This is a genomic window from Phycicoccus ginsengisoli, assembly GCF_054779295.1.
In genome coordinates this window covers 167,563-224,640 of record NZ_BAAGYN010000006.1, presented here as the reverse complement: position 1 = coordinate 224,640, position 57,078 = coordinate 167,563, and the positions used below count along the sequence as shown (strand labels likewise).

General features: G+C 72.2%; 50 protein-coding genes and 1 tRNA gene (2 of these 51 cut by a window edge). 11 read left to right on the top strand and 40 right to left on the bottom strand.

All coding sequences use genetic code 11. From position 1 onward, the window contains the following. Positions 1-907, bottom strand: partial view of a UDP-N-acetylglucosamine 1-carboxyvinyltransferase gene (murA, locus tag ACYVDO_RS12205; protein WP_460936200.1) — the 5' portion only. It extends 377 nt beyond the left edge of the window; only the first 907 of its 1,284 coding nucleotides appear in the window; its start codon is at positions 905-907; its stop codon lies beyond the left edge, outside the window. A gap of 160 nt (positions 908-1,067) precedes the next feature. Between murA and ACYVDO_RS12200 the strand changes: the two genes are divergently transcribed. Continuing rightward, a complete protein-coding gene (locus ACYVDO_RS12200; RefSeq protein WP_460936198.1) occupies positions 1,068-1,724 on the top strand; it encodes a cob(I)yrinic acid a,c-diamide adenosyltransferase in 657 nt (218 codons plus the stop codon). A gap of 12 nt (positions 1,725-1,736) precedes the next feature. Here the strand turns inward: ACYVDO_RS12200 and ACYVDO_RS12195 are convergent, their stop codons facing one another. The 24 genes from ACYVDO_RS12195 to ACYVDO_RS12080 form a co-directional block, all read right to left on the bottom strand. Beyond that, complete coding sequence (locus tag ACYVDO_RS12195) at positions 1,737-2,165, bottom strand: DUF2550 domain-containing protein (RefSeq protein WP_460936196.1); 429 nt, start codon at positions 2,163-2,165, stop codon at positions 1,737-1,739. A gap of 28 nt (positions 2,166-2,193) precedes the next feature. Next, entirely contained in the window at positions 2,194-2,460 is a 267-nt protein-coding gene (locus ACYVDO_RS12190) for a F0F1 ATP synthase subunit epsilon (protein WP_310155030.1), read from the bottom strand. Between the two features lie 132 nt (positions 2,461-2,592). Next, positions 2,593-4,053: a F0F1 ATP synthase subunit beta gene (gene atpD, locus ACYVDO_RS12185; protein WP_460936194.1), complete on the bottom strand. Its 1,461-nt coding sequence runs from the start codon at positions 4,051-4,053 to the stop codon at positions 2,593-2,595. Between the two features lie 18 nt (positions 4,054-4,071). Next, a complete protein-coding gene (locus tag ACYVDO_RS12180; RefSeq protein WP_460936191.1) occupies positions 4,072-4,971 on the bottom strand; it encodes a F0F1 ATP synthase subunit gamma in 900 nt (299 codons plus the stop codon). Between the two features lie 112 nt (positions 4,972-5,083). After that, on the bottom strand, positions 5,084-6,721 hold the full coding sequence (gene atpA, locus ACYVDO_RS12175; protein ID WP_460936189.1) for a F0F1 ATP synthase subunit alpha: 1,638 nt from the start codon (positions 6,719-6,721) through the stop codon (positions 5,084-5,086). 104 nt (positions 6,722-6,825) lie between these two features. Beyond that, positions 6,826-7,641 (bottom strand): F0F1 ATP synthase subunit delta, encoded by an 816-nt coding sequence (locus tag ACYVDO_RS12170; protein ID WP_460936187.1) that lies wholly within the window; start codon positions 7,639-7,641, stop codon positions 6,826-6,828. Beyond that, positions 7,641-8,219, bottom strand: a complete 579-nt coding sequence (locus tag ACYVDO_RS12165) for a F0F1 ATP synthase subunit B (protein ID WP_460936185.1) — start codon at positions 8,217-8,219, stop codon at positions 7,641-7,643. Before ACYVDO_RS12165 ends, ACYVDO_RS12170 begins: the two co-directional genes overlap by 1 nt. A gap of 47 nt (positions 8,220-8,266) precedes the next feature. Beyond that, on the bottom strand, positions 8,267-8,476 hold the full coding sequence (gene atpE, locus ACYVDO_RS12160; protein ID WP_310155013.1) for an ATP synthase F0 subunit C: 210 nt from the start codon (positions 8,474-8,476) through the stop codon (positions 8,267-8,269). 94 nt (positions 8,477-8,570) lie between these two features. After that, entirely contained in the window at positions 8,571-9,398 is an 828-nt protein-coding gene (atpB, locus tag ACYVDO_RS12155) for a F0F1 ATP synthase subunit A (protein ID WP_460936183.1), read from the bottom strand. A 160-nt stretch (positions 9,399-9,558) separates the two neighbouring features. Next, positions 9,559-10,005 (bottom strand): hypothetical protein, encoded by a 447-nt coding sequence (locus ACYVDO_RS12150; protein ID WP_460936181.1) that lies wholly within the window; start codon positions 10,003-10,005, stop codon positions 9,559-9,561. A gap of 268 nt (positions 10,006-10,273) precedes the next feature. Then, a complete protein-coding gene (locus ACYVDO_RS12145) occupies positions 10,274-11,392 on the bottom strand; it encodes a glycosyltransferase family 4 protein (RefSeq protein WP_460936179.1) in 1,119 nt (372 codons plus the stop codon). A gap of 52 nt (positions 11,393-11,444) precedes the next feature. Then, a complete protein-coding gene (locus tag ACYVDO_RS12140) occupies positions 11,445-12,725 on the bottom strand; it encodes a serine hydroxymethyltransferase (RefSeq protein ID WP_460936176.1) in 1,281 nt (426 codons plus the stop codon). Next, positions 12,715-13,629: an L-threonylcarbamoyladenylate synthase gene (locus ACYVDO_RS12135; protein ID WP_460936175.1), complete on the bottom strand. Its 915-nt coding sequence runs from the start codon at positions 13,627-13,629 to the stop codon at positions 12,715-12,717. The genes ACYVDO_RS12140 and ACYVDO_RS12135 overlap by 11 nt, the downstream gene beginning before the upstream one ends. A gap of 150 nt (positions 13,630-13,779) precedes the next feature. Next, positions 13,780-14,640 (bottom strand): peptide chain release factor N(5)-glutamine methyltransferase, encoded by an 861-nt coding sequence (prmC, locus tag ACYVDO_RS12130; RefSeq protein ID WP_460936173.1) that lies wholly within the window; start codon positions 14,638-14,640, stop codon positions 13,780-13,782. After that, positions 14,637-15,713: a peptide chain release factor 1 gene (gene prfA, locus ACYVDO_RS12125; RefSeq protein ID WP_460936170.1), complete on the bottom strand. Its 1,077-nt coding sequence runs from the start codon at positions 15,711-15,713 to the stop codon at positions 14,637-14,639. The genes prmC and prfA overlap by 4 nt, the downstream gene beginning before the upstream one ends. Before the next feature lie 112 nt (positions 15,714-15,825). Next, positions 15,826-16,050, bottom strand: a complete 225-nt coding sequence (gene rpmE, locus ACYVDO_RS12120; protein ID WP_460936168.1) for a 50S ribosomal protein L31 — start codon at positions 16,048-16,050, stop codon at positions 15,826-15,828. A gap of 99 nt (positions 16,051-16,149) precedes the next feature. Continuing rightward, entirely contained in the window at positions 16,150-18,267 is a 2,118-nt protein-coding gene (locus tag ACYVDO_RS12115; RefSeq protein WP_460936166.1) for a sensor histidine kinase, read from the bottom strand. Further along, entirely contained in the window at positions 18,264-19,709 is a 1,446-nt protein-coding gene (locus tag ACYVDO_RS12110) for a glycosyltransferase family 2 protein (protein ID WP_460936164.1), read from the bottom strand. Before ACYVDO_RS12110 ends, ACYVDO_RS12115 begins: the two co-directional genes overlap by 4 nt. Next, entirely contained in the window at positions 19,706-20,821 is a 1,116-nt protein-coding gene (locus ACYVDO_RS12105; protein WP_460936162.1) for a HEAT repeat domain-containing protein, read from the bottom strand. Before ACYVDO_RS12105 ends, ACYVDO_RS12110 begins: the two co-directional genes overlap by 4 nt. A gap of 7 nt (positions 20,822-20,828) precedes the next feature. Continuing rightward, positions 20,829-21,212, bottom strand: coding sequence for a response regulator transcription factor (locus ACYVDO_RS12100; protein WP_460936160.1), 384 nt, complete (start codon positions 21,210-21,212; stop codon positions 20,829-20,831). A 181-nt stretch (positions 21,213-21,393) separates the two neighbouring features. Further along, positions 21,394-23,604: a transcription termination factor Rho gene (rho, locus tag ACYVDO_RS12095; protein ID WP_460936158.1), complete on the bottom strand. Its 2,211-nt coding sequence runs from the start codon at positions 23,602-23,604 to the stop codon at positions 21,394-21,396. A 211-nt stretch (positions 23,605-23,815) separates the two neighbouring features. Further along, positions 23,816-24,778 (bottom strand): homoserine kinase, encoded by a 963-nt coding sequence (gene thrB, locus ACYVDO_RS12090; RefSeq protein WP_460936156.1) that lies wholly within the window; start codon positions 24,776-24,778, stop codon positions 23,816-23,818. Beyond that, a complete protein-coding gene (thrC, locus tag ACYVDO_RS12085; RefSeq protein ID WP_460936154.1) occupies positions 24,778-25,863 on the bottom strand; it encodes a threonine synthase in 1,086 nt (361 codons plus the stop codon). Before thrC ends, thrB begins: the two co-directional genes overlap by 1 nt. Continuing rightward, a complete protein-coding gene (locus tag ACYVDO_RS12080) occupies positions 25,863-27,236 on the bottom strand; it encodes a homoserine dehydrogenase (RefSeq protein ID WP_460936152.1) in 1,374 nt (457 codons plus the stop codon). Before ACYVDO_RS12080 ends, thrC begins: the two co-directional genes overlap by 1 nt. A 237-nt stretch (positions 27,237-27,473) precedes the next feature. On the opposite strand from ACYVDO_RS12080, the gene ACYVDO_RS12075 reads away from it, so the two are divergent. Further along, entirely contained in the window at positions 27,474-28,586 is a 1,113-nt protein-coding gene (locus ACYVDO_RS12075) for a ScyD/ScyE family protein (RefSeq protein ID WP_460936150.1), read from the top strand. Positions 28,587-28,706: 120 nt separating this feature from the next. On the opposite strand, the gene lysA is transcribed toward ACYVDO_RS12075, so the two are convergent. Genes lysA through ACYVDO_RS12060 form a run of 3 tightly spaced genes read right to left on the bottom strand, consistent with a single transcriptional unit; the run spans position 28,707 to position 32,208 of the window. Continuing rightward, positions 28,707-30,143 carry a diaminopimelate decarboxylase gene (lysA, locus tag ACYVDO_RS12070; RefSeq protein WP_460936148.1) on the bottom strand — a complete coding sequence of 479 codons (1,437 nt, stop codon included), beginning with the start codon at positions 30,141-30,143 and terminating at the stop codon, positions 28,707-28,709. A gap of 3 nt (positions 30,144-30,146) precedes the next feature. Further along, entirely contained in the window at positions 30,147-31,793 is a 1,647-nt protein-coding gene (argS, locus tag ACYVDO_RS12065) for an arginine--tRNA ligase (protein WP_460936146.1), read from the bottom strand. Between the two features lie 10 nt (positions 31,794-31,803). Continuing rightward, complete coding sequence (locus ACYVDO_RS12060; RefSeq protein WP_460936144.1) at positions 31,804-32,208, bottom strand: response regulator; 405 nt, start codon at positions 32,206-32,208, stop codon at positions 31,804-31,806. Positions 32,209-32,265: 57 nt separating this feature from the next. Here ACYVDO_RS12060 and ACYVDO_RS12055 point away from each other — a divergent pair. Both ACYVDO_RS12055 and ACYVDO_RS12050 read left to right on the top strand, forming a co-directional pair. Further along, a tRNA-Arg gene (locus ACYVDO_RS12055) sits at positions 32,266-32,337 on the top strand. Positions 32,338-32,587: 250 nt separating this feature from the next. Continuing rightward, entirely contained in the window at positions 32,588-33,622 is a 1,035-nt protein-coding gene (locus ACYVDO_RS12050; protein WP_460936142.1) for a hypothetical protein, read from the top strand. Here the strand turns inward: ACYVDO_RS12050 and ACYVDO_RS12045 are convergent. Next, positions 33,576-34,610, bottom strand: coding sequence for a hemolysin family protein (locus ACYVDO_RS12045; RefSeq protein ID WP_460936140.1), 1,035 nt, complete (start codon positions 34,608-34,610; stop codon positions 33,576-33,578). The two genes, ACYVDO_RS12050 and ACYVDO_RS12045, sit on opposite strands and share 47 nt — an antisense overlap. Further along, positions 34,607-36,094 carry a hemolysin family protein gene (locus ACYVDO_RS12040; protein WP_460936138.1) on the bottom strand — a complete coding sequence of 496 codons (1,488 nt, stop codon included), beginning with the start codon at positions 36,092-36,094 and terminating at the stop codon, positions 34,607-34,609. Before ACYVDO_RS12040 ends, ACYVDO_RS12045 begins: the two co-directional genes overlap by 4 nt. A 154-nt stretch (positions 36,095-36,248) precedes the next feature. Between ACYVDO_RS12040 and ACYVDO_RS12035 the strand changes: the two genes are divergently transcribed. The 5 genes from ACYVDO_RS12035 to ACYVDO_RS12015 all read left to right on the top strand — a co-directional run bounded on the left by ACYVDO_RS12035 (position 36,249) and on the right by ACYVDO_RS12015 (position 43,241). Beyond that, positions 36,249-37,238, top strand: coding sequence for an ABC transporter ATP-binding protein (locus ACYVDO_RS12035; RefSeq protein ID WP_460936136.1), 990 nt, complete (start codon positions 36,249-36,251; stop codon positions 37,236-37,238). Next, positions 37,235-38,044, top strand: coding sequence for an ABC transporter permease (locus ACYVDO_RS12030; protein WP_460936134.1), 810 nt, complete (start codon positions 37,235-37,237; stop codon positions 38,042-38,044). The genes ACYVDO_RS12035 and ACYVDO_RS12030 overlap by 4 nt, the downstream gene beginning before the upstream one ends. A 233-nt stretch (positions 38,045-38,277) precedes the next feature. Beyond that, positions 38,278-42,249, top strand: coding sequence for a multifunctional oxoglutarate decarboxylase/oxoglutarate dehydrogenase thiamine pyrophosphate-binding subunit/dihydrolipoyllysine-residue succinyltransferase subunit (locus ACYVDO_RS12025; protein ID WP_460936132.1), 3,972 nt, complete (start codon positions 38,278-38,280; stop codon positions 42,247-42,249). Positions 42,250-42,410: 161 nt separating this feature from the next. Then, positions 42,411-42,587: a DUF6104 family protein gene (locus tag ACYVDO_RS12020; RefSeq protein ID WP_310154928.1), complete on the top strand. Its 177-nt coding sequence runs from the start codon at positions 42,411-42,413 to the stop codon at positions 42,585-42,587. A 3-nt stretch (positions 42,588-42,590) separates the two neighbouring features. After that, positions 42,591-43,241 carry a GDSL-type esterase/lipase family protein gene (locus ACYVDO_RS12015; RefSeq protein WP_460936130.1) on the top strand — a complete coding sequence of 217 codons (651 nt, stop codon included), beginning with the start codon at positions 42,591-42,593 and terminating at the stop codon, positions 43,239-43,241. Between the two features lie 103 nt (positions 43,242-43,344). On the opposite strand, the gene ACYVDO_RS12010 is transcribed toward ACYVDO_RS12015, so the two are convergent. Both ACYVDO_RS12010 and ACYVDO_RS12005 read right to left on the bottom strand, forming a co-directional pair. Further along, positions 43,345-43,569, bottom strand: a complete 225-nt coding sequence (locus ACYVDO_RS12010) for a hypothetical protein (protein WP_460936128.1) — start codon at positions 43,567-43,569, stop codon at positions 43,345-43,347. 94 nt (positions 43,570-43,663) lie between these two features. Continuing rightward, positions 43,664-44,635, bottom strand: a complete 972-nt coding sequence (locus tag ACYVDO_RS12005) for a zinc-binding dehydrogenase (protein ID WP_460936126.1) — start codon at positions 44,633-44,635, stop codon at positions 43,664-43,666. 59 nt (positions 44,636-44,694) lie between these two features. Between ACYVDO_RS12005 and ACYVDO_RS12000 the strand changes: the two genes are divergently transcribed. After that, the gene (locus tag ACYVDO_RS12000) at positions 44,695-45,633 is read left to right on the top strand and encodes a nucleotidyltransferase family protein (protein WP_460936124.1); all 939 of its coding nucleotides are present in this window, start codon (positions 44,695-44,697) and stop codon (positions 45,631-45,633) included. A gap of 106 nt (positions 45,634-45,739) precedes the next feature. Here the strand turns inward: ACYVDO_RS12000 and ACYVDO_RS11995 are convergent, their stop codons facing one another. From ACYVDO_RS11995 to ACYVDO_RS11970, 6 genes are all read right to left on the bottom strand, one after another. Then, positions 45,740-47,197 carry an HNH endonuclease signature motif containing protein gene (locus ACYVDO_RS11995; RefSeq protein ID WP_460936122.1) on the bottom strand — a complete coding sequence of 486 codons (1,458 nt, stop codon included), beginning with the start codon at positions 47,195-47,197 and terminating at the stop codon, positions 45,740-45,742. Positions 47,198-47,392: 195 nt separating this feature from the next. Then, positions 47,393-48,283, bottom strand: a complete 891-nt coding sequence (gene rfbD, locus ACYVDO_RS11990; RefSeq protein ID WP_460936120.1) for a dTDP-4-dehydrorhamnose reductase — start codon at positions 48,281-48,283, stop codon at positions 47,393-47,395. Positions 48,284-48,285: 2 nt separating this feature from the next. Beyond that, positions 48,286-49,281 carry a dTDP-glucose 4,6-dehydratase gene (rfbB, locus tag ACYVDO_RS11985; protein WP_460936118.1) on the bottom strand — a complete coding sequence of 332 codons (996 nt, stop codon included), beginning with the start codon at positions 49,279-49,281 and terminating at the stop codon, positions 48,286-48,288. Then, positions 49,278-50,237: a glycosyltransferase family 2 protein gene (locus tag ACYVDO_RS11980; protein WP_460936116.1), complete on the bottom strand. Its 960-nt coding sequence runs from the start codon at positions 50,235-50,237 to the stop codon at positions 49,278-49,280. Before ACYVDO_RS11980 ends, rfbB begins: the two co-directional genes overlap by 4 nt. Beyond that, positions 50,234-51,433: a glycosyltransferase family 4 protein gene (locus tag ACYVDO_RS11975; protein WP_460936114.1), complete on the bottom strand. Its 1,200-nt coding sequence runs from the start codon at positions 51,431-51,433 to the stop codon at positions 50,234-50,236. The genes ACYVDO_RS11980 and ACYVDO_RS11975 overlap by 4 nt, the downstream gene beginning before the upstream one ends. Beyond that, positions 51,430-52,203: a class I SAM-dependent methyltransferase gene (locus tag ACYVDO_RS11970; RefSeq protein ID WP_460936112.1), complete on the bottom strand. Its 774-nt coding sequence runs from the start codon at positions 52,201-52,203 to the stop codon at positions 51,430-51,432. The genes ACYVDO_RS11975 and ACYVDO_RS11970 overlap by 4 nt, the downstream gene beginning before the upstream one ends. 202 nt (positions 52,204-52,405) lie before the next feature. On the opposite strand from ACYVDO_RS11970, the gene ACYVDO_RS11965 reads away from it, so the two are divergent. Continuing rightward, the gene (locus tag ACYVDO_RS11965; protein ID WP_460936110.1) at positions 52,406-54,229 is read left to right on the top strand and encodes a methyltransferase; all 1,824 of its coding nucleotides are present in this window, start codon (positions 52,406-52,408) and stop codon (positions 54,227-54,229) included. Between the two features lie 33 nt (positions 54,230-54,262). On the opposite strand, the gene ACYVDO_RS11960 is transcribed toward ACYVDO_RS11965, so the two are convergent. Together ACYVDO_RS11960 and ACYVDO_RS11955 are read right to left on the bottom strand one after the other, a co-directional pair. After that, the gene (locus tag ACYVDO_RS11960; protein WP_460936108.1) at positions 54,263-55,036 is read right to left on the bottom strand and encodes a glycosyltransferase family 2 protein; all 774 of its coding nucleotides are present in this window, start codon (positions 55,034-55,036) and stop codon (positions 54,263-54,265) included. Next, on the bottom strand, positions 55,020-57,078 hold the 3' portion of the coding sequence (locus tag ACYVDO_RS11955; protein ID WP_460936106.1) for a glycoside hydrolase family 99-like domain-containing protein. Its footprint extends 8 nt past the window's final position; 2,059 of the gene's 2,067 nt are visible here — the last part of the coding sequence; the start codon falls outside the window, past its right edge; it ends in the stop codon at positions 55,020-55,022. The genes ACYVDO_RS11960 and ACYVDO_RS11955 overlap by 17 nt, the downstream gene beginning before the upstream one ends.

Below are 57,078 nucleotides of genomic sequence, written 5' to 3'. Positions count from 1 at the left end.
AGGGCAGCGTCGCCACGTCGAACGCCGTCGCCCGCCGGCCGCCGGTGTCGACCCGGAACCCGCGCTCGGTCGCGGTGACGGTGGCCCCGCTGGCGCGGACGAGCTCCAGCGCAGCCGTGAGGTGCTCCGGCACGCCGCCCACGACCTCGAGATCACCTCGCGTGGCCACGGCGGCGAACGCCCAGGTGCCGGCCGCGATCCGGTCCGCCACCACCGCGTGCTCCGTGGGCCGGAGCGCCTCGACACCCTCGATCTCGACGACCGAGGTGCCCGCGCCGGTGACCCTGGCCCCCATCAAGTTGAGCATCTCGGCGAGGTCGACGATCTCCGGCTCGCGCGCGGCGTTCTCCAGCCGCGTCGTCCCCCGGGCGAGCACCGAGGCGGTGAGGACGTTCTCGGTCGCGCCGACGCTGGGGAACTCGAGCCGGATCTCGGCGCCGGTGAGGCCGCGCGGCGCCTCGGCCACGAGGAAGCCGTGGGTCACGTGGACGCTCGCGCCCAGCGCCTCGAGACCGGCGGCGTGCAGGTCCAGGCCGCGGGAGCCGATCGCGTCACCACCGGGCACGGCGACGTCCGCAGCACCGGTGCGGGCGACCAGCGGTCCCAGCACCGCCGTGGACGCCCGCAGCGCCCGGACGAGGTCGTAGTCGGCGCGGTGGCCGACGGTCGCGGGCACGTCGATCTCCACGACGCCGGCCGCGGCGTCGTAGTCGACGGTGCAGCCGAGCCGGCGCAGCAGCTCGGCCATGATCGTGACGTCCAGGATCGCCGGGACGTTGGTCAGCCGGGTCCGCCCCACGGCCAGCAGGGCGGCCGCCATCAGCTTCAGGGCGCTGTTCTTGGCGCCCCGGACCGGCACCTCGCCCTGCAGGCTGGCACCACCGACGACACGGAATCTCTCGGCCACCGGCCCACCCTACCGACGCTGCGGGGTCCGTCCCGCGGCGGAGGCGCGGCCGTCCGCCGCGGAGGCGGCGTCGCCCCGCCACGGAGCCACGGCCGGCCCCGCCGCGGGGGCACGGTCGCCCGGCTGCCGACGCGGCGCCGCCCCGGCATACGCTCCTCCCATGGTGAACCTGACCCGCATATACACCCGCACGGGCGACGACGGCCACACCCACCTCGGGGACATGAGCCGCACGAGCAAGACCGACGTGCGGCTGCTCGCCTACGCGGACACCAACGAGGCGAACGCCCAGATCGGCGTGGCGCTGGCCACCGGCGACCTGCCCGAGGACGTGCGCGCGACGCTGCTGCGGGTGCAGAACGACCTGTTCGACGTCGGGGCCGACCTGTGCACGCCGCTGCAGCCGGAGTACGAGTTCCCGCCGCTGCGCGTGCAGCAGCAGTGGGTGGACGAGCTCGAGGCCGACTGCGACCGCTACCTCGAGCGGGTCGAGAGGCTGCGCTCGTTCATCCTCCCGGGCGGCACCCCCGGGTCGGCGCACCTGCACGTGGCCACCACCGTCGTGCGCCGGGCCGAACGGGCGACGTGGGCCGCCATCGACGCCTACGGCGACCAGCCGGGTGACGGGACGAAGGGTCACGGCGGGGTCAACGTGCTCGCGGCGAAGTACCTCAACCGACTGTCGGACCTGCTGTTCGTGCTGGCCCGCGTCGCCAACCTGCCGATCGGCGGCGACGTGCTGTGGCAGCCCGGCGGGGGTCGGGCCGAGGGCCCGTCGAGGCGCGGAGGCCGGGCCGAGGGCCCGTCGAAGCGCTGAGCCGGGCGCGGCTCAGGCGACGTTGACGTTGAAGCCGGGGGGCGAGCTCTCCAGCCAGCTGCGCATCGCGGTGTAGGCCGCCGGCGCGAGGGCGACCTCGAAGCTGTCGCCGCGGTAGCGGCACTCCACGGTGACCGCCTCCGGCAGTCCCGCGATCGGGCTGACCGGCGGCCGCGGTGGGCCGAGCTCGAGCAGGGCGCGTTCCCAGGTGCGGGCGGCCCGCGGCGAGGGCCCCACGAGGGTGAACCACTCCAGCGCGCCGCCCGAGAACCGCAGCAGCCCCAGCCGGTACTGGGTACGACCCCGGCGCCGGAGGGCGCAGAGCATGAGCGGGGCGCCCGAGGAGAGCAGCCGCCGCCGGACGAAGATGTAGAGCAGGGCCGTCAGGACGAGCGCGATGAGCACGCCGGCAAGGATCTCCCCGGAGATCACGAGCGACATGCGAACCGCCCTCCCTCGAGGCCCCGGGTCAGCCGACCTGCGAGGCGTCGACCGCCTCGGCGACGATGATGACCTTGTCGCGGTCGACGGACAGGAAGCCGCTGTCGATGGTCGCGGTGCTCGTGCCGCCGGCGGACTTGATCCGCACCTCGCCCTCGACGAGCACACCGAGCAGGGGCGTGTGGCCGGGCAGGATGCCCAGCTCACCGTCGACGGTGCGGGCCTGGACCATGTCCGCCTCGCCCTCCCAGACCTTGCGGTCCGCGGCGACGAGCTCAACCTGCAGGGTGCTCACGGGATCCTCCGTTGGTACGGCACGTGTCGTGCGTCCTTCTCACTGTATCCGCCCGGTGCCGGCAGCCGGCAGCCGGTATGCCGTGGGGCCGGCGCAGTGGCCGGCCCCACGGGAACTCGCTGGTGTCGCGGGTCAGAGGTTCTTCTGGATGTCGGCCCACTGGCGCTCGACGTCGTCGAGGCCACCGCACATGAAGAACGCCTGCTCGGCGACGTGGTCGTACTCGCCGTCCGCGATCTTGGTGAACGCCTCGATCGTGTCGGTCAGCGGCACGGTCGAGCCCTCGATGCCGGTGAACTGCTTGGCGACGTAGGTGTTCTGCGACAGGAACCGCTGGATGCGACGGGCCCGGTTGACGAGGATCTTGTCCTCCTCGGACAGCTCGTCGATGCCGAGGATGGCGATGATGTCCTGCAGCTCCTTGTTGCGCTGGAGAATCTGCTTGACCCGCACCGCCGTGTCGTAGTGCTCGGCCGAGATGTAGCGCCGGTCGAGGATCCGGCTCGTCGAGGTGAGCGGGTCCACGGCCGGGTAGATGCCGAGCGAGGCGATCTCACGCGAGAGCTCGGTGGTCGCGTCCAGGTGGGCGAACGTCGTCGCCGGCGCCGGGTCGGTGTAGTCGTCGGCCGGCACGTAGATCGCCTGCATCGAGGTGATCGAGTGGCCACGGGTCGAGGTGATGCGCTCCTGCAGCGTGCCCATCTCGTCGGCCAGGGTGGGCTGGTAGCCCACCGCGGACGGCATGCGGCCGAGCAGGGTCGACACCTCCGACCCGGCCTGGGTGAACCGGAAGATGTTGTCGATGAAGAGCAGCACGTCCTGCTTCTGCACGTCGCGGAAGTACTCCGCCATGGTCAGCGCCGACAGGGCGACGCGCAGCCGGGTGCCCGGCGGCTCGTCCATCTGGCCGAAGACCAGCGCGGTCTGGCCGAGGACGCCGGCCTCCTCCATCTCCACCATGAGGTCGTTGCCCTCACGAGTGCGCTCGCCGACGCCGGCGAACACCGACACGCCACCGTGGTCGCGGGCGACCCGGGCGATCATCTCCTGGATGAGCACCGTCTTGCCCACACCGGCGCCACCGAAGAGGCCGATCTTGCCACCCTGGACGTAGGGCGTCAGCAGGTCGATGACCTTGATGCCGGTCTCGAACATCTGGGTCTTGGACTCCAGCTGGTCGAAGGCGGGCGCCTTGCGGTGGATGCCCCAGCGCTCTTTCACCTCGAAGGTCTCGCCCTCGGCGAGGTTCATGACCTCACCGGTGGTGTTGAACACCTTGCCCAGGGTCTGGTCGCCGACCGGCACGGTGATGGGGCCGCCGGTGTCCTGCACCTGGGTGCCGCGCACGAGGCCGTCGGTGGGCTGGAGCGAGATGGCGCGGACCATGTTGTCGCCGATGTGCTGGGCGACCTCGAGGTTGAGGTTCCTCCGCTCGCCCTCGAGCTCGACCGTCGTGGTGAGCAGGTTGTACTGCTCCGGCATCGCGTCGGCGGGGAACTCCACGTCGACGACCGGGCCGATGATGCGGGAGATGCGACCCACGCCGCCGGCCACGGTCGTGTCCGCTGCGTTCTCAGAAACAGTGGCAGTCATTGGTTTCTCTCTACCTTCTCAACTCGCGTCGGCGAGGGCGCTGGCGCCGCCCACGATCTCGCTGATCTCTTGGGTGATCTCGGCCTGACGGGCCTGGTTGGCCAGCCGGGTGTACTTCTTGATGAGCTCTTCGGCGTTGTCGGTGGCGGACTTCATCGCCTTCTGGCGGGAGGCCAGCTCGGACGCGGCCGCCTGGAGCAGGCAGTTGTAGATGCGCGCGCCGACGTACTTGGGCAGCAGCGCGTCGAGGACCTGCTCGGCGCTCGGCTCGAACTCGTAGAGCGGCAGCACATCGTCGGGGTCGGGGGCCTCCTCGCCCTCGACGACCTCGAGCGGCAGCATGCGGATGACGTCGGGCTCCTGGGTGACCATGTTGACGAAGCGCGTGAAGACCACGTGCACCTCGTCGACGCCGCCCTCGTCGTAGGGCTGGTTGAAGGCCGCCACGAGGGACTCGCCGATCTCCTTGGCCACGTCGAACGTCGGCTGGTCGGTGAACCCGGTCCACTCCTGCGCGTACTCACGCTTGCGGAACTTGTAGAAGCCGACCGCCTTGCGACCCACGAGGTACGGCACGACCTCCTTGCCGGCCTCGCGGAGCTCGCCCATGAGGCGCTCGCTCTCCTTGATGACCGAGGAGCTGTACGCACCGGCGAGACCGCGGTCGGAGGTGATGACCAGGACCGCCGCTCGGCGGACGTCGTCGTGCTCGGTGGTGAGCGGGTGGTCGACGTTGGAGTACGTCGCCACGGCGGACACCGCCCGGGTCAGCGCCCGGGCGTAGGGCGAGGACTCCTTGACCCGCTGCTGGGCCTTCACGACGCGGGAGGCCGCGATGAGCTCCATCGCGCGGGTGATCTTCTTGGTCGCCTGGACGGACCGGATGCGCTGGCGGTAGACCCGCATCTGCGCTCCCATATCTGTGCCGCCTCTCCTTGGTTCTCGTTCGGTGGTGGTGGGCCGGTAGCCCGGCGGAGCCGAGTGCCCCGTGGTGCCGGGTGCGCACGCGGTGCGCACCCGGCATACCGCGTCAGCGCTTCTGCTTGACGATCTTCTCCTGCTCGACCTCGTGCTCGAGCTCGCCCGGGTCGGCCTCGCGGCCCACGGGGGTCCCCTCGGCGCCGGAGGCGGCGAACTGCTCCTTGAACGACTTCACCGCGTCCTCGAGCCCGGAGCGCGTCTCGTCCTCGAACTTCTTGGACTCGCGGATCGCGTCGAGCAGGCCCTTCTTCTCCCGGCGCAGGTAGTCGAGGAACTCGGCCTCGAACCGGCGCACGTCCTCGACGGCGACCGAGTCCAGCTGCCCGGAGGTGCCGGCCCAGATCGAGACGACCTGCTCCTCCACCGGGAACGGTGCAGCCTGGCGCTGCTTGAGCAGCTCCACGAGGCGGGCGCCCTTGGCGAGCTGGGCACGCGAGGCCGGGTCGAGGTCCGAGGCGAACATCGCGAAGGCCTCCATCGCGCGGAACTGCGCGAGGTCGAGCTTGAGGCGACCGGAGACGTCCTTCATGGCCTTGATCTGCGCTGCGCCACCGACGCGGGAGACGGAGACACCCACGTCGATCGCCGGCCGGACGTTGGCGTTGAACAGGTCGGCCTGCAGGTAGATCTGGCCGTCCGTGATCGAGATGACGTTGGTCGGGATGTACGCCGAGACGTCGCCCGCCTTGGTCTCGATGATCGGCAGGCCGGTCATCGACCCCGCACCCAGCTCATCGGAGAGCTTGGCGCAGCGCTCGAGCAGCCGGCTGTGCAGGTAGAAGACGTCGCCCGGGTACGCCTCGCGGCCCGGCGGACGACGCAGCAGCAGCGACACCGCGCGGTAGGCCTCGGCCTGCTTGGACAGGTCGTCGAAGACGATGAGGACGTGCTTGCCCTGGTACATCCAGTGCTGGCCGATGGCCGAGCCCGTGTAGGGGGCGAGGTACTTGAAGCCCGCGGAGTCGGAGGCGGGGGCGGCGACGATCGTCGTGTACTCGAGCGCACCGGCCTCCTCCAGGGTGCCCCGGACCGCCGCGATGGTGGAGCCCTTCTGGCCCATCGCGACGTAGATGCAGCGGACCTGCTTCTCCGGGTCGCCGGAGTCCCAGTTCTGCTTCTGGTTGATGATCGTGTCGACCGCGACCGTGGTCTTGCCGGTCTGGCGGTCGCCGATGATCAGCTGGCGCTGGCCACGCCCGATCGGCGTCATGGCGTCGACGGCCTTCAGGCCGGTCTGCAGCGGCTCGTGGACCGACTTGCGCTGGACCACGGTCGGCGCCTGCAGCTCGAGCGCGCGGCGCTCGGTGGTCTCGATGGCGCCGAGGCCGTCGATCGGCTGGCCGAGTGGGTTGACGACGCGGCCGAGGTAGGCGTCGCCGACGGGGACCGAGAGGACCTCGCCGGTGCGCTTGACCTCCTGGCCCTCCTCGATCTTGGAGAAGTCACCGAGGATGACGACGCCGATCTCGTGGACGTCGAGGTTGAGCGCCAGGCCCAGCGTGCCGTCCTCGAACTCGAGCAGCTCGTTGGTCATGGCCGAGGGCAGGCCCTCGACGTGGGCGATGCCGTCACCGGCGTCGACGACGCGGCCGACCTCTTCGCGGGAGGCCGCGCCGGGCTCGTAGGACTGAACGAAGTTGTCCAGTGCGTCCCGGATCTCCTCCGGACGGATCGAAAGCTCCGTCATCTGACTCTCTTCTCCCTTGGTGGTGCAGCTGCCGGCTCGGGCTGAGCCGAAGTCTGTGGTGTGTCCTGCGTTGTCGTTGGGGGTGCAGGCTGTCGGATGGGCCGTCAGCTCCCGGTGATGTGCCGACGAGCCTCGTCGAGCCGCCGCAGCACGGTGCCGTCGACGACCTCGTCGCCGACCTGCACCCGGATGCCGCCGATGACGTTCGGGTCGAGGACCTGCTGCAGGAGCACCGGCTTGCCGTAGGTGTCCTGCAGAGCCGCGGCGAGCCGCTCGCGCTGTTGGGTGGTGAGGTCGCGCGCCACGGTGACGACGGCGGTCACCTGCTCACGTCGCTGGGCGGCGAGCGCGAGGTAGGACTCCAGCGTCCGGTCCAGCTTGCGGCCCCGGGGCGCGAGCACCGCCTGTCGGGCCAGTCGCAGCGTCTCCGGTGCGGCCTTGCCCTCGAGCAGCTCCTGGACGAGCCCGGCCCGAGACCCGGCGTCGCGCTGCTGGTGGGTGAGGGCGTCGCGCAGCTCGGGGTTGGCGGCCACGGTCCGCTCGAACCGGAACAGCTCGTCCTCGACCCGGTCGATCCGCCCTGCCTGCTCCGCACCGGCGAGGACGGCCGAGATGCCCAGCTCCTCGACGGTGTCGGGGAGGTCACGCTCGGCCGCCCAGCGCTGTCCGGCGAGGTTCTTCACGACCACGACGGTCTCCGGCGTCACCTTGCCGGTGAGGAGCCGCTCGGCGAGCGCCGACTTGTCGGCAGCCTCGCGGGACGGGTCTGCGAGCGCGCGGCGCAGCGTGGCGGAGCCATCGATGATGGCCGCGACCGAGAGCAGCTCGTCACCGAGCGCGCTCCGGTCGACACCCCCGGCGAGCGCGGCGTCGAGCGCCTTGCTGCCGGCGATCGCGGCTGCCCGCGACGATCCGCGCATCAGGCACCCTCCCCGACCTTCGCGGGCCTGATGTCGCCGGCCTCGAGCTCGGCCAGGAAGCGGTCGACGATGCCGCGCTGACGCGCCTCGTCCTCGAGCGACTCCCCGACGATGCGGCTGGCCAGGTCCGTGGACAGGCGGCCCACCTCGGTGCGCAGCTGGACGACAGCCTGCTGGCGCTCGGCCTCGATCTGCTTGTGCGCCGCCTCGGTGATGCGAGCCGCCTCGGCCTGCGCCACACCGCGCATCTCCGCGACGATCGCCGCGCCCTGCTCGCGCGCCTCCTCACGGATGCGTGCGGCCTCCGCCCGCGCCTCGGCGAGCTGGGCCTGGTACTGCTCGAGGGCAGCCTGGGCCTGCTGCTGGGCCTCCTCGGCCTGCTGCATGCCACCCTCGATCGCGGCGGTGCGCTCGGCGTACATCTCCTCCATGCGCGGCACCACCTTGGACTTGTACAGCCAGTACAAGATGGCGAAGGCGATGACCCCGACGATCATCTCGGCCGGGTGCGGGAGCAGCGGGAAACCCGAAGGGAAACCGTTGGTCTCCCCGGCGGCAACCACGGATGCGGTAATCACATCGCGTCCTATCTGTTGGAGCTCGGGAGGGTGGGTCTAGGGGGAGGTCAGCCCTTGAAGACGAACGCGAAGACCAGACCGAGGATGGCGAGCGCCTCGGTGATCGCCATGCCGGTGAAGGCGATGGTCTGGAGCATGCCCCGGGCCTCGGGCTGGCGGGCGACACCGTTGATGTAGGCGGCGAAGATCAGGCCGACACCGATGCCGGGGCCGATCGCGGCGAGGCCGTAGCCGAGGAAGGCGATGTTGCCGGTCATTTTCGATCCTTTCGGTGGCACCGGGACGGTTCCCGGTGTCGTGGGGGTGTGTATTCAGTTGGTGCTGACGGGACCGGGGCCCCGGGGCTGGAGGTCAGTGGTGCTCGGAGACCGCGTCGGCGATGTACAGCGCCGCCAGCAGGGTGAAGATGAACGCCTGCAGGAACTCGATGAGCAGCTCGAAGAACGTCATGCCGATCGAGAAGCCGAAGGACAGCAGGCCGGAGAACTTCAGGAACAGGTTGCTGCCGTGCAGCAGCAGGTACTCGCCGCCGAGGATGAACACCAGGAGCATGAGGTGGCCGGCGAGCATGTTGCCCATGAGTCGCAGGGCCAGCGTGAGCGGCCGGATCACGAAGTACGTGAGGAACTCGAGGACGAACAGGATCGGCCGCAGCCAGCCCGGCAGGCCGGACGGGACGAGCGACTTGAAGTAGGGGACGACGCCGTGCTTCCGGCGGATCGCGACCGTGTGGTAGGTGATGTACACGATCAGCGTGAGCACCAGCGGGATGCCGAGGCGGCTCATGGTCGGGTACTGCACGAACGGCACGATCCCGAAGACGTTGTTGAGCAGGATCAGCGTGAAGAGCGTGAACAGCAGCGGCAGGAACTGCAGGAAGTCCTTGCTGCCGATGATGTCGCGGCCGATCGTGTTGCGCACGAAGTTGTACGTGCCCTCGACGAGGAACTGGCGCCGGCTGGGGACGACGGAGAGCTTGCTGCTCGTCCCGACGAAGAACCAGGCCAGGATGCCGACGGAGATCAGCAGCACGAGCGCGGGACGGGTGAAGGTCCAGGGGCTGTCACCGCCGATCAGCGGCCACCAGAAGTTCGCGACGCCCGGCGTCTCGAACCCGCCCTCGCCGCCGGCGGCGGGGACGGCGCCGGCAATGTGCAGGGGCACCACGTTCAGGCTCACAGCCTCTCCTCCAGTGATTTGTCGAGCATCCGCACCGCCGCTCCGGGTCGGGGGCCAGTGCAGCGGGAACTGCGCGGACGGACGCTGGCCGGGGTCGTGGCGGACGACAGCCCGTACGCTACCCGACCTGCGGGACCGGTCGCGACGCGGGACGCCGTGCTCACGGCTCCACCGCCCGCGGGTCCGGCTCGTCGTAGACCGGCACGCGCGCGTGCCTCCAGGCGAGCACCTGCGCGCCCTGCCAGACGAGCACCGTCACGAGCATCGCGATCCCGGCGGCGACGCTGTCGAACGCGTCGACCTGCCGGACGACGACCAGGACACCCAGGAGCACGAGCACCTGGGCGAGGTAGACGGCCATGCCGACGGCCATGAAGAGCATCGGCTCGGTGCGGTCGCGCACGAAGCGGCCCACCATGACCAGCCCCGAGGCGAAGAACGCCAGGGCGATGACGACGCCGATGACGCCGGCCACCCCTCCCCCGGGGCCCCGCACCACGCCCAGCACCACGGCGGTCACCAGACCGGCGGCGGCGGCCGGGACGAGGGCCCGGCGCAGCACCACGTGGAAGAGGTTGTCACCCCTGGGCGCGGTCTGCTGCGTCATGGTCTGCCTGCCTGGTTCGTCGTGGCGGGATGCCTGGCGAAGGAGGGTCGGGGCGCCGTCCCGGCGCTTGTGAAAGCTATCACAAGCTCGGTGCGCAGCCCAAACGCCGCCCATGACCTGCGGGGTCACGCGCCCACGCGGGCGCCCGGGGGCCGCGTGGGCCCCCGGGGAACCGGGTCCCCGAGAGGACGCGGTGGACCCGCTGCCGCGGCATCGCCCCGATCGGCTGATCCAATTCGGGGAACCGTGGGCCGGTGGCCGGGGGCGGTCAGGCGATGCGACGCGGGCGGTGGCCCGGGGCGGACCAGCGCGGCAGCCACACCGTGAGCACCCCGGCCACGACCACCGCCACCACCACCCCGATCCCGGCCACGAGCGGGTCGGGGACGAGGACGAAGCTGACCGAGCCCAGCGACGTCACGGCCGCCCACAGCCACAGCAGCAGCACCGCCCGGCGGTGGCCGTGCCCGATCTGCAGCATCCGGTGGTGCAGGTGCTGCTTGTCCGGGTGCCACGGCCGCTCCCCCCGCCGCGTGCGGCGCACGACGGCGAGCAGGATGTCGACGAGCGGCAGCAGGATGATGGCCAGTGGAACCACCAGGGGCAGGAGGGTCGCCGCGACCGGGTTGGTGCTGACCTGGGACGGCGTGACGTTGCCCGTGGTGGAGATCGTGGCCGCGGCCAGGAGCAGGCCGAGCAGGAGCGCGCCCGAGTCCCCCATGAAGAGGCGCGCCGGGTGGTAGTTGTGTGGCAGGAAGCCCAGGCAGCAGCCGATGAGCGCGGCCGAGATGAGGGTGGCCGAGGAGAACACGTTGGGCGGGTCGAACGTGCGCGAGATGCCGTAGCTGTAGATGAAGAAGGACGTCGCCGCGATGACGACGACCCCGGCGGCGAGGCCGTCGAGCCCGTCGATGAAGTTCACGGCGTTGGTGAAGACGACCACGGCGAAGACGGTGAGCCCCACCATGATCGGCGTCGGCAGCACCGTCACCCCGCCGATCGGCAGCTGGAAGAGCTGGATGCCGCTGAACGCGATGATCCCGGCGGCGATCATCTGGCCGCCCATCTTGGTCAGCCAGTCCATCTCGCGGATGTCGTCGATCGCCCCGATGAGGCACACGATCGCGGCGCCGTAGAGGACGCCCTTGAGCTCGGGACCGAGGACGAACACCTGCCCGAGGAACGGCAGGTGGCTCGCCGCGAGCATGGACGCCGCGAAGCCGAGGAAGATCGCCACTCCCCCGAGCCGCGGGATGGGGGCGGAGTGCACGTCCCGGTCACGGACGGGCGTGAAGGCACCCAGGCGCACGGCGACGGCGCGCAGCAGCGGCGTCGCGGCATACGTCACCACCGCGGCGACCATCAGGACCAGGAGGTACTCGCGCACCCACGTGCCTCTCGGGTGGTGTCGGCGACCGTGTCCGGGCTCGGCGCCGGGGTCAGCCCCGAGGGTATGCCGGGAACCTGGTCACGAGGTCCGTCACCCCGGCGCGCACCTGGCGGGAGACCTCGTGGTCGGGGTCGGCGTCGCCCCGGGTCACGGCGGTGGCGATGAGCTCGGCGATCTGCTCCATCTCGGCCGTGCCCATGCCCTGGGTCGTCACGCAGGGCGTGCCGACGCGGATGCCGCTGGCGATGTTGGGCTTCTGCGGGTCGAACGGGATCGCGTTCTTGTTGAGCACGATGCCGGCGGCGTCGGCCCGGGCCTCGGCGTCGGCGCCCGTGACATCCACGCCCTGGAGGTCGTGCAGCGACAGGTGCGTGTCGGTGCCGCCGGTCGTGGGACGGATCCCCCTCTCCCCCAACGCTGTCGCGAGCGCGGAGGCGTTCTCGATGACCTGCTTGGCGTACGCCTGGTACTCCGGCGTCGCGCACTCCTTGAAGTTGACCGCCTTGGCCGCGATGGTGTGCATCTGCGGGCCGCCCTGCATCATCGGGAAGACCGCCTTGTCCAGCTTGGCGGCGTGTTCCTCCTTGCAGACCAGCGCGCCCGAGCGCGGTCCCCGCAGCACCTTGTGGGTCGTGAAGGTGACGACGTCGGCGTACGGCACGGGGCTGGGGATCGCCTTGCCGGCCACGAGGCCGATGAAGTGCGCGGCGTCGACCCAGAAGATCGCGCCGACCTCGTCGGCCAGCCTGCGGAAGAACTCGAAGTCGATGAGCCGCGGGATCGCCGAGCCGCCGGCGAGGATCACCTTGGGCCGGTGCTCCTTGGCGAGGCGCTCGACCTCGGCGTAGTCGATGTCCTCGCTCTGGCGGTCGACGCCGTAGTGGACGGCGTTGAACCACTTGCCGGAGAACGAGACCTTGGTGCCATGGGTGAGGTGGCCACCCATCGGGAGGGCCATCGCGAGGATGGTCTCGCCGGGCTGCATGAAGGCGCCGTAGACCGCCTGGTTCGCGCTGGCGCCCGAGTGCGGCTGGACGTTGGCGTGGTCGGCGTCGAAGAGGGCCTTGCACCGCTCGATGGCGAGGTTCTCGGCCTTGTCGACCTCGGAGCACCCGCCGTAGTAGCGGCGCCCCGGGTAGCCCTCGGCGTACTTGTTCGACAGGGTCGAGCCGAGGGCGGTGAGCACCTCGGGGCTGGACATGTTCTCGCTGGCGATGAGCTGCAGGCCGCTGCGGATGCGGTCAAGCTCGGAGACGAGCACACCGGCCACCTCCGGGTCGAAGGCCTCCAGCGCCCCGAAGTCGGAACCGTAGAAGGTGTCAGCGCTCATGGGTCTCTCCCGGGGTGTCGGCGGCGGTCTCGGAGGTCGGTGGCAACTCTAGGGCGTCCTCGCCGGTGGTCCCGGTGCCGTCCGCGGACTCCGCCGGGGTCTCGTCGGTCGGGCGCTCGAGAGCCGCTGCGGCCGGCTGGTCGGCAGCGGCGGCCGGCTCGTCGGCAGCGGCGGCCGGCTCGTCAGCAGCGGCGGCCGGCTCGTCAGCAGCGGCGGCCGGCTCGTCAGCAGCGGCGGCCGGCTCGTCGGCAGCGGCGGGCTCGGCCCCCGAGGGGCGCTCGAGGACATCGTCGATCTGGTCCTGGGTGATCGCGCCCGCGCGCAGGACCGTCGGCGTCGGCCCCGTGCAGTCGACGATCGTGGACACCTCCATGCTCGTCGTGGGGCCGCCGTCGAGGTAGACCGAGACGGCGGCGCCGAGCTGGGCTGCGGCGTCCGTGACCGTGGTCGCGGGCGGCTGGCCGGTGAGGTTGGCGCTCGTCACGGCGAGCGGGCCGACCTCGGTGAGCAGGGCCAGGGCCACGTCGTCCTTGGGCATGCGCAGGGCCACGGTGCCGTTCGTGTCGCCGAGGTCCCACACGAGGGACGCCTGGGCGGTGAGGACGAGCGTGAGCGGGCCGGGCCAGAACTCCCCGATGAGGTCGCGGGCATAGGCCGGGACGTCGGTGGCCAGACCGTCGACGGTGCGCACGCTCGGCACGAGGACCGGTGGCGGCATCTCGCGGCCGCGGCCCTTGGCCGCCAGCACGGAGGCGACGGCCTCGGCCGAGAACGCATCGGCGCCGACGCCGTAGACGGTGTCCGTGGGGAGGACCACCACCTCCCCGGCACGGACCGCCTCGGCCGCCTTGGCGACCCCCTCGGCGCGACCCTCGTCGGTGGTGCAGTCGTAGACCGGGCTCATGGGCCCCAGCCTATTCCGGTCGCGCGGGGCCCCCACCCAGGGCCCGCGCTCCCCTCCCGCCGTCCCCCGCGGCTGCCACTTCGGGCCACTGGGCCACCGGGACTGCGCCCCACACCGCGGCTCAGTGGCCACGAGTGCGAGAAAGGGGGGTCAGGCGCGGGTCGCCACCGTGGCCCGCGGGCGGCCGGTGAGGTCGGGGTGGTCGGCCACGTCGGACCACTCCCCCGTGCGCCGCAGCGCCGCGGGCAGGCTCTCGCCCTGGCTGTCGGCGTGCTCCATCACGAGCGTCCCACCCGGGCGCAGCAGCCCGGCCGCCCGGCGCGCCACCGCGAGCGGGATCGCCAGCCCGTCCTCGCTGCCGCCGTAGAGCGCCACCTCCGGGTCGTGGTCGCGGACCTCGGGGTCGAGCGGGACCATCCCGACGGGGATGTAGGGCGGGTTGGACACGACGACGTCGACCGTGCCGTCGAGCTCGGGGTATGCCGTGGTGGCGTCGCCGAGCCGCAGCTCCACCGGGAGCCCGGTCGCCTCCACGTTGCGCGCAGCCCAGGCGTGCGCCTCGACCGACAGCTCGACTGCGTGCACCGTGGCGCCGGGCAGCTCGTCGGCCACCGCGAGCGCGATGGCGCCGGACCCGGTGCAGAGGTCCACGACCACCGGTGTGGTACCGCAGGCCCGCGCAGCCTCGATGGCCAGCCCGGCCACCACCTCGGTCTCGGGGCGGGGCGTGAAGACCCCGGGCCCGACCCTGAGCGTGAGGTGGCGGAAGTGGGCGCGGCCGGTCAGGTGCTGCAGCGGCAGCCGCGCCGCGCGCTCGGCGACCAGCCCGGCATACCGGTCGGCGAAGCCGGCGCCGCACTCCTCGAGCAGCACCATCCGCCGCCGGACGTCGCCGGCGTCGCAGCCGAGGACGTGCGCGGCGAGCGCGAGCGCATCGGCCTCGGGCGAGGGCACGCCGGCGTCGGCCAGGGCGCGGGTGGCGGCCACGACCTGCGCGCGGAGCGTGCTCACCCCTCGGCGACCGCGGCCATGCGAGCGGCCTCGTCGGCATCGACGGCCGACTGCACGACGGGGTCGAGCTCGCCGTCGAGGACGGTGTCGAGGTTGTAGGCCTTGAAGCCGGTCCGGTGGTCGGAGATGCGGTTCTCGGGGAAGTTGTAGGTGCGGATCCGCTCGCTGCGGTCGACCGTGCGCACCTGGCTCTTGCGGGCCTCGGCGGAGGCGGCCGCGGCCTCGTCCATCGCCAGCTGGTGCAGCCGAGCGCGCAGCACCCGCATCGCCGACTCCTTGTTCTGGAGCTGGCTCTTCTCGTTCTGGCAGGAGACGACGACGCCGGTCGGCAGGTGGGTGATGCGCACCGCCGAGTCGGTCGTGTTGACCGACTGCCCGCCGGGGCCGGACGAGCGGTAGACGTCGATCTTGAGGTCGTTCGGGTCGAGGGCGACCTCGACCTCCTCGGCCTCGGGCATGACCCAGACGCCGGCAGCAGAGGTGTGGATCCGCCCCTGGCTCTCGGTCACCGGAACGCGCTGCACCCGGTGCACGCCGCCCTCGTACTTCAGCCGGGCCCAGGGAGCCTCCCCCGGCTCGGGGGTGCCCTTGGCCTTGATGGCGACCTGCACGTCCTTGTACCCGCCGAGGTCGGACTCGGTCGCGTCGATGACCTCGGTCCTCCAGCCGCGGCGCTCGGCGTAGCGCAGGTACATGCGCAGCAGGTCCCCGGCGAACAGGGCCGACTCGTCGCCGCCCTCGCCGGCCTTGACCTCGAGGATGATGTCGCGGTCGTCGTCCGAGTCGCGCGGTACGAGCAGCCGGCGCAGCTTCTCCTCCGCGGCGGCCAGGGTCTGCTCCAGCGCCGGGACCTCCTCGGCGAACGACGCGTCCTCGGTGGCGAGCTCGCGGGCGGCGGCCAGGTCGTCCTGGGCCGTGTGCCACGCGTGGTAGGCCGCGACGGTCGGCGCCAGCGCGGCATACCGCTTGTTCAGCTGCCGCACCTTGTCCTGGTCGCCGAAGACCGCGGGGTCGGCGAGCTCCTTCTCGAGCTCGGCGTGCTCCTGCACCAGGGCGGCTGCGGACTCCAGCATGGGTGGTTCCCTCGGATCTGCGTGGTGAAGGCGGGATGAGGTGGGCTGTGCTCGGGGGATAACGCAATGCGCCGGCCCTGACCGTGTGGTCAGGACCGGCGCAGCGGGAAAGCTACTTCTTCTCGGCCGCGGCCTTCTTGCCGTAGCGCGCCTCGAAGCGGGCCACGCGGCCACCGGTGTCGAGGATCTTCTGCTTGCCGGTGTAGAACGGGTGGCACTGCGAGCAAACCTCGGCGTGGATGGCGCCGTTCGCAGCGGTGCTGCGGGTCTGGAACGTGTTGCCACAGGTACAGGTCACCGTGGTGGCGACGTACTCCGGGTGGATGTCCTTCTTCAAAGCGTGCTCCTCGAGTCGGTGCGGCCGGGTCCGCGGGATCTGCCCGTACTGCGGTGAACCGGTCAGCGGTCAAGTGTGCCAGAGGTGGCGCACCTTCTCCTAAACGGCGTCGACCCGGGCGGCATTCCCCGGCGCGGCCTGCCCGACGAGGGGCAGCAGCACGCGGATCGTGGTCCCCTCGCCCTCCACCGACTCCAGCGTCAGCTCACCGCCGTGACCTGCGACGATCGACCGGGCGATGGCCAGGCCCAGGCCGGTGCCGGGGATGGCGGCGTCGGTCGCGTTGCTCGCCCGGAAGAACCGCTCGAAGAGCTGGGCCTGGTCCCGGGCGGGGATGCCGATGCCGGTGTCCGAGACGGTCACGACGACCCGGTCGGCGTCCTGGTGGGCCGACAGGTCGACCCGTCCACCCGCCGGCGTGAACTTGACGGCGTTGGACCCCAGGTTGATGAAGGCCCGCTCCATGTGCTGCCGGTCGACGCGGACGAGGAGGTCCGGGTCCACGGCGGCGACCTGCAGCTCGACCCCGGCCGCCGCGGCACCGGGTCGCAGCACCTCGACCACGTCACCGAGCAGCACGGCGACCGGCAGCTCCTGCAGGCTGGGCTGCACACCGGACGCCTCGATCTTGTTGAGCACCAGCAGGTCCTCGATCATCCCGCGCAGCCGGACCGCGTTGCGACGGATGGTGCCGAGGGCGTCGAGCTGGGGTCGGGTCAGGTCGCCGTAGTCGCCGTCCTCGAGCAGCTCGAGGTAGCCGGCGATCGACGTCAGGGGGGTCCGCAGCTCGTGCGACACGGTCGCGAGGAAGTCCGTCTTCTGGCGGTCCAGCTCGGTGAGCCGGGTGAGCTGGGCGTCCTGCATCTCCCGCAGCCGCAGCGCCACGATCGACTGCGCGACGTACCCGGCGCACTGCTGCGCCGACTGGATCTCGTGGCGGCGCCACCGGCGGGGACCGTCGACCATGAGGACGGAGAGCACGCCGAGGCCCTGGGCGCCCGTCCCGACGGGGACCATGAGCAGGCTGCGGGCACCTGTGGCCCGGAAGAACCGCTCGGCCCGCTCCTGCTGCTGCACCTGGGCGTCGAGGAAGTCGGGCACCGCGAAGAACGTTGCCGCCCGCCGCAGCTCTCGGTTGACGAGGGCCACCTCCTGGGCCAGGGAGGGCGGGAACGGCGGCAGGTCGGGCAGGTCGTAGCGGTGCCACTGGGTGCGCTGGTCGATCTCGCCGGACCCGTCGTAGGTGTAGAGCAGCACGCGGTCGGCGGACAGGCCCTCCCCCAGCATCGCGCAGACGGCATACACGGCCGAGTCGATGTCGGGGGCGCCGTGGACGACGCGGGCCACGTCCAGGGCCAGCTGGTAGGACAGCAGCACGGCCGCCTGTTGCTCCTGCAGGACCAGGTTGGCCCGGGTGAGCCCGTTGAAGTCGTCGGCGAGGTCGCGCACCTCCGCGGCGCCGGTGCTGACGTCGGCGGTCGCCTCCCGGTCGCCGTCGCGCTGCCGGGCCACCACCGCCCGCAGCCGTTCGAGCGGACGCGAGACCGACCGGCTCAGCAGCAGCCCCCACCCCACGAGGAGGCCGGTCGTGAGGACGACCGCCACCACCAGCAGCGCCATGGCCAGCCCGGAGGAGGCCCGGGTGTCGCGCCGGGCGTCGTCGCGCTCGCTCTTCAGCGCGGCGAAGAGGGCGCGGTTGGTGTCCCGCACGGCGCGAAAGGCCCGGTTCGCGTCGTCCTGGGCGGCGCCGGCGACCGCGGCCGACCGCCCGAGGTCCGACTCGGTCCGGGTGGCCGTCTCGAACCACGTCCGGACCGCGGTTCGTTGCGCCGCGAGGAGCCGGGCGTACCGGGTCCGCTGCTCGTCGTCGAGGGAGTTCGAGGCGATGGCCCGCCCCACCGCGTCGAGGTCGCCGACGACGGCCTCCTCCTTGAGGCGGTACCGGATGATCGGGGCCGCGCCGTTTACCTGCTGGCTCCAGCCGGCGTTCGCCTCGGTCATGTCGAGCATCGCGGCGTTGTTGGCCTCGAAGGCCGGCCCGAGGGCGAGCGTGAGCGCCGTCGCTGCGTGGTTCTGGCGCACCTGCTGGGCGAAGACCAGCCCGAACACCACCGGCAGGACCACGAGGACGCTGAGGGCCAGGGTGCGGACCTGCACCCCCACGGACCGGGTGGCCAGGCGGGCCCCCCGTCGACGCAGGCCCGGTGCCCGGTTCACGGCGTCTCGCCGCCCTGGAAGCCGGTGCGCGTCATGGTGCCCCACACCTGCTTGCGGCCGCGCAGGCTGGACCACCACCCCTCGAGCCGCCACCAGACCGTGAGCTGGCGGTACCCGACGTTCTCCAGCAGGCTGGCCAGCAGGATCACCCCGAGGTCGCGCCAGCGGTCGTGCCGGTGGAACGCCCACTCCTCCACGGCCAGCGCCGCCAGGGTCACGAAGACCGCGTAGCCGTACGCGAGCAGCAGGAAGAGCAACGCGAAGGGTACGTCCACGACGTCGAGCCACAGCGCCAACGGCAGGATGACGATGCCGTACGCCTCGAGCAGGGGCGCGACGAGCTCGAACACCCAGTAGTACGGCAGCGCCACCCAGCCGACCCGGCCGTACCGCTTGCGCAGCAGCATCCCCCGGTAGGCCCAGAGCGTCTCCCACAGGCCCCGGTGCCACCGTCGCCGTTGGTTGCGCAGGACCCGCAGGGTCGACGGGGCCTCGGTCCAGGACACCGGCTCGGGGACGAACCGCACGCGGTAGTCGCGGCCCTCGTCGCGCAGGTGCCGGTGGATCCGCATGACGAGCTCGAAGTCCTCGCCGATGCTGGTGTGGTCGAGCCCACCGACCTCCACGAGGACGTCGCGGCGGAACAGCCCGAACGCGCCGCTGATGAGGATGAGCCCGTGCAGCCGCGACCAGCCGGTCCGCCCCAGGAGGAAGGCCCGGAAGTACTCGACGACCTGGATCCGGGGCAGCCACCTGCGGGGCGCGGCCACCGTGACGACACGGCCCGAGACCACCCGGCAGCCGTTGACGGCGCGGATCGTGCCGCCCGTCGCGACCATCCGCGTGGGGTCGTCGGAGAACGGCTGGGCCACCCGGAGCAGGGCGTCCGGCTCGAGCACCGAGTCGGCGTCGATGACGGCGACGAGGGGCTCGGTCGCGGCGTTGATGCCGGTGTTGACGGCCTCGGTCTTGCCGGAGTTGTCCTTGGTGACGACGAGCAGCCGGGTGCGGCCGTCGCGGGGCACGTAGACGCCACGCAGCGCCGCCTCCACGTGGACGTCCTGGGGAAGGACGCGCGGGATCTGGACGAGGTCGAAGGCCTCGACGAGCCGGGTCAGCGTGCCGTCGGTGCTGCCGTCGTCGACGACGACCACCTCGTGCCGCGGGTGCCGCAGCGAGAGCAGCGCCTTGACCGACGTGACGATGCCGGCCTCCTCGTTGTGGGCCGGCACGAGCACGGAGATCCCCGGCGTGAGCGACCGCCCCATCGTCTGCACGCCGGCCTCGTCCCGGCGGCGCTCGGACCGGATCTCCAGCGCTGCCAGCACGATCGTCACCAGGTAGGACGAGTTGATGAGGACGAAGTAGACCAGCACGGGCACGGTGGTGGCAGCGAGCAGCCAGACCACCCCGGAGCGCAGGGAGTCCAGGAACGCCGTCACGGGGCGCCCCTCACGCCGTCCGTACGACCCTCACGCAGGGCCTCCATCGTCGCGGCCGAGGCGACCGGCAGCCCGCGACGCGGGTCCCAGATCCCCTGCTGGGCCGACTCGGCCTCGGCCTGCTCGACCGGCTGGACGGCTGCGTGCCCGGTCGGGCCGAGCTGCAGGAGGCTGGTGGCGGCGATCTCGGCGAGGCGGGGATCGGGGTCGCCGAGCAGGGCTGCCAGGTGCGGCACCGCGGCGGGGTCGCCGAGCGTGCCGAGCGCCTCGGCGCAGATGCGTCGCAGGGGCAGCGGGTGCGGTGCCGCCGTGTGCTGCGCCAGCACCTCGACGTCGTCGGCGGCGCCGATGCTGCCGAGCGCGGTCGCGCTGGTCTCGCGGACGCTGAGCTCGGGGTCGGAGCGCACGAGCTCGCGCAGGGCCGGGACGCTGCGCCGGAAGCTGCCGATCCCGCTGACGTAGGCGGCGACCGTCCTCGTCGTCGGGCTCGGCGACGCCAGGGCGTCGACGAGGGCGGGCGCGACGCCGACCCCGAGGCTGCCCACCGCGTCGGCACCGACACCCGCCGGTATGCCGTGCTCGGCGCCCACGGCGGCCAGCAGGGGTGCCGCTGCGGTCGCCTCGCCGAGCTGCCCCAGCGCCTGGGCGGCGGCGACACGCACCTCGAGCGAGGTGTCGCGCAGGGCCTCGATGAGCAGCGGCAGCGCGCTCCCGACCCGGCACAGCCCGAGCATCTGGGCGGCCCGGGCCCGCTCGCGCTCGTGGCGGCTGCGCAGGTGGTGGGGAGCCCGCTCGAGGGCCCCGTGCGTCAGCAGCACCATGGAGAGCTCCTCCGTGGGTGCGCCGCGGACCTTCTGCAGGAACTCGACGACCGCGTCGTCGATGACGCCGCGCACCGCCTCCGGGGCGTCCATCAGGGTCTGGAGGTGGTCTCCGTCCTCGTCCTCGCCGGCCGCGAGCGCCACGAGGTGCATCCGGTACGGGGCCAGGGCGGCTCGCGTGGCCCGCTCACGCCGGGTGCGCAGCACCTTGGTGAGCGCGACCACCACCGCCAGGGCCACCGAGCACACCAGGACGACGAGCGTCGCGACCAGCAGCGTGTGCCAGCTCATGGGGCGCTCATCGGGCCCGGGACAGGATCCCGTTCACGCGGTGCAGGAGCTCGCGGGGGCTGAACGGCTTGATGACGTAGTCGTCCGCCCCGACCGCGAAGCCGGTGTCCACGTCGGTGTCGCGCGACTTGGCCGACAGGAGGAGCACCGGGGTGGTGGGGGTGTCGCTGTCGCGGATCTTGCGCAGCACGTCGATGCCGGAGAGCCCCGGCATCATGACGTCGAGGATGACGAGCGCCGGGGGCTGCTGCTGGAACGCGTCCCAGGCCGCGAGCCCGTCCGGGACCGCCTGGACGGAATACCCCGCCTGGCTGAGCTTGAAGTCGACGAGGTCTCGGATGTCGGGGTCGTCGTCGGCGACGAGCACCCGGGCCCCCTGTGGCTCGGTCACGTGCGTCCTCTCTGGCCTGCCTGCGCGCGTACGCGGTCAAATGTACGGTGCCGCAGGCCTCCGCGACGGTCTGGAGCTGGGAACCGGCGTGGCTGCCCGGCATACGGGACGGACCGCCACGCCGCGGGGCCCGGCACCGGTCTCGGCGCCGGGCCCCGCGGGAGGGGTCGAGGACCGGTCCTCAGTCGTCCTTGTCGTCGTCGACCTTGATCGACGACGTCTGCTGGATCTGCATGAGGAACTCGATGTTGCTCTTGGTCTTCTTGATCCGGTCGATGAGCAGCTCGATCCCCTGCTGCTGGTCGAGTGCCGCGAGCACCCGGCGCAGCTTCCACATGATCTTGAGCTCGTCGGAGGAGAGCAGGATCTCCTCCTTGCGGGTGCCGGAGTTGTTGACGTCGACCGCGGGGAAGATGCGGCGGTTCGCCAGCCCCCGGTCGAGCTTGAGCTCCATGTTCCCGGTGCCCTTGAACTCCTCGAAGATCACCTCGTCCATCCGCGAGCCGGTCTCGACCAGCGCGGTGGCCAGGATCGTGAGCGAGCCGCCGTTCTCGATGTTGCGCGCCGCGCCGAAGAACTTCTTCGGCGGGTAGAGCGCGGCCGAGTCGACGCCACCGGAGAGGATGCGACCGCTCGCCGGGGCGGCGAGGTTGTAGGCGCGACCCAGCTTGGTGATCGAGTCGAGCAGCACGACCACGTCGTGGCCCATCTCGACGAGGCGCTTGGCGCGCTCGATGGCCAGCTCGGCGACCGTGGTGTGGTCCTCGGCCGGGCGGTCGAAGGTCGAGGAGATGACCTCGCCCTTGACGGCGCGCTGCATGTCGGTGACCTCCTCGGGGCGCTCGTCCACGAGGACGACCATGAGGTGGCACTCCGGGTTGTTGGTGGTGATCGCGTTGGCGATCGCCTGCATCACCATCGTCTTGCCGGCCTTCGCCGGGGCCACGATCAGGCCACGCTGGCCCTTGCCGATCGGCGCGACGAGGTCGATGACGCGGGTGGTCAGGATGTGCGGCTCGGTCTCCAGGCGCAGCCGCTGCTGGGGGTACAGCGGGGTCAGCTTGCCGAACTCCACCCGCTTGCGGGCGTCGTCGGGGCTCATGCCGTTGACCGTGTCGAGCCGGACCAGCGCGTTGAACTTCTGCCGCTGGCCCTGGTCCTCGTGCTGGGCCTTCACCGCGCCGGTGACCGCGTCGCCCTTGCGCATGCCGTTCTTCTTGACCATGCCCAGCGGGACGTACACGTCGTTGGGGCCGGGCAGGTAGCCGGAGGTGCGGACGAAGGCGTAGTTGTCGAGGACGTCGAGGATCCCGGCGACGGGCACGAGGACGTCGTCGTCGGCGACCTGCGGCTCGTTGTCGTACTCGCCGAAGTCGCCACGGCCGCCGCGTCGCTTGTCCCGGTTGCGGTTGCGGTTGCGGTTGCGCCGCCGACCCCGCCCGTCGGCGTCGTCGTCGTAGCCGCCCTGTCCGCCGTTGCCCCGACCCTGCTGGCGCTGGTCGCCACGGGTGTCGTCGTCGTGGCCGTCGTGGGCACGGCCGTCGTGGGCACGGCCGTCCTGGTCGCGCTCGCCGCCGCGACGGGTGTCGGCCTGGCGCCCGTCGCCCTGGCGGTGGTCGCCCTGTCGCCCTTCGCCCTGGCGGTGGTCGCCCTGTCGCTGGTCGCGGTCGCCACGCTCAGCACGGTGCTCACCCTGGCGGTCATCGCCCTCGCGGGTGTCGCGCTGACGCTGGTCCCGGTCGCCCCGCTCACCACGGGCGTCCGGCGCACGGTGGTCGGCCTGGTCGCGGCGGTCGGCGTGGTCACGACGGTCGGCCTGGCGCCGGTCCCGGTCGGCCCGGCCGGTCGCGCCGGGGTCCTCGCGCTCGGCACGCTCGCGACGGGCGCCGCGGCCCTCGTCGCCGGCCTGGTCGGCCGGCTCACCGCGACGGGCCTCGGCGGCTCGTCCGGGGCCCTGCTCGGCCGCCTCGGTCCGGGGTGCCGCCTCGGTGCGGGGTGCGGCCTCGGTCCGGGGTGCGGTCTGGGGGCTCGCGGAGCGACGGCTCCGGGCCGGCTCACGGTCGGCGACCGGTGCGCCGTCGGCGACGGGGGCACGGTCGGCGACGGGGGCACGGTCGGCGACGGGGGCACGGTCGGCGACGGGGGCGCGGCCCGGCTCGGACGTGCGAGCCGTCTCGGCCCGGGCCTCCTGGCGGGAGGCTGCGCTCCCCCCGGACTGGCGGTCCTTGATCGCCGTCACGAGGTCGTTCTTGCGCATCTTCGCGGTGCCGGTGATCCCCATGCTCGCGGCCAGCCCCTGGAGCTCCGCGACCTTCATGGTGCTGAGCGCTCCGGAGCGACGCGGCTTCTCGTCCTGCGGGCTCGCAGTGTCGAGAGTGGTGGTGTCTGTCACGAAGGATCCTTCCCCCTCGTATGCGGACCAGTCAGATTCGGTCCGGTGCTTGGGCCAGAGAACTGACCTGTGGAAGCCACATGCGGCACGACAGGGCCACGGCAGCATCGGGACGGCCGACATGTGGTGGGTGCAGCTCACCCGGGGGATGCTTCGAAAAGGGGGCATCTCGGGGAGGCGCGCACTCAATGTAACACCGTTGCGGGCGGCATCAGTCCCGGGTCTGCGAAATCCCCTCGGCGCGTTCGCGGAGCACCACATGTGCCCCCGTGGTGGGCACCCCGGGCCGGCTCGCGAGCCACCCGGCGGGCGCCAGCGCGGCCGCCTCGTCGACCTCGACGGGCCGGCTCAGGACGAGGACGGAGGGCCCGGCCCCGGAGATCACCGCGGCGTGGCCGTGCTCGCGCAGCAGGTCGACGAGCTGCATCGACGCGGCGAAGGAGGCCCGGCGCGCCTCCTGGTGCAGCCACTCCCGGGTGGCCGGCAGCAGCAGGCCCGGGTCGTGGGTGAGGGCGTGGACGAGCAGCGCCGCCCGCGCGGAGTTGCGGGCCGCGTCGGCGTGCCGGACGTGGGTCGGCAGGACCGACCGCGCTGTGGCGGTGGAGAGCTGCGTGCCGGGCACGAGGACGAGCACGCGCAGGTCGTCGTGCGGCCGGAGCCGGACCGTGGCGACGTGCCCCTCCCCCTCGGACCACGACAGGGTGAGCCCACCGAACACGGAGGCCGAGGAGTTGTCGGGGTGCCCCTCGAGGCGGGCCGCCAGGTCGTTGGTGAAGGCGAGGTCCGGATCACCCACGGCCCCACGGCATACGTCGTGGATCGCCTGCGCCGCAACGATTCCCGTGACGATCGCCGTCGCGGACGACCCGAGGCCCCGCCCGTGCGGCACGGTGTTGGCACAGCGCAGGTGCAGACCCCGCGGCGCCGCGACGCCGAGCTCGCCCCAGGCCCGCAGCATGGTCCGCACGACGAGGTGCGACGCGTCGCGAGGCACCTCACCGGCGCCCTGCCCCTCGACGTCGACGACGACGCCGGGCTCGTCGGTGACGGTCGCGGTGCAGGTGTCCCAGATGCCGAGGGCGAGCCCGACCGAGTCGAAGCCGGGGCCGAGGTTGGCGCTGCTCGCCGGGACCCGGACCCCGACCGAGGTCCCCGGCGCGAGCTGGTCGGCCATCAGCCCTCGAAGCCGAGGGCGACCGCGGCGGAGTACGCGTCGACGGGGATCCGGGTCGGCTGCACCTCCGAGCCGTCGGCCTGGCGCAGCGCCCACTGCGGGTCCTTGAGCCCGTGGCCGGTCACGGTGCACACGATGCGCGCCCCCGACGGGACCTGTCCCGCCGCGTGGACCTGGAGCAGGCCGGCCACGGAGGCGGCCGACGCCGGCTCGACGAAGATGCCCTCCTCCGCGGACAGGATGCGGTGGGCCGCGAGGATCTGCTCGTCGGTGACGGACTCGATCCGCCCGCCGGACTCGTCGCGCGCGGCCTCGGCCTGCCGCCACGAGGCGGGGTTGCCGATGCGGATCGCGGTGGCGATCGTGTCGGGCTGGTCGACGGGGTGGCCGAGGACGATCGGCGCGGCGCCCGCCGCCTGGAAGCCCCACATCTGCGGCAGGTGCGACGCCGGGCCGGGGGTCGGCGAGCCCTGGTGGTACTCGCGGTAGCCCTTCCAGTACGCCGTGATGTTGCCGGCGTTCCCCACCGGCAGGCAGTGGATGTCGGGGGCGTCACCGAGGGCGTCGACGACCTCGAAGGAGGCGGTCTTCTGGCCCTCGATGCGCGCCGGGTTCACCGAGTTCACCAGCTCGACGGGGTAGGACTCGGCGAGCTTGCGCGACACGGTGAGGCAGTCGTCGAAGTTGCCCTCGACCTGCAGCAGCGTGGCGCCGTGCGCGATTGCCTGGCTCAGCTTGCCCAGGGCGATCTTGCCGTCCGGGACGAGCACCGCACACGTCATACCGGCCTTGACGGCGTAGGCCGCGGCGCTGGCGCTCGTGTTGCCGGTGGAGGCGCAGATGACGGCCTTCGCGCCGTGCTTGGCCGCCATCGAGATGGCGGCGGTCATGCCGCGGTCCTTGAACGAGCCGGTGGGGTTCAGGCCCTCGTACTTGACGAAGACCTCCGCGCCCACGCGCTCGCTGAGCCACTCCGCCGGGATGAGCGGGGTCCCGCCCTCCTGGAGGGTCACGACGGGTGCGCCGTCGAGCATCGGCAGCCGCTCGGCATACTCGCGGATCACGCCGCGCCACAGGCGTGCCATCAGGCGCCCTCCACCCGCATGACGGAGGTGACCTCGCGGACGGTCTCGAGCTCCGCGAGCGCCTCCACGGTCGCGGCGAGCGCGGCGTCGGGGGCGGTGTGGGTGACGACGACGAGCTGCGCGCGGGTCGACGGGGCGCCGTCGGGGCCGGGGTGCTCGACGATCGACTGCCGCACGGTCTCGATCGACACGTCGTGCGCGGCGAAGGCCATGGCCACCTGCGCCAGGACTCCTGGGCGGTCGGCCACGTCGAGGCTGATGTGGTACCTCGTGAGGGCGCGACCCATGGGCAGCACCGGCAGGTCGGCGTAGGCCGACTCCCCCGGTCCGCGCCCGCCGCCCACCCGGTGCCGGGCCACGGCGACGACGTCGCCGAGGACGGCGCTGGCGGTCGGGTCTCCCCCGGCGCCCTTGCCGTAGAACATGAGCTGCCCGGCCGCGTCGGCCTCGACGAACACCGCGTTGTACGCGTCGCGCACGCCACCGAGCGGGTGGCCGCGCGGGATCATCGCCGGGTGCACGCGCACGCTCACGCCGGGAGTGGGACGGCCCTCGTCGTCGACCGTCTCGGTGCGTTCGCAGATTGCGAGCAGCTTGACGACACAGTCCATCTCGCGGGCGGCCTGGACGTCGGCAGCCGAGACCTCGGTGATGCCCTCGCGGTGGACCTGCTCGCTCGACACCCGGGTGTGGAACGCCAGTGAGGCGAGGATCGCGGCCTTGGCGGCGGCGTCGAAGCCCTCGACGTCGGCGGTCGGGTCGGCCTCGGCGTAGCCCAGCGCCTGGGCCTGCTCGACGGCCTCGACGAAGCCCTGGCCGGTCGTGTCCATCTTGTCGAGGACGTAGTTGGTGGTGCCGTTGACGATTCCGAGCACCCTGCGGACGTCGTCGCCGGCGAGCGACTCACGGATCGGGCGCAGGATGGGGATGGCACCCGCGACCGCGGCCTCGTAGTAGAGGTCCACCCCGTGCTCGGCGGCCGCGGCGTACAGCGACGGACCGGCCTCGGCGAGCAGGGCCTTGTTGGCCGACACGACCGAGGCGCCGTGCTTCATCGCCGACTCGATGAGGGTGCGGGCCGGCTCGATGCCGCCGATGACCTCGACGACGATGTCGGCGCGCGTGACCAGTTCCTCGGCGTCCGCGGTGAACAGGCTGGGGTCCACCGGGACGTCCGGGCGCTCGCGCCCCGGGCGGCGGACCGCGATGCCGACGAGCTCGAGCGGGCGGCCGACCCGGGCCGCGAGGTCGTCGGCGTGCTCCGTGAGCATGCGCGCGACGGACGACCCGACCACGCCACAGCCCAGCAGCGCCACGCGCAAGGGCGCCTGGGGCTGCTGCGGGGTCCGCCCCCCGCGCTCTGCCTCGCTCACCGACCGCTCCTCGTTCAGCACCGCCTCATCCTCCCCCGGTGTCCACCCTGTGGACCCCGGTGGTCCGCGATCCGGACGTGCCCGGCTCGCGAAAGGACCCTATCCGGCAATCGGTACTAGTCAGAACGGCGGACGACGAACCGGACATGCGACGCCAGACTGCTCCGCGGGCGCCGGTCCCGGACAGGGCGGCCCGGCGCCGCTCGAATCCGCACTCGAGAGCCGCCGGGAGGCCTCATGATCCGCAGAACCACGCTCACTGCCACGGGGGTGGCCGCCGTCTCGCTGGCCCTGGTGCTCGCGCCGGCCACGTCCGCCTCGGCCCACCAGGGTCACGGCCGGCCGCCGGCCCACTGGGACCGGACGCTGACCGACCAGGTGCTGGCGCCGTTCCAGCTGGCCGTCGCGCGCGACAAGGTCTACGTCGCCGACGGCTTCACCTCGACCGTCTCGCTGGTCCGCCGCGACGGCAGCCTGCAGACCCTCGCCACCGGCCCGCAGTCCGGCGAGGTCGCCGGCCTCGACGTCACCGACCAGGGCTCCTGGGCCTACACCGCGTCGGACTACGCCACCGGCGCGACGACCCTGACGATCAAGCGGCGCGGCCACGCCGACGTCGTGGCGGACCTCTCCGGCTACGAGTCCTCCGTCAACCCCGACGGCACCCAGACCTACGGCTTGGTCGGCGGAGCCAACCCCTGCGCCGTCGCGTTCTTCGAGCAGGTCACCGGGGGCCCCGCGACCTACCAGGGCATCGTCGAGTCGCACCCGTACAGCACGGTGTCGCTCGGCGACGGCTCGTGGGCGGTCGCCGACGCCGCGGCCAACGCCATCCTGCGCGTCGACCGCCGCGGCCACGTCTCGACCCTGGCCGTGCTGCCGCCGCAGCCGGTCACCATCACGGCCGACATGGCGTCCGCGCTCGGTGCCCCCGACTGCATCGTGGGGACGACGTACGCCTTCGAGCCGGTGCCGACCGACGTCGAGGTCGCCCACCACGGCAGCCTGCTGGTGTCGACCCTGCCCGGCGGTCCGGAGGACCCGAGCCTGGGCGCCCGGGGCAGCGTGTACCGGGTCGACCAGTGGTCGGGGAAGGCGACCCGGCTGGCCACCGGCTTGTCGGGCGCGACCAACGTGGCGCTGGCACCGGACGGCACGGTCCTCGTGACCGAGCTGTTCGGCGGCAAGGTCACGGCACTGCGGCACGGGCGGACGAGCACGTTCCGGTCGGTCGACTCGCCCGTGTCGGTCGAGGCGTCCGGCCGCTCGGTCTACGTCGGGACGCTCGCGGCCATGGACGACCAGGGCAACGTCACCGGGCCGGGCACGATCCGGGTGTTCCGCCGCTGACGGTGGCACCGCTGTCGGGGAGGGACGACCCGACGGGTGGACCGGGGGTGCTACGGCTGCAGGGGCCGCGGCATCCTCCGGTGCGTGCAGCCGGAGGGTGCGTGCAGCCGGCTGGTGCGTTCAGCCGACGTCGAGGGCCAGCAGGTCCTCGACGGTCTCGCGCCGCACGATGACGCGGGCCCGCCCGTCACGGACGGCGAGGACGGGTGGCCGCGGCGTGTGGTTGTACTGGCTGGCCATGCTCCGGCAGTACGCGCCGGTGCCTGGGACCGCCACGAGGTCGCCGGGGGCGACGTCGTCAGGCAGGTACTCGTCCATCACCACGATGTCGCCCGACTCACAGTGCCGGCCGACGACGCGCGCCAGCCGGGGCGCGGCGTCGGAGCGGCGGCTCGCGAGCGTGCAGGAGTAGTCGGCGTCGTAGAGGGCGGTGCGGATGTTGTCGCTCATCCCGCCGTCGACGCTGACGTAGGTGCGAGTGGATCCTCCACCGAGGTCGACGTCCTTGACGGTGCCGACCTCGTAGAGGGTGAACGTGCTCGGTCCGACGATGGCGCGGCCGGGCTCGATCGAGATCCGCGGCGCCGGGGTGTCGGGGCTGCCGTCGCCGGCGGCCTTGAGCTCGCGCCGGACGAGGTCGGCCATCTGCTCGCCGAGCGCGCGCGGCGACAGCGGGGTGTGCTCGGACGTGTAGGCGATGCCGTAGCCGCCGCCGAGGTCCATCTCGGGCAGGTGCACCCCGTGGACGTGGGCGACCTCGGCGTGCAGGCCGACCAGCCGCCGGGCCGACACCTCGAAGCCCGAAGTGTCGAAGATCTGGCTGCCGATGTGCGAGTGCAGCCCGCGCAGGTCGAGCACGTCGGGCCGGGCGAGGATCCGCGCCACGGCCTCGGCGGCGCGGCCGCCGGCGAGCGAGAAGCCGAACTTCTGGTCCTCGTGGGCGGTGGCGATGAACTCGTGGGTGTGCGCCTCGACGCCGACCGTCACGCGCACCATGACAGGGGCCCGGACGCCGAGCTCCGTCGCGACACTGGCGATCCGGTCGATCTCCTCGAACGAGTCGACCACGATCCGGCCGACGCCGTACTCGAGGGCCTGCCGGATCTCGGCGAGGCTCTTGTTGTTGCCGTGCATGCCGATCCGCTCGGCGGGGAAGCCCGCGCGCTGGGCCACCGCGAGCTCACCGCCACTGCAGACGTCGAGCGAGAGCCCCTCCTGCGCCACCCATCGCGCGACCTCCGTGCACAGGAACGCCTTGCCCGCGTAGTAGACGTCGACCCCACCGAGGTCGGCGAACGGGGCCGCGAAGTCGTCCCGGAACGCCCGCGCCCGCGCGCGGAAGTCCTCCTCGTCCACGACGTAGGCCGCGGTGCCGAACTCGCGCGCGATGCTCACGACGTCGAGGCCGCCCACGGTGAGGCGGCCCTCCTCGTCCCGGTCGACGGTGCTCGGCCAGAGCTGCGGCAGCAGCTCCATGACGTCCGTGGGCCAGGGCAGCCAGTGCGGGGGCCCGCCGTATCCCTCGGCGTGGAGCGCCCCCGCCTCGTGTGCACGCATGGGCTACATCCTGTCGGGTGCGCAGACCCCCAGCAGGTCCAGTCCGTTGGCCAAGACCTGCCGGGTGGCGTCGTTGAGCCACAGGCGCGTGCGGTGCACGTCGGTGATCTCCTCGTCGGCGGTCATGGGCCGGACGCGGCAGGTGTCGTACCACTTGTGGAACCGGCCGGCGAGGTCCTCGAGGTAGCGAGCGACCCGGTGCGGCTCGCGCAGGTGCGCGGCCTGGGCGACGACCCGCGGGAAGTCGCCGAGGATGGCGAGCAGTGCGGCCTCGGTCGGGTCGGACAGCAGACTCGGGTCGAAGCCGTCCTCGCGCCGCACGCCGTCCTCGTTCGCCAGCCGGGCGACGTTGGAGGTCCGGGCGTGGGCGTACTGCACGTAGAAGACCGGGTTGTCGTTGGTCTGCTTGCGCAGCTCCTCGCCGTCGAGCGACAGCGGGCTGTCGGCCGGGTAGCGGGCCAGGGAGTAGCGGATCGCGTCCGTGCCGATCCAGCTGATGAGGTCGCGCAGCTCGATGATGTTGCCGGCGCGCTTGGAGAGCCGGGCACCCCCGAGGTTGACCAGCTGGCCGATCTTGACCTCGATGTTGTGCTCCGGGTCGTCCCCCGCGCAGGCGGCGATCGCCTTGAGCCTGTTGATGTAGCCGTGGTGGTCGGCACCGAGCAGGTAGATCTTCTCGTCGAACCCACGGTCCTTCTTGGACAGGTAGTACGCGGCGTCGGCGGCGAAGTACGTCGGCTCGCCGTTGGCCCGGATGAGGACCCGGTCCTTGTCGTCGCCGAAGTCGGTGGTGCGCAGCCAGATCGCTTCGTCCTGGTCGAAGACGTGCCCCTGCTCGCGCAACCGGGCGACGGCCTGCTCGACCGCGCCCTCGTCGTGCAGCGTGTTCTCTGAGAACCAGACGTCGAAGTGCACGCCGAACGCCTCGAGCGTCTCCCGGATGTCGGCCAGCTGGAGCGGGTACGCGAGCTCCCGGGCGACGGTCATCGCCTCGTCCTCGGGCAGCTCGGGCAGGTCGGGGCGCTGCTCGAGCACGGCTGCCGCAAGCGTGTCGATGTACTCGCCGGGGTACCCGCCCTCCGGAGTCGGCTCCCCCTTGGCCCGGGCCACGACGCTGCGCGCGAACTTGTCCATCTGCGCGCCGGCGTCGTTGAGGTAGTACTCGGTCGTCAGCGTCGCGCCGGACGCCCTCAGCAGGCGGGCCATGGCATCACCGAGCGCGGCCCACCGGGTGTGGCCGAGGTGCAGGGGGCCGGTGGGGTTGGCCGAGATGTACTCGAGGTTGATGACGTGTCCGGCCTCGGACTCGTTGCGGCCGAACGCTGCTCCGGCGTCGACGATGGAGCGCGCCAGCTCGCCGGCGGAGGCCGCGTCGAGGGTGATGTTGAGGAATCCCGGGCCCGCGACGTCGACGGCCTTGACCCCGTCGACCGCGCCGAGGCGCGCGGCGAGCTGCGTCGCGACCTCGCGCGGCGGCATACCGGCGCCCTTGGCCAGCTGCAGCGCCACGTTGGTGGACCAGTCCCCGTGGTCGCGGTTGCGCGGGCGCTCCACGCGCACCTGCTCCGGCACGTCCACGCGGAGCTCGCCGGCGGCGACGGCGTCGGCGAGGGCGGTGCGGATGGCGGTGGAGAGCTCTTCGGGGGTCACCCGCACGATTCTAGGGCGCGGCGGCGGCGTCCCGGCCGCCGGCCGCGAGGCCCCGGACCAGCTCGATGAGGTCGTCGGGGTCGAACGGCTTGGCGAGGAACGCGTCGAGTCCCGAGCCGTGCGCCTGGGCCCGGTCGTGCTGCTGCACCGAGGCGGTCACCATGATCACGGGGATGCTGGACAGCCGGGCGTCCTCGCGGATCCGGTCGACGGCCCACCAGCCGTCCCGGGGGGTCATCTGGGCGTCGAGCGTGATGACGTCCGGGAGCTCCTGGACCGCGCGGAGCCGACCGAGCAGGGCCTCGCCGTCCTCGAGCTCCTCGACCTGGTAGCCCTCGAGCTCCAGGTTGACGCGGATGAGGCGGCGGATCTGCTCGGTGTCGTCGCAGACGTACACCAGTCCCCCGGTTTCCATGGATGCCACCCTAGGCTGCTAACCTCTGCGGGCGCCTTGTTGCGAGGCGCACGTGTCGCCCCCGTAGCTCAGGGGATAGAGCACCGCCCTCCGGAGGCGGGAGCGCAGGTTCGAATCCTGCCGGGGGCACGTCGAGAGGCCGGGCGCCGCAGCGCCCGGCCTTCGTCGTGTCCGGCCTTCGTCGTGTCCGGGAGGGCTCACGGTGGGTCCGCGTCCCGCCACCGAGGGGATGGCATCCGGCGGTTCAGTTGGTTCCGAGCAGCCGTGTGCCACCCTCTCGGCGTGGGCGTGGACCCGCGCCGCCACGCCCCACGGCACCGGACGGTCTGGGCTGTGGATACGCGTGGGGTGGGCCGCGCGGCCGGCCAGCATGGACGGCATGGCCACACCGCGCATCCCCCTGCCCGACGGACTCGCGGGGCGCCCCTTCACCGTGGCGCAGGCGCGGGAGGCCGGGGTGCGCCGCGGCCGGCTGCGCTCGCCCGACCTCGGCTCACCGCTGCACGGCGTGCGGTGCACGACGTCCCCGGGGTCGGATCCGACCGTCCTCGTCGCGGCCACTGCCGCGGCGCTCGTGCTGCCCGGCGACGTGGCGTTCTCGCACTGCACCGCCGCAGCCGTGTGGGGGATGCCGCTCCCGCAGGCCCTCGAGCACGTCGAGCCACTGCACGTCATGCGGCCGTCGCGCCGCAACCCGGTCCGGCGGCCGCAGGTCAGCCCCCACCCCGGCCTCGAGCTACGCCAGGTGAGCACGGTGTCGGGCCTGCGGGTGGTGAGTGCCGTCGACACGTGGGTCGACCTCGGGGACCGGCTCGGCGTCGAGGACCTGGTCGTGGTCGGCGACTGGGTCGCCAGGCGGGCAGGGACGAGCGAGCTGCTGGCTCGGGCCCTGGCGCGCCGCGGGCCGGTGCGCGTTGTCCGCCGGCTGCGCGAGGCCCTCCGGTGGGTGCGGGTCGGGGCCGACTCGCCGATGGAGACACGCGCCCGGCTGGTGTTCGTCCGGCACGCCCTCCCCGAGCCGGAGCTCAACGTCGAGGTCATGGCTGCCGACGGCTCGGGCTTCCTGTGCCGGTCGGACTTCCTCTGGCGCAGGGCGCGGGTCATCGGGGAGTACCAGGGCGAGCACCACTTCACGTCCTTCCGCCGGGGGGACGACGACATCTCCCGCCGGCTGCTGGCCGAGGACGACGGGTGGAAGTACCTCGAGATCACGAAGTCGGACCTGTCCAACCCGGCGCGGCGGCAGGCCCTGGTGGCGCGGCTCGCGCACCTCCTCGGTGTCGAGGGGGTGGCAGATGGTCCTTCGCCGGCGTGGGAAGGACCCTTTGCCACCCCCTCGGCGTCGGCTGTGTGCCGCGGAGCCGCCCTCAGCGCTGGGAGGCGTCGGCGACCTCGCCGACCAGCTCCTCGATGACGTCCTCGAGGAACACGACGCCCACGTCGGAGCCCTCGGGGTCGACGACCCGGGCCAGGTGGGCCCCCGTGCGCTGCATGGTGCGCAGCACCTCCTCGACCTCGTCGGCCTCCTGAACCGTCGCGAGCTTGCGCACCCGCTTCACCGGCACGGCGATGTCGCGCTCGGACTCGTCGGCGTACAGCACGTCCTTGAGGTGCAGGTAGCCCGCGAGCGTCCCCGCCCGGTTCACGAGCGGGTAGCGCGAGAAGCCGCGCTTGGCCACGAGCCGCTCCACGTCGTTCGGCGTCGCGGTCAGCGGCAGGGTGACCAGCTCCGAGAGCGGCACCGCCACGTCGACGGCGTCCTTGTCGCTGAACTCCAGCGCCGCGCCCACGAGGAACTGCTGGCCCTCCTCGATCAGCCCCTCGTGGTGGCTCTCGGCGAGGATGCTCTCGACCTCCTCGACCGTGAACGTCGAGGCGATCTCGTCCTTGGGCTCGACCCCGAACAGCCTGACCAGCGACTTGGCGATCCACTCCATGACGGTGATCACCGGCCGCAGCACGCGGGTGATCGTCATGAGCACCGGGACGAGCACGACGGCGGCGCGCTCGGGTCCGGCCAGGGCGAGGTTCTTGGGGATCATCTCGCCGACCACGACGTGCAGGTAGACCACGACGAGCAGCGCCAGGGCCAGCGCGAGGCCGTCCGTGACGCCGGTCGGCAGTCCGAGCAGGTGCACCAGCGGCTCCAGGGCGTGGTGCAGCGCCGCCTCGGAGATCGCACCGAGGAGCACCGAGCACACGGTGATGCCCAGCTGCGCGCAGGCGAGCAGCGAGCCCATCTGCTCCAGGGCGTCCAGGCAGGTCTGGGCCCGCCGGGACCCGGCAGCGGCCAGCGGCTCGAGCTGCGAGCGCCGCGCCGCCATCGCCGCGAACTCCGCACCGACGAAGAAGGCGTTGAGCAGCAGCAGGAGCACCGTGACCGCCACGGCCAAGGCGCTCACTGGTCCTCCCCCACCTTCGGGTGGCGGACCCGCCGTGCCCCGGCGTCGACGGCGCCCTCGCGCGAGCCTGCGGTGGAGCCCTCGTCCGCGCCGTCCCTGCCGTCCGCCCCGTCAGCGCCGTCGCCCCCGTCAGCGCCGTCCCTGCCGCCCAAGCCGTCCGCGCCGTGGGACTGGTCCGCACCGTCCCCGTCGGGGGCCGGGACGAACCTCAGCCGGTCGGCGCGCATGCCGTCCATGGCGACGACGGAGATGTCCCATCCGGGGATGGAGACGGTGTCGCCCACGACCGGGATGCGGCCGAGGACCGCCATGACGAAGCCACCCGTGGTCTCGTATGCCGGGCCGTCCGGGACGTCCGCGCCGAGCCGCTCGCGCACCTCGTCCGGGCGCCAGAGGCCGGGGACCGTCCACGAGCCGTCGGTGAGCTCGCGGCCGGTGGTGCGGAAGACGTCGTGCTCGTCGGACACCTCGCCGACGATCTCCTCGACGACGTCCTCGAGGGTGACGATGCCCGCGGTCCCGCCGTACTCGTCGACGACGATGGCCAGCTGCAGCCCCTGTTCGCGCAGCATGAGCAGGAGCGGGTCGAGCCGGATCGTCTCGGGCACGAGCAGCGGCGGCACCATCAGCGCCGAGACCGGCACGTCGGACCGGCGGTCGTGCGGGACGGCGATGGCCTTCTTGACGTGGACCACGCCGTCGATGTCGTCCCAGTCCTCGCCGGTGACCGGGAAGCGGGAGTGCCCGGTGCGGCGGGCCAGCCGCACGACGTCCTCGGCCGTGGCCGTCCGCTCGATCGACGTGGCGCGGGCACGCGGGCTCATGACGTCGGCCGCGGTCTGCTCGCCGAACCCCAGTGACTTGGCGACGAGCCGCGCGGTGCTCGCGTCGAGGGTCCCGGCCTCGGCGGAGTGGCGCACGAGGGACGCCAGCTCCTGGGGGGTGCGTGCGCCGGACAGCTCCTCCTGCGGGGTGACGCCGAGCGAGCGCAGGAAGAGGTTGGCCGAGCCGTTGAGCACGGCGATGAGCGGCCGGGCCACCAGGGCGAAGACGCGGACCGGGCCGGCCACGACCTTGGCGGTCGGCAGCGGCGCGGAGATCCCGAGGAACTGCGGCAGCAGCTCGCCGACGACCATCGAGAACAACGTGGCGATGGTCAGCGCGAGGACCGCGCCCACCGATTCGAGGGTGCTGCCCCGCAGGCCCAGCGCGTGCAGCGGGGTCTCGAGCAGGACGCCGAGCGAAGGGGTGGCGATGAAGCCCAGCACCAGGGTCGTCAGCGTGATGCCGACCTGGGCGGCCGACAGCTGCGTGGAGAGCCGTCGCAGCGATCCCAGGACGACGCCGGCCCGGGCGTCCCCCGCGTCGGCGGCCTTCTGGACGGCGGGCCGGTCGAGGGCGACGAGGCTGAACTCCGTGGCGACGAAGACTGCCGTACCGGCCGTCAGCCCGATGCCCGCCAGCACCCCCAACCACTCGGTCATAGTGCGGACCATCCTAGGGTCGCGCGCCCTCCCGGTCGCACCGCGCCGCCCGACCACCCAGCGACAGCCCGGCGAAAACCCGGCGACAACCCGGTTGACCCTCACCCCACGTCGGTTGGGAGGATGCCGTCATGGCACATGCACCGGGGGACACATGACGACCACCACACCCACCACCAGCACGACACCGACGTCCGGCGCGCGCATCGACGTGCAGGACCTGACCAAGCGGTTCGGCGACTTCACCGCCGTCGACCACCTCTCCTTCTCCGTGGAACCCGGGCGGATCACCGGCTTCCTCGGACCGAACGGCGCGGGCAAGACGACCACCCTGCGCATGCTGTTGGGCCTGATCCGCCCGACCGGCGGCACCGCGACCATCGACGGGCACCGCTACCAGGACATCGACACCCCGATGTCCGTCGTCGGCTCGGCGCTCGAGGCGACGAACTTCCACCCCGGGCGCACCGGCCGTGACCACCTGCGGGTCCTTGCGGACACCGCCGGGGTCAGCACGGCGCGGGTCGACGAGATGCTCGAGCTGGTCGGTATCCCGGCCGCGGCCCGCAAGCGCGCGGGCGGCTACTCCATGGGTATGCGGCAGCGGCTCGGCCTCGCGGCGGCCCTCCTCGGCGACCCCAGGGTGCTCATCCTCGACGAGCCGGCGAACGGCCTCGACCCCGAGGGGATCCGCTGGCTGCGCGGCTTCCTGCGCCACCTGGCCGGCCAGGGCAAGACGATCCTCATCTCGAGCCACATGCTCCAGGAGGTCGAGCAGACCGTCGACGACGTCGTCATCATCAGCAACGGGCGGCTGGTCAAGCAGGGCGCGATGGCCGACCTGCACGGCGACAGCCGCGTCGTCGTCCGCACCTCCGACAACGACGCGCTCGCCGGCGCCCTGCGCGTCGCCGACGTCACGACCCACGTCGAGGACGGCGCGCTCATGGCTGCCACCGACGACCTGCGGCTCATCGGCGACGTCGCCCTGCGCGCGGGCCTGCCGCTGTACGAGCTGCGCCAGGCCCACACCGACCTCGAGGCACTGTTCTTCCAGCTGACCGAGGGCACCAACCGCAACCTCGGACAGGCGGCCGCCCCCGAGCGGGACGCCATGGCCGGGCAGGAAGGGGGCAACGAATGAGCGCCGCCATCCGGTCGGAGTTCCGCAAGTTCTTCACGACGCGCATGTGGTGGGGCATGGCGATCGCCATGTTCGTCGCCGGGGCCGGCCTCGCCGTGGCCTTCGGCTTCCTCTTCACCAGCGACGCCGCCACGCAGGGCGGCCCCGGCCAGGGCGCGCCCACCGGCAACGCGGTCCAGATCGCCAACAGCGTCTACACCGGCTACCTCAGCCTGGGCTACCTGCTGACGCTGGTGATCGGCGTCATGCAGATCGGCTCGGAGTACCGCCACAAGACGATCACGAGCACCTTCCTCGGCACGCCACGCCGCGGCCGGGTCATGGGGGCCAAGGTCATCGCCCTGCTCGGCATCGGCGCGCTGTACGGCCTGCTCTCGCTCGTGGGCTCGGTCGTCGCGGGTGCGATCGTGCTCAACGCGCGCGGCGCCGACGCGTTCCCGGGCACCGAGGTGCTGCGCTCGCTCGCGCTCAGCCTGCTCGTCCTCGGCCTCTGGGCGCTCATCGGGCTCGGCGCGGGGATCCTCATCCCCAACCAGGTCGCCGCGCTGCTCATCTCGGTCGGCGTCGCGTGGATCCTGGAGCCCATCGCCGGCGTGCTGCTGGGCCTGTGGGACTTCGGGCGCGAGCACATCGTCCCGTACCTGCCGACCCAGGCGACGAACGCCATCGTCAGCGGCGTCACCCAGACGGGCGCGAACGCCGTCAAGCCGCTCACCTGGTGGGTGGCGGCCCTGGTGCTCGCCGCGTATGCCGTGGTGCTGGCGGGCTTCGGCTCGTGGCGGACCGCGCGCAGCGACATCAGCTGAGCCCGCCCCCTTCCGCACTTCGGGCCACCCAGCCCCGGTCAGGCACGCCTGGTCGGGGGGTCAGGTGGCCCGAAGTCGGAGGGGAGGGGTGAGGCGCCGGGACACCCGGGTGGACGTGTCCGACACCGCACGAAACGGGCCCATCCCCCCGCAGCGGCGGGCAGGCGGCAGGGCTAGGCTGGGACGTATCCGTGTGAGCGTCCGTGCCGACCCGTGAAAGAGGCGTATCCGCCGTGCCCGACCAGTCCCCGACCAACGACCCCCTGGCGGCCTTCGGGCCGAACGAGTGGCTCGTGGACGAGCTGTATGAGCAGTACAAGCAGGACCGCAACCAGGTCGACAAGGCGTGGTGGTCCTTCTTCGAGGGCTACGAGCCGGGCCAGGGTGCCGGCGGCAACGGCGCAGGCGGCAACGGCGCCTCGAACGGCCGGACCCCAGGCACCTCGGCCCCCGCGTCGTCGGGAGCCCCGGCGGCCGCGTCGGCGCCCGCAGCCCGGCCCGCCGCTCCGGCACCGGCCGCCCCTCCGGCAGCACAGACGGCACCGGCTGCTCCGGTAGCCAAGCCGGGCCCGGAGGCCCAGACCCCGGCACAGACGGCCCAGGCAGCGAAGCCGGCCCCGGCCGGCGCGACGGGCCTGCGCCCGGCCGCGCTCGCCCAGGCCCCGACCGCCCCGGCCTCCACCTCGACCGCTGCGGACCAGGCGGCCAAGATCGAGGAGAAGGGCGAGGCACCGGTCAAGGAGACGCCGAAGCCGCGCGACCCCGAGCGCCCCAAGGAGGCCGGCGCCGTCCAGCAGGCCGAGGTCAAGCCGCTGCGGGGCGCGAGCGCCCGGGTCGTCACCAACATGGAGACCTCGCTGACCGTCCCGACGGCCACGAGCGTGCGCGCCGTCCCGGCCAAGCTGCTCATCGACAACCGCGTCGTCATCAACAACCACCTGGCCCGCTCCCGTGGCGGCAAGGTGTCGTTCACCCACCTCATCGGCTACGCCCTCGTCAAGGCTCTGGGCCACATGCCGGAGATGAACAACGGGTTCACCGAGGAGAACGGCAAGCCCGCCCTCGTCGTCCCCGGCCACGTCAACCTCGGTCTCGCCATCGACCTGGCCAAGCCCGACGGCACCCGCCAGCTGGTCGTGCCGAGCATCAAGGCCGCCGAGACCATGGACTTCGCCCACTTCTGGTCGGCCTACGAGGACGTCGTGCGCAAGGCCCGCGGCGGCAAGCTCACGGTCGAGGACTTCCAGGGCACCACGATCTCGCTGACCAACCCGGGCACCATCGGCACCGTCCACTCGGTGCCGCGCCTGATGTCCGGCCAGGGCACGATCATCGGCGTCGGCGCCCTCGAGTACCCCGCCGAGTGGCAGGGCGCGAGCCAGGAGACCATCAACCGCAACGCCGTCAGCAAGATCCTCACGCTGACCAGCACCTACGACCACCGCATCATCCAGGGCGCCCAGTCCGGTGACTTCCTGCGGATCGTGCACCAGCTGCTGCTCGGCGAGAACGGCTTCTACGACGAGATCTTCGAGTCGCTGCGCCTGCCGTACGAGCCGGTCCGCTGGGTCCAGGACATCTCGGCCCACCACGACGACGACGTCAACAAGACGGCCCGCGTCCAGGAGCTCATCCACGCCTACCGCGTGCGCGGCCACCTCATGGCCGACACCGACCCGCTGGAGTACCGCCAGCGCCGCCACCCCGACCTCGACGTCACCAGCCACGGCCTGACCCTGTGGGACCTCGAGCGCGACTTCGCGACCGGCGGCTTCGGCGGGGCGCCGATGCTGCGGCTGCGCAAGATCCTGGGCATCCTGCGCGACTCCTACTGCCGCACCATCGGCACCGAGTACATGCACATCCAGGACCCCGAGCAGCGCCGGTGGCTGCAGTCCAAGATCGAGGTCGGCTACGCCAAGCCAGGCCCTGACGAGCAGCTGCGGATCCTGCGCCGGCTCAACGCCGCGGAGGCGTTCGAGACCTTCCTGCAGACCAAGTTCGTCGGCCAGAAGCGGTTCAGCCTCGAGGGTGGCGAGTCGGTCATCGCGCTGCTCGACCGCATCCTGTGCCGCGCCGCCGCCGACCGCATGGACGAGGTCTGCATCGGTATGCCGCACCGCGGGCGCCTCAACGTCCTCGCCAACATCGCGGGCAAGTCCTACGGCCAGATCTTCCGTGAGTTCGAGGGCCGCCAGGACCCCAAGTCGGTCCAGGGCTCCGGCGACGTGAAGTACCACCTGGGCACCGAGGGCGAGTTCGTCGCCGAGGACGGCAGCAAGACCAAGGTCTACCTCGCCGCGAACCCCTCCCACCTCGAGGCCGTCAACCCCGTCCTCGAGGGCATCACCCGGGCCAAGCAGGACCGGCTCGACCTCGCCGGCGAGGACTTCACCGTCCTGCCGCTGCTCCTGCACGGTGACGCGGCGTTCGCGGGCCAGGGCGTCGTCGCCGAGACGCTCAACCTGAGCCAGCTGCGCGGCTACCGCACCGGCGGGACCATCCACGTGGTCATCAACAACCAGGTCGGGTTCACGACGTCGCCGTCCGCCTCGCGGTCCTCGACGTACTCCACCGACGTGGCCCGGATGATCCAGGCGCCGATCTTCCACGTGAACGGCGACGACCCCGAGGCGTGCGTCCGGGTGGCCGAGCTCGCCTACGAGTTCCGCCAGCAGTTCAACAAGGACGTCGTCATCGACATGGTCTGCTACCGCCGCCGGGGCCACAACGAGGGCGACGACCCGTCGATGACCCAGCCGCTCATGTACAACCTCATCGAGGCGAAGCGCTCGGTCCGCAAGCTGTACACCGAGGCCCTCATCGGCCGCGGCGACATCAGCCAGGAGGACGCCGAGGCCGCGCTGCGCGACTACCAGCAGCAGCTCGAGCGGGTGTTCGTCGAGACCAAGGAGGCGCTCAAGGCGCCGGCCGAGACCACGCAGGACGCCACCAAGGCGGGCACGGACGCCGAGGGCCACACCGGCCTGGAGCCGCCGAGCGCGCAGTCCGCCGACACCACCACCCGGTCCGCGACCGACACCGCGATCCCGGCCGACCAGCTGCAGCACATCGGTGACGCGTTCGTGAACCCGCCGCAGGGCTTCACGATCCACCCGAAGCTGCTCCAGGCCATGGAGAAGCGCGCCGAGTCGGTCCGCTCCGGCGGCATCGACTGGGCGACCGGCGAGCTGCTCGCGTTCGGCTCGCTGCTCATGGAGGGCACCCCGGTCCGGCTCGCCGGCCAGGACAGCCGCCGCGGCACGTTCGTCCAGCGCCACGCCGTGCTCATCGACAAGCACACCGCCGAGGAGTGGACCCCCCTGCTCTACCTGGGCGAGGGCCAGGCCCGGTTCTGGGTCTACGACTCGCTGCTGTCCGAGTTCGCGGCCATGGGCTTCGAGTACGGCTACTCGGTCGAGCGCCCCGACGCGCTGGTGCTGTGGGAGGCGCAGTTCGGCGACTTCTTCAACGGCGCGCAGACCATCGTCGACGAGTTCGTGTCGTCCTCGGAGCAGAAGTGGGGCCAGCGCTCGTCCGTCGTGCTGCTGCTTCCCCACGGCTACGAGGGCCAGGGCCCGGACCACTCCTCCGCGCGGATCGAGCGGTTCCTGCAGATGTTCGCCGAGGACAACATGACGGTCGCCTACCCGTCGACCCCGGCGAGCTACTTCCACCTGCTGCGTCGCCAGGCCTACGCCCGGCCGCGCCGCCCGCTCATCGTCTTCACCCCGAAGTCGATGCTGCGGCTCAAGGCGGCCGGCAGCATGCCGGAGGACTTCACCACCGGCACGTTCCGCCCGGTCCTGCCCGACCGCATGCAGCTCGACGCGTCGGCTGTCACCCGGGTCCTGCTCGCGAGCGGCAAGGTCGTCTACGACCTCGAGGCCGCCCGTGACAAGGCCGGCGACTCCGCGACGGCGATCGTCCGGGTCGAGCAGCTCGCCCCGATCCCGGCCGCCGAGATCGCCGCCGAGCTCGCCAAGTACCCGAACGCCGACGTCGTCTGGGTGCAGGACGAGCCGCGCAACCAGGGTGCGTGGCCGTTCATGGCGCTCAACCTGCCGCAGGCGCTCGCCGAGCAGGGCGAGACCCGGCAGCTCACGGTGGTCTCGCGCAAGGCCTCGGCCTCGCCGGCGACCGGGTCGAGCAAGCGGCACGCCGAGCAGCAGGCCGAGCTCGTGGCGCAGGCCTTCGCCCGCTGACCCGCCGGGGTCTGCGCAAAACGGCGGTTGCTCGACAAAACGCGCGTTGTCAACGCGCGGGAAGTCGAGCAACCGCCGTTTTGCGTGTGCGGCCCAGAGCGCAGGGGGTATGCCGCGTGGCTGCCGTGAGTGCGCAGGTCACCTCCCGTAGCCTTGCAGCCGTGTACTTCACCGACCGTGGCATCGAGGAGCTGGCTGCTCGACGTGGCGAGGAGGAGGTCACCTTCGAGTGGCTCGCCGACCAGCTGCGCACGTTCGTGGACCTCAACCCCGAATTCGAGACCCCCGTCGAGCGACTGGCCACCTGGCTGGCCCGGCTCGACGACGACGAGGACTGACGCGTGAGCGAGCCGACCTTCACCCCGAGCGCCGAGTTCCAGGTGTCCACGGAGGGCCAGCGTGACGTCGCCCTGGTGTTCCTCGGCGCGTCCATGGTGGCAGGGGTCGGCGACCCCAAGGGCCAGGGCTGGGTGACCCGCGTCGTGGGGCGCACCCAGCACCCTGACCTGGCGCTCACGGCATACAACCTGGGGGTCCGCGGCGACACCACGGCCGACCTGCTCGCCCGCTGGAAGCCCGAGTGCGAGCCGCGCTGGGCGGGCCGGTCCGAGAAGCGCGTGGTCGTCTCGATCGGGGGCAACGACGCGGCGTCGGGTGTCTCGCTCGCGCGGCACCGGCTCAACCTGGCCAACATCCTCGACGACGCCGCGAGCGCGGGGATCGGCACGTTCGTGGTCAGCCCGGCCCCCACCGACGACCCCGAGGTGAACGAGAAGCTCGACGTGCTCGTGGAGGCGCAGGGCGACGTGTGCTCGCGCCGGGGGGTGCCGTTCGTCGACTGCTTCAGCCCGCTGCTGGGGCACGAGCAGTGGCAGAGCGACCTGGCGGCCAGCTCGGTGCCGCACCACCCGGGCCAGGCGGGCTACGGCCTCATCGCGTGGCTGGTGCTGCACAACGGCTGGTACGACTGGCTGCAGATCAGCCCGCGCTGACGCGGGCGCCCGCGACTGCGCAGGCACGCCCGCACGAGGTGGCACCCCCTGAGCATGCCGAGGTCCGGGGCGCACCCAGAGGGCGTCGTCGGGCCGGGTCCGCTCAGAGGGCGTCGTCGGCGAGGTCCTTGAGGGCCTTGAGCGTCTCCCGGGTGCTGCGCCGGCCCGCCTCCCAGGGCTCGATGATCGCGCGCATCTCCTCGCCGAGGTGGGCGTGACCCGAAGAACCGTGGGACGAAGACTCCTCCCCTGCGCCGGCGTGGAGCAGCCGGGTCCAGCGGGGGTCGATCACCTCGTCCGGTGAGTGGGGGTGGGGCATCTCGGCCATGCGACGGTGATACGCCTGAATCCTGAGAACCGCCTGAACGGCTCCGGGACCGACGCGAGCAGATCAAGTCCGGACCAGCCCGCATCCGCCCACATCACCCCACGGTGAAGACCACCTTGCCGAAGACGTCGCCGTTCGCCATCCGCTCGAACCCGGTGCGTGCGTCCGCGAGCGGCAGGACGCTGTCGACCACCGGCTCGATCCCGCGCTGCACGACGAACCGCGCCAGCCGTTCGAGCTCCAGCCGCGTGCCCATCGTCGAGCCCACGACCCGCAGCTGCTTGAAGAAGATCTTGGTCAGCTCGGCCTTGGCGGGCGCGTCGCCGGACGTCGCGCCCGAGATCACGATGGTGCCGCCGGGGTTGAGCGAGTTGACCGAGTGCGACCAGGTCGCGGCGCCCACGGTCTCCATGACCGCGTCGACCCGCTCCGGCAGGCGCTCCCCGTTGCCGAAGGCGCGGTCCGCCCCGATCTCGAGCGCGCGCTGCCCCTTGGCCTCGTCCCGCGAGGTGACCCACATCCGGTACCCGGCGGCGGCCCCGAGCTGGACGAGCGCGGTGGCAACGCCTCCGCCGGCGCCCTGCACGAGCACGGTCGCCCCCGGCGTGAGCCCGGCGTTGGTGAAGAGCATCCGGTAGGCCGTCAGCCAGGCGGTGGACAGGCAGGCGGCGTGCTCCCACGACAGGCCCTCCGGCTTGGCGACGAGGTTGCGCCGGGGCACGGCGACCTGCTCGGCCAGGGTGCCGTCGTGCAGCTCGGACAGGAGCGTGCGACGGGGGTCGAGGGTCTCGTCGCCCTGCCAGCCCTCGCTCGGCACGACGGCGTGCACGATGACCTCGTTGCCGTCCTCGTCGACCCCGGCCCCGTCGCAGCCGAGGATCATCGGCAGCCGGTCGGCGGCCAGGCCCACGCCCCGCAGCGACCACACGTCGTGGTGGTTGAGCCCCGCGGTGCGCAGGGTCACCGTGGCCCAGCCCTCACGCGGGGTGGGGTTCGGGCGCTCCCCGACCTCGAGGCCGGACAGGGGGTCGTCGGCGGACTGGGACTTCGCGTAGACGGCGAGCATGTCCCCGACCCTAGTGCGATCGGGCCGTCGGGCGCCGTGGCCGGTGTCATACTCCGCGCATGGGCAGGGGCGCTGAGCAGGCCCGGGCGGACTTGCGCCTGGACGAGGCCGTGCTGCTCGCCCACGCCCTGGTGGCGCGGCTCGCCGAGGGTGCGGACGCGCGCGTGCTCTTCATCAAGGGCCCCACCGCCGTCGCGCTCGGCGTCCGCCCGACCCGCCCCTCGGGAGACGTCGACGTGTTGGTCGACCCGGCGTCGTTCGACTCCGTGTGCCGCGCGATGGAGTCGGCCGGCTGGCAGCTGCGCACGCCCATCGGTGTGCTGCGGTATGCCGGTGAGTTCGCCTTCGACCACTCGGCGCACTACCTCCACCGCGAGTGGCCGTGCGACGTCGACGTGCACTACAACTTCCCGGGCTTCCTCGCCGACCCCGCCGTCGTGTTCGACGCGCTCTGGGCCAGTCGCACCGAGGTCGAGCTCGCCGGACGCCGGGTGGCCACGCCGTCCACGCAGGGTCAAGCGCTGGTCGTCGGCCTGCACGCCCTCCGCGACCCCGGGAAGCCCCAGAGCCGCGAGGACCTGGCCCACCTCGAGGCCGCCGCGGAACGATGGCCCCCCTCAGCCAGGGCCGAGCTGGCCGAGCTCGCCGCTGTCGCCGGGGCGGCAGGATCGGCGGCACCCCTGCTTGCGGCGGTGGGGGCAGCCGGAGCGGCAACGGCCGACGACCCGGCCCTGGCCTCCCGGCTGGCCGAGTGGCATGCCCGGCAACGGGGCTTCGGTCCCTCGATGATGTGGCTGGTCGAGCTGCGCCGCGCTCCCTGGCGGGAGAAGCCCGCCACGTTGCGCCGCGCCCTCCTCCCACCGGCCGAGCACCTGGTCAGCTCCCACCGAGCCCGGACACTGACGAGAAGTGAGCTACTCCGCCTCCACCTGCGGCGATGGTGCCGAGGACTCGCCTCGATGCCCGGCGCGCTCGCCCGACTCACCCGCCGTCGCTGACCGTCGGAGGTGCGCGTGCACCTGGTGCCCGGGCGGGCGAGAAGTCGCCCCCACCGACGCCGAGACACGCCAGAGTCCCCACCACGCGGTGGGGTCCGGGGCGGGGTCATGGTCGAGGCGGCGATCCATCGGCGCGGCGGGCAGCGCGGAACGCCTCGAGGTGCGCGTCGTACGAGTCGGCCCTGAGGTCCCACACCACCCGCGGCCCCTCCGGGCCGTCGACGACGCGACCGCCGTAGCGCTCCCGGTGCACGACCGTGTGGTGCGCTCGGCACAACAGCGCGGAGTTGCCCACGTCGGTCGGACCGTCGTCGGCCCAGTGGACGAGGTGGTGCCCGTCCGTCCACGCCGGCGGCTTGGAGCAGCCTGGGAACGTACATCGCTTGTCCCGTTGCCAGAGGTGGCGCAGCTGCGGCCGGGTGAGCAGCCGGACCGCCTGGCCCTGGTCGAGCACCTCGCCGCGGCTACCCAGGACCGCGGGGACGATGTGGGCGTCACAGGCCAGTCGCCGCACCGTGGCGGCGGTCAGGTGCGAGCCGTCGGGCAGGATGCCCGCCCCGCGGCACTCGCCACGGAGGACGGCGAGCGGCACCGTGACGGTGAGCATGGTCTTGGGCTGCTTGGGCTGCCCGTCCGGCGCCGCGACGGCGCGCCGGACGAGGTCGACCAGGGCGTCGGCACGCCTGGCGGCGGGCGTGCGGGGGTCGTGCTCCCCGGTGTCGGCGTCCGGCTTCGGCTTGGCCAACACGTCGACCGCGGCGTCGACGATGGCCGCAGCCTCCTCGTCGAGCAGCAACGTGTAGCGGGAGAGGCCGCAGGGGCCCTTGCTCTTCACCCACGACTGGTGTGCCCGCCGGACGTCGGCGTCGTGCTCGACCAGCCGGTCGGGGCGGAGCAGGTCGGCCGTGCGCCGGACAGCGCACCCGACGTCCTTCTCGGAGAGCCCGCGGGGTCCGCAGGAACTGGCCAGCAACTGGTCCGTGGCACCCTCGAGCTGGGCCGGGTCGGCCAGCCCGCGCACCCCGGTGTTGAACCGCACGAGCTGCGCCGCCTTACCCACGGGCAGGACCGCGTCGGCACCGCTGCGACCTCCGTCGCCGTCTCCAGGGGCGCCCTCGTCTGCCTCGACCTCGTCTGTCTCGGCCGCGTCTGCCTCGACCTCGCAGGGCGGCCGTGCCCCCGCGCGGACCGCGTCGACCACCGCCTCCAGTCGCAGGTCCCCCACCGCCCCCGCCACCGCATGGGCGTCGAGCAGGGTGCGTGCGGGCAGCATCGGTGCGTGCGCCCGCGCCCAGTCGAGCAGGTCCCAGCCCTCCCCGGAGCCGAGGCTGCGCTGACGGGCCTCGGCCAGCACGCTCACGAGCAGGGCCGAGGTGGCCGTGGCGAGGTCGGCCAGCGCGCTCATCGACTCGCCCACCTCGTCGTCGGTCAGCGCCCAGATGCGCTCGGGCGCGGACCCCCGCACAGCCGCAAGACCCGCCTGCACACCACCCAGCACCGGCCGGCCCGAGGAACCGGGCGCAGCCAGCTTCCGGTCCGGGAGTGCGTGCGGGGAAATTGCCATGAACCAACGCTAGGGGCGACCACTGACACTCCCGCCTGTCCGATCGTGGCCCCGGCAGTGGTCAGGGTCGTGGCCCCGGTCATGGCCCCGGTCGTGGCCCGGTCATGGCCCCGGTCATGGCCCCGGTCATGGCCCCGGTCGTGGCCCCCGTCGTGGCCCCCCCGTCGTGGCCTCCGATCGTGGCCCCGGCAGTGGTCAGGTCGTGGCAGTCGCGGGCGGGGTCAGGGGTTCCGCTACGCCCTGGCGCAGCGCCTTGGCCAGGCTCTCGCGCCAGTCCGGCAGCGGGGCGATGCGCGCCATCCGCCAGGCCTCGTGCCCCAGCACCGAGTACGCCGGTCGCGGCGCGGGCACCGGGTACTCGGCGCTCGAGATGGGCCGGACCCGCTCCGGGTCGTGCCCCAGTCCCTCGAAGACCGCTCGCGCGAACCCGCACCAGGTCGTCTCCCCCCGGCTGGTGGCGTGCCAGGCGCCGTACGGCGCACGCTCGCCCACCAGTCGCAGGATCGCCTCCGCGACGTCCATGGTCCAGGTGGGCTGGCCGCGTTGGTCGTCGACGACCGACAGCGTCTCCCGCTCCCCCGCAAGCCTGGCCATGGTCTTGACGAAGTTGGGGCCTCCACCGCCGTAGAGCCATGCGGTGCGGACGATCCACGACTGCGGGCAGTGCGCCTCGACCGCCCACTCGCCGGCGGCCTTGGTCCGCCCGTAGGCCGAGCGCGGCGCGAGCGGCGCGTCCTCGGCATACGGCTCCTCGGCATCGCCCGAGAACACGTAGTCCGTGGACACGTGCACGAGCTTGGCGCCCGTCTGGCGACACGCGGTGGCGAGGTTCCCGGCACCGACGGCGTTGACCGCGAACGCCTCCGCCTCGTGGGTCTCCGCGTCGTCCACCTTGGTGTATGCCGCGCAGTTGACGACCACGTCGTGGCCCCGGACCGCGTCGCGGACCGCGTCGAGGTCCGTCACGTCGAGGTCGGACCGCTTCAGGGCGGTCACCGACTTCTCGTCGACCCCCGACAGCGCCAGGGCGACCTGGAGGTCGAGGCCCAGCTGACCCCCGGCGCCCGTGATCGCCCAGCGCGTCACTCTCAGCGCCCCAGCTTCTGGTAGCGGGTCTCGGCCACGACCTTGGCGGTGCGCCACCAGTCCTCGTTGGCCTCGTACCAGGCGATGGTGTCGGCCAAGCCGGAACGGACGTCGGGGTGCGCCGGGCGCCAGTCGGTCTCGGCCCGCAGCTTGCTGGAGTCGATGGCGTAGCGCAGGTCGTGGCCCGGGCGGTCCGGGACGTGCTCGAACCAGTCGGCCGGCTTGCCCATCAGCTCGAGGATCAGCCCGATGATGTCGCGGTTGTTCATCTCGCCGTCGGCGCCGATGAGGTACGTCTCGCCCAGGCGGCCCTGCTCGACGATCGCGATGACGGCGTCGTTGTGGTCGTCGACGTGGATCCAGTCGCGGACGTTGAGGCCCTCGCCGTAGAGCTTGGGCTTGATGCCGTCGATGATCCCGGTGATCTGGCGAGGGATGAGCTTCTCGGGGTGCTGCCGGGGGCCGTAGTTGTTGGAGCAGTTCGACAGCGTCGCCTTGAGGCCGAACGACCGGATCCACGCACGCACCAGCAGGTCGGCGCTGGCCTTGCTCGCCGAGTAGGGGCTGGACGGGTTGAGCGGGGTCGACTCGGTGAACCTGGCGGGGTCGTCGAGCTCGAGGTCGCCGTAGACCTCGTCGGTGGAGATGTGGTGGATCCGCTTGTCGTGCCGCCGCACCGCCTGGATCAGCTGGTAGGTGCCGATGATGTTGGTGTCGATGAACGGCCACGGGTCGTCGAGGCTGTTGTCGTTGTGCGAGTCGGCGGCAAAGTGCACGACCAGGTCGTGCGCCGCGACGAGCTCGTCCACGAGCTCGGGGTCGGTGACCGAGCCCTTGACGACCCGCACCTCGTCGGCGACCGGGTCCAGGGAGGCGAGGTTCGCGGCATACGTCATGGAGTCCAGGACGGTGAGCTCCCACTGCGGCCGCACCTCGCGGGCACGGATCACGAAGTTGGAGCCGATGAAGCCGGCCGCACCGGTCACGAGGACCTTCATGGCGTCTCCTGCGGTTGGTTGAGGGAGGTCACGCCGTCGCCCGCGAGCTCGTCCAGCAGCTCGGCTGGGACGTCGGGCAGCAGCTCGGCCGGCCGCGTGGGCGGCGCACCGTGCAGCACACGGTCGTTACGGCGTGAAGCAAGATAGCGCAGGCGCAGACCCGCCCAGATCACGGCCCTGACCGGGAACAGGCCCGGGCCGCAGTAGCGCCGGGCGAGGTAGCGGTAGGCGCTCTGGTGGTGTGCCCACGACATGGCGTCGCGGTTGCGGCTGGTGGCATGGCCACCGTGGTGCACGACCACGGACTCGGGCACGTACACGACGTCCCACCCGGCCAGGCCGAGCCGCTCACACAGGTCGACGTCCTCGAAGAACATGAAGTAGGCCGGGTCGAACCCCCCGACCTCCTCGAAGGCCTCACGCCGCAGCAGCAGGCAGGCACCCGACAGCCACCCGACCCGCCCCTCGACGGGCTCGTGACGCTCGCGGCGGTAGCGGACGGTCCAGGGGTTGCGCGGGAACGCCCAGCCCAGCAGCGCGTGGCCGACACCGTTGCGCAGCCGCGGGATCTGCCGAGCCGAGGGGTAGAGCAGGCCGTCGTCGGTGACGATGCCCGGCCCGAGGGCCGCTGCCCGCGGCCAGCGATGCGCGGCGTCGAGCAGCTTGTCGACCGCCCCCGCCTCGAAGCGAACATCCGGGTTGGTGACGAGCAGCCACTCCTCGGTCGCCGCCGACGCACCCAGGTTGACCGCGCGGCCGTACCCGAGGTTCGACCCGCTGGAGACCAGTTCGGCCCGCCCCTGGTCACGCGCCCGCTCTGGTGCTCCGTCGGTGGAACCGTTGTCCACCATGGTCACCGGGATGGCGTCGTGGCTGGCGTGCCTGACCGACGTGAGCAGCTCGTCGAGGAACTCCCCCGGCGAGTACGTCACCACCAGCAACCGGGTGCGGCTCACAAGCCCCGCGCCTCCGCGCGTGCCCTCGAGGTCCTGCCCAACACTGCCCCCTTGAACGCTTCCTGGTGGAGGGACGCCGCGCGTCCCCAGGAGAACTTTAGAGCCCGCACGCGACCGGATGCAGCCAGGCGTCCCCGCATGTCGACGTCGTCGAGCAGCTGGGCCAGCGTGCCGGCGAGCGCCTCGGCCGAGGTGCCCGGGGCGTATGCCGCGGAGTCGCCGCCGACCTCCGGCAGCGAGAGCTCGCGGGTGGTCAACACCACGGCCCCGCACGCCATGGCCTCCAGGACCGGCAGGCCGAACCCCTCCCCGAGGCTCGGGTAGGTCATCACCAGCGCCCCGCCCAGCAACCCCGGAAGGAGGTCGTCCGGGACGAACCCCGGTCGCAGCACCCGCAGGGGCTCCGGCACCCGAGCGACGGCGTGTTCCAGCCGGTCCTCCCAGCCGCGGGCCCCGGCGAGGACCAGCACGGGCGGGTCGGGGCGGCCCTCGCAGGCGAGCACGTACGCGTCCACGAGCGCAGGGACGTTCTTGCGCGGCTCGATGGTGCCGAGGAACAGCAGGTAGGGGGTGTCACCGGTGCCGAGCCACTCCCGGGCCGCCTCGACCTCCGCGGCGGACGCCGGGCGGAACCGTTCGAGGTCAACGCCGTGCGGGACGACCCGGATCCGACCCGCGTCGGCCCCGGCGTGTGCCACGACCTCGCCGGCGGTCGCCCGGCTGGGCACGACCACGGCGTCGGCGAGGCGCGACGAGACGCGGATCCAGGCCCGGAAGAACCTGCTCTTGACGGGCCCGTGCACCTCGGGGTGGCTGAAGAAGGTGGCGTCGTGCATGGTCACGACCCGGGCCGGCGCCCGGCGCCCCACCACGGCCAGCGGCAGCGTGTAGTGCGGCGAGTGCAGCACGTCGGGCCGGTGCCGCCTGACGAGGAAGGGCAGCCCGATCTGCTCCCACACCAGCCGCAGCGCCGGGTGCGCGGCCCACCGAGGCACGACCAGGGTCCGCGTGGGGCCGACCATCGAGCGGTAGAGCTCGGCGTCGCGCTCCTGGGCGACGACGAGCACCTCGTCGTCGAGTCGCGCGAGCCCCCGGACCACCTCGTCGACGTAGCGGCCCACGCCACCGCGCTGGGCCGGCAGCGCGCTCGCGTCGACCAGGACCCTGATCGGTGGGGCCGGGCTGCCGTGGGTCACGCCGGCCGGCAGACGTAGACCTCGGTGTGCTGGCCGAGCACTCCGGACCGGGGGTCGGTGGTGCGGATGACGTCGGTGCTCATCCCGCTCCATCGCAGGATCAGCTCCGGCAGGTCATGGCCGAAGTGGAACGTGACCAGCACCGCGCGACCAGGGTCCTCGGATCCGTGGTACTCGGGTGGGAGGAGGTGCTCGACGGTGCCGTCCGGGTGGTAGATCGCCCGCCGTGTCGTGGTCGCGAGGTGGCCGAAGGTCGGCGTCGTGAAGATGCAGGCACCACCGGGTCTCAGCACCCGTGCTGCCTCCCGCATGACCAGGTCGGGGCGGTTGACATGCTCCAGGACGTCGGTGTGGACCAGCAGGTCGACGGATGAGTCGGGGAGGGTGAGGGCCTCCAGGTTCTCGTTGGACCAGTCCCCCTGCCTCACCCCGAGCGGCAGGTCCGGGTCGTACTTGGAGGTCGTCAGGGCGGACGCGCCACTCGCCAGCCACGCGCTGGACCCCCGCGCGGCTGGCGCCGCCTCGTGGATGGTCAGGCTCCGCCAGTGGGGGTAGAGCCACTCGATGACGCGGGCTATTGCCCGCTCGCGCGGCACAGACGATCCTGCGCAGGTCGGGCAGACCAACAGGTCACGCAGCCACGGGCCGTGAGCCAGGTAGGCCGTGGGGGCGTCGCAGATCGGGCAGACCCCGTCCAGCGTCTGCTCGCCCGTCGAGTAGTCGTGGTCCAGGAAGCTGGACCAGTCGCGGGCGGTGGGCGGCTCCGTCACCTGGGCTCCTTCGTGCATTTGCGTGGGACCTCCCGTGTGGCGCCGCAGCGTTGCGATCCTGCTGATCGGACGCGTCACGGCGGGTCGGGGGTCCTGTCCCGGCCCGAGGGTAGCGGCTTCGCTAGGTTGGGCGCCCGGACGTCGGGCGGCCGCCGTCCCCACACCACCCAGGACACGCAGGGCGAGGGGCGAGGGCGCAGCGATGGACCGAGTCGAGAGGGCCTTGGCCTTCGTCAACCTCGCCGGCCGAGGCCTAGAGATCGGCCCCTCGTACAACCCTCTGGTGCCGAAGAACAGCGGCAGTCACATCGAGACCGTGGACCACGCCGACCGCGCGACGCTCGTCGAGAAGTTCCACGCGTGGGGAGTGCCCCCCGAGGCACTTGCGCAGATCGACGAGGTCGACCACATCTGGAGGGGCGGTTCGCTCCTCGACGCCGTCCCGGGGCGCGGGGTCTACGACTACATCGTCGCCTCCCACGTCATCGAGCACACGGTCGACCTCGTGGGCTTCCTGCGGGACTGCAGCACCCTGATCCACCGGGAGGGCCGGGTGGCGCTCGTCGTGCCCGACAAGCGATTCTGCTTCGACCGGCACCAGCCCCTCACATCGGTCGGCGACGTCGTCGACGCACACCTTGCTCCGCGTCGCTTCCACTCCCCAGGCACGCTGGTCGACCATGTGGCGTACGCCGTGGCCCGCGAGGGGAAGTTGGCTTGGCAGGACGGCGACCCCGGTCACGAGCTCCTCCAGCACCAGAGCCTGCTACCGGCGATCGAGCTCATCGAGAGTGCGCTCGCCGAGGCGGGCTACCACGATGCCCACCACTGGAAGTTCACTCCCGCCTCGTTCGCCCTCCTCATCCGCGACCTGGGCGAGCTCGGCTTCCATGACCTCGAGGTGGTGGGGTCGGCGCCCACCGAGGGTTTCGAGTTCTTCGTCACCCTGGGGCATGGGGCTCCTTCCTCCGAGGGGCCGCGCCACCCCCTCCTGCAGCAGGTGGAGGACGAGCTTGCCCTGCCCTGGCTCACGGACCTCATCCGGAGCTCTCTTCCCGCTCTGGCGACCGGTGGCCTCGACGCCCCAGCTCTCGCCCGCGCGCTGGCTGCCACGCCACTTCCAGGGACGCCCGTCCCTGCGGTCATCGGAGACGAGGAGTCCGGCCTCCCGGTCGACGTGCTCGACCCTCGGCTCCACCGCCTGGCCACGAACCTCGCAGAGGCTCGCACGATCCTCCGCGCGCCGGCGGTCGTCGACGTCGGCGTCGAGATCCCCGCCAATCCTCCCCCCGAGGTGCAGGCGAAGTTCGTGGGTCAGGTTGGCGCGCCCGCCTACCTCCAGGCCTACAGCTTCGTGGCGGTCGTGAATGACCTGCTGGAACGTCGGGGCCTTCCACGGCTGGCCGACTGTGGCCGCGTCATGGACTTCGGCTCCGGCTGGGGCCGGGTCTCACGTCTGCTCCTGGGCAGCCTCCGGGCGACCGACCTCTACGCCCTCGACGTCGACTCGTCCATGACCGCTCTCGTCAACACCACCCTTCCAGGGCTGAATGCCCTCACGGTGGACCCATTCCCACCCACGGCACTGCGTTCGGACGCCTTCGGTGCAGTCCTGTCCTTCAGTGTCTTCTCGCACCTGTCAAAGCAGGCGCACATCGCCTGGGCCGCGGAGCTCGGGCGTCTCGTGCATCCGGGCGGCTGGGTGGCGCTGACCCTGCTGGACGACTCGTTCTTCTCGATGAGGGCTGAGGCATCGGCGCAGCCGACGGGGGCCGACGCAGCGGTCGGCCCGTCGCGGGAGAACAGTGACGACCTCGCGGCCGACATCGAGGGGTACCGGGAAGGGCGCTTCTGGTATCGAAGCGACGGGTCCGACGGTCCACGCACCTCCGACTTCTACGGCTGGGCGGTGGCACCCCCCAGCTTCGTGGAACGGGTCTGGGGGGAGCATGGGTTCACCGTCGTGGACTGGATCCCGGCACACGTCCTCTTCCCGGAAGCCCTGGTCCTGCTGGCGCGGGTCTGACCGCTCATCCGGGCCTCGACGGCGCGGGCGGGATCAGCTCGACCTGGCCTGCGTCCGCAGGGCCGTGAACTCCCTGGGGTAGCGGCGCAGGAGCAGCAGCTCGTGACGACGCTGGAGCCACTTCCGACGGCCGAAGCTCGCGGCGCCGTCGTGCCACACCAGCGTGCTCGGTGCGGCCAGGTGCCGCCAGCCTGCACGCGCGGCACGGATCGACCAGTCCACCTCCTCGCCGTACCCCGGTGAGAATGCCTCGTCGAAGTTCCCCACCTCGGACAGCGCACGGGAGGTGAGGAGTACGCAGTGCCCGACCGCGACCGGCAGCTCCCGGGCCGGTTCGGCCCGTGACCTGGCCCGCGACGCCAGCGGCTCGAGCTGGTCGGGCCCCTGGAGCTCCGACGCCCCTGGGAGGCTGGCGACCGAGCCGCGGTTGGCCGTGGCCGTCACGCTGGCCGTACGCGAGTCCCACGCTGCGGCGGTCAGGCCCTCGAGCCAGCCCTCGAAGACGACGACGTCGCTGTTGACCACCACCACGTCCCGTCCCTCGCGCACCGCGAAGGCCTCGTTGACCGTGCGTACGAAGCCGAGGTTCTCCTCATGGCTCACCAGCGTGGTGGGTCGTCCCGGGCTGACCACGTCCGTGAGCCACGCCGCGTCGACCCGCTCCGCGCCATGGTCGTCGATGACCAGCAACGGCACGTCCGCAGATGTCCACCGGTCGAGGGCACGCAGTGCGCGGGCCGCCTTCTCGACCTGCCCGTAGACCGGGAGGACGACAAGGGGTGGTGTGGGTTCAGACGTGGACGACATCGCGGACGGCCAGCAGGTAGGTCGAGCCGTGGCGGTCGTTCGGCTCCAGCACGGCCCCCTCCGCCCACTCGTTCCAGGCGTTGACGAAGACCACTCGTTCGTCTGCGGGCCGGTCCGAGACCGCGCTCACGGCCTGGGCGAGCCAGCGCCGGAACGTGTAGGGGTTCGCCCCGAACCACACGTCTCCAGCCCACTGCCGCCGTGCCGTGTTGTCGAAGGTGACCATGACTCCCGGGAAGTACTGTTCCTCCGGGCCGGACCTCAGCCTGGCCTCGGCATCCTTGACCATGGCCTGGTAGCTCAGCAGGTTGCCCCTGAACGACGGGTTCACGTGCAGGCCCTCGTGAGGGATCCAGGACCACAGGTGGTTGTGCGGGGGGAAGCCCATCAGTCCGTCCAGCCCGTTGTCGGCAGCAGAGCCGCTCAGGGCGTCGAACTCATGGGCGACATCGACACTCACCACGTGCAGCTCGATACCGTGCTCCCCTGCCCTGCGGCGCCACTCCTCGACCACGTCGGGGAAGTTGTCCATCTGGCCGGGGCGGTAGACCGAGAGCAGGCACCGGCCGTTGACCCGCATGTACCGGGGGTCCTTGAGCAGGTCCATGACGTCGTCGATGAAGTCCTCGGCCGGCACTCGGTCGTAGTCCTGCCCGATGAGGATGTCGTCGGACCGGCCGTCCCACCGACGGGTCCAGTTCTCGTTGGCCCACATGATGGAGAAGGGGAAGTCGGGACCGCCCGCCGCGAGGGCCTCTATGGGCTTCTCCAGGAGCCGCCGGCCCGCGAACCAGTAGTAGTAGTACATGAAGCCGTGCAGGCCGTGCCTGCGAGCAAGGTCGGCCTGTTGCTCCCTGATCCGGTCCAGCCGCAGGTCGTAGAACCCCATGTCCGTCGAGATCTTCGGCTGGTGGTGCCCGTGGTAGACCGGCTGAGCCCGAGCGACGTTGGTCCACTCGGTGAAGCCCTCGCCCCACCACCGGTTGTTCTCCTCGATGGGGTGGAACTGGGGCAGGTAGAAGGGAACGACCCGGGCGTTCGGCTCACGAGGCGCCTGGGCCGCATAGCGGGTGTATGCCGTGGGGTCATCAGGAGCGTCGAGGACGCCTGCCTCGACCACCCGCTGGCCGCTCTCGCGGACGAGGAGCCCGAGGACGCGCTCGAGGGCGTGCGCCGTGGTGGCGTTGACCTGGCCGCCCTCCGGCTCGAAGTCGGCTGCGGTGAGGTTGAGGGCCCGCAGCCCCTGCAGCACGAAACCTCGGCACCAGTACATGGACCCAGCCGCGAAACGCAGGTGCTGGTCGTCGAGCCCGAGCTCGATCCGCCGCAGCAGGGTGGCAGCCGCAGCCTGGTTGTCGCCCCAGAACTCCGGCCCGAGGACCGAGCCGTCGCTGGAGACCATGCCCAGGTCCGGGGCCGTGGCGAAGGCTCCCAGGATGCGCTCGACGTTGCCAGGCGACCCCAGGAGGCCGTCCAGGAGCTCGCGCCTCCACTGCTCCCCGGTGCCCGTGAGCTCGTGCCCCTCCCGCCACACACTCTTCTTGGTGTGGACCTTCAGGACGATCTCGTACGGATCGAGCAGACCGGCGTTGACCAGCTGCACCAGCGGGAGGATGTCGCGCCCGTGGTTGTCGACGTCGAACACCCGCAGGTTGCACAGGCGGGGCAGAGCCGCGACGTCCAGGTCGAGGGTCTCGCCGGAGGCGTTGGTCATGTAGAGGTCGAACTCGACGGGCAGGGTCGCGAGCTCGTCGAGCAGCTCCGGCACCAGCTCGGTGAAGTAGACGTGCATCGCCACGCCGACCCGGACCGGGGCGTCGACGGGCAGGTCGCGCCTGACCTTCCAGGTTTCCGGGAAGCCGGAGGCAGCCCGCCCGCGGACACGCCCCAGCCACTCCTCGAAGTCGGCGGGTGAGCCCGGGGCGGCGGAGTCCCCCAGGACCGACAGCTCAGGACGGCCCAGCAGCTTTCGAAGCCGGCGACGCGGAGCCACCCGGGCCCGCAGGCGCGACAACCGGCGGCGGACGGCGGCCGGGGTCACC

Bases quoted from the DNA above. Each gene is read 5' to 3' on its own strand.
- ACYVDO_RS12200 (WP_460936198.1), top strand. From the start codon at position 1,068: ATGGTGAACCTGACCCGCATATACACCCGCACGGGCGACGACGGCCAC.
- ACYVDO_RS12140 (WP_460936176.1), bottom strand. From the start codon at position 12,725: ATGAGCGCTGACACCTTCTACGGTTCCGACTTCGGGGCGCTGGAGGCC.
- ACYVDO_RS12105 (WP_460936162.1), bottom strand. From the start codon at position 20,821: ATGAGCTGGCACACGCTGCTGGTCGCGACGCTCGTCGTCCTGGTGTGC.
- ACYVDO_RS12010 (WP_460936128.1), bottom strand. From the start codon at position 43,569: ATGGCCGAGATGCCCCACCCCCACTCACCGGACGAGGTGATCGACCCC.
- ACYVDO_RS12150 (WP_460936181.1), bottom strand. From the start codon at position 10,005: ATGACGCAGCAGACCGCGCCCAGGGGTGACAACCTCTTCCACGTGGTG.
- ACYVDO_RS12050 (WP_460936142.1), top strand. From the start codon at position 32,588: ATGGCCACACCGCGCATCCCCCTGCCCGACGGACTCGCGGGGCGCCCC.
- ACYVDO_RS12035 (WP_460936136.1), top strand. From the start codon at position 36,249: ATGACGACCACCACACCCACCACCAGCACGACACCGACGTCCGGCGCG.
- prfA (WP_460936170.1), bottom strand. From the start codon at position 15,713: ATGCTGGAGTCCGCAGCCGCCCTGGTGCAGGAGCACGCCGAGCTCGAG.
- ACYVDO_RS12060 (WP_460936144.1), bottom strand. From the start codon at position 32,208: ATGGAAACCGGGGGACTGGTGTACGTCTGCGACGACACCGAGCAGATC.
- thrB (WP_460936156.1), bottom strand. From the start codon at position 24,778: ATGGCCGACCAGCTCGCGCCGGGGACCTCGGTCGGGGTCCGGGTCCCG.
- atpE (WP_310155013.1), bottom strand. From the start codon at position 8,476: ATGACCGGCAACATCGCCTTCCTCGGCTACGGCCTCGCCGCGATCGGC.
- ACYVDO_RS12005 (WP_460936126.1), bottom strand. From the start codon at position 44,635: ATGCTCGCCGTCTACGCGAAGTCCCAGTCCGCCGACGACCCCCTGTCC.
- ACYVDO_RS12030 (WP_460936134.1), top strand. From the start codon at position 37,235: ATGAGCGCCGCCATCCGGTCGGAGTTCCGCAAGTTCTTCACGACGCGC.
- ACYVDO_RS12000 (WP_460936124.1), top strand. From the start codon at position 44,695: ATGGGCAGGGGCGCTGAGCAGGCCCGGGCGGACTTGCGCCTGGACGAG.
- atpD (WP_460936194.1), bottom strand. From the start codon at position 4,053: ATGACTGCCACTGTTTCTGAGAACGCAGCGGACACGACCGTGGCCGGC.
- ACYVDO_RS12135 (WP_460936175.1), bottom strand. From the start codon at position 13,629: ATGAGCCCGGTCTACGACTGCACCACCGACGAGGGTCGCGCCGAGGGG.
- atpA (WP_460936189.1), bottom strand. From the start codon at position 6,721: ATGACGGAGCTTTCGATCCGTCCGGAGGAGATCCGGGACGCACTGGAC.
- ACYVDO_RS11995 (WP_460936122.1), bottom strand. From the start codon at position 47,197: ATGGCAATTTCCCCGCACGCACTCCCGGACCGGAAGCTGGCTGCGCCC.
- ACYVDO_RS12180 (WP_460936191.1), bottom strand. From the start codon at position 4,971: ATGGGAGCGCAGATGCGGGTCTACCGCCAGCGCATCCGGTCCGTCCAG.
- thrC (WP_460936154.1), bottom strand. From the start codon at position 25,863: ATGGCACGCCTGTGGCGCGGCGTGATCCGCGAGTATGCCGAGCGGCTG.
- ACYVDO_RS12040 (WP_460936138.1), bottom strand. From the start codon at position 36,094: ATGACCGAGTGGTTGGGGGTGCTGGCGGGCATCGGGCTGACGGCCGGT.
- ACYVDO_RS11960 (WP_460936108.1), bottom strand. From the start codon at position 55,036: ATGTCGTCCACGTCTGAACCCACACCACCCCTTGTCGTCCTCCCGGTC.
- lysA (WP_460936148.1), bottom strand. From the start codon at position 30,143: ATGCGTGCACACGAGGCGGGGGCGCTCCACGCCGAGGGATACGGCGGG.
- ACYVDO_RS12075 (WP_460936150.1), top strand. From the start codon at position 27,474: ATGATCCGCAGAACCACGCTCACTGCCACGGGGGTGGCCGCCGTCTCG.
- ACYVDO_RS12170 (WP_460936187.1), bottom strand. From the start codon at position 7,641: ATGCGCGGATCGTCGCGGGCAGCCGCGATCGCCGGCAGCAAGGCGCTC.
- ACYVDO_RS12195 (WP_460936196.1), bottom strand. From the start codon at position 2,165: ATGTCGCTCGTGATCTCCGGGGAGATCCTTGCCGGCGTGCTCATCGCG.
- ACYVDO_RS11965 (WP_460936110.1), top strand. From the start codon at position 52,406: ATGGACCGAGTCGAGAGGGCCTTGGCCTTCGTCAACCTCGCCGGCCGA.
- rfbB (WP_460936118.1), bottom strand. From the start codon at position 49,281: ATGAAGGTCCTCGTGACCGGTGCGGCCGGCTTCATCGGCTCCAACTTC.